The following is a 56,759-nucleotide window of genomic DNA, read 5'->3' as shown; positions in this document are numbered from 1 at the left end:
CGTTCCCGCTATTGATCGGCCTGCTGAGCCAGAAAGTGCCGTTGAGCGTGGGTATCGGTGCCTTTGCGGCGGTGTCTTATGGCGTGGTGATCCTCGCGGCGTTGAGCCTGCCGGAAACCCAAGGCAAGCAGTTGGAAGCTGAGTAACTGATAACCTGCGGGCACATGTCCCACAGTTAAACGAAGAAAGAACCTACAGGAGCGTTCACCGTGAGCCGCCTGCTATTGAACTGCGACATTGGCGAAAGCTTCGGCAGCTGGACCATGGGTCTGGACGCCGAGGTGATGCCCTTCATCGATTGCGCCAACATCGCCTGCGGCTTTCATGCCGGCGACCCGAGCATCATGCGCAAGACCGTCAGCCTGGCCCTGAGCCATGGCGTGCGGATCGGCGCGCACCCGGCCTATCAGGACCTGGCGGGCTTCGGCCGGCGTTCCATGGCCTACGGTGCCCAGGAATTGCAGGACTTGCTGCATTACCAGATCGGCGCCCTCGACGGCATCTGCCGGGCGCAAGGCGCACGGGTCAGTTACGTCAAACCCCACGGCGCGATGTACAACGACATGATGGCCAATCCGGCGCAACTGCGTGCGGTGATCCAGGCCGTCGCGGCCTATGATCGGCAATTGCCGTTGATGCTCATGGCGACCCGGGACAACAGCGCCGCCCAGGCCCTGGGCGACGAATACGGCCTGACCTTGTGGTTCGAAGCCTTTGCCGACCGCGCCTACGACAGTGCCGGTCGCCTGGTTTCGCGGCAAGCGCCGGGTGCGGTGCACCACGATCCCGAGGTGATTATCGGGCAGGCCCTGACCATCGCCCGCGGCGATGTGTTGACTGCCAGTGACGGCAGCGCCTTGCACCTTATGGCCAACACCTTGTGCGTACACGGCGACAACGCCAGCTCCGTGGCGGCCGTGCAACGCATCCGCGAAGCCCTGGACCGGCAGAGTGCGCCATGAGACCACGCTTGGAAGTGGTGGCGGTGGACTGCTTGATGGTGCGCCTGTTCGATGAGATCGCCGAGGCCAACATGCCCTGGATACTCGCCGCCAGCGAGCGCCTGCGAGCGGTGTTTGCCGAGCATCTGATTGACCTGGTGCCGTCCTATACCACGTTGATGGTGCACTACGATTTGCTCGCCCTGAACCCGGTGCAGGCTCGTGACTTGATCGACGAGGCGTTGAATAACCTTTCACCGGATGCCCGGTCCGCCGGCCAATGCCACGTGCTGCCGGTGTGGTACGACCTCCGTGTCGGGCCGGAGCTGGAGCTGCTGGCGAGCCGCAGCGGGCTGACGGTCGCCCAGGTGATCCGCCGCCACAGCGAACGCGAGTACCAGGTGTTTGCCCTGGGCTTCGCCCCCGGCTTCGCCTTCATGGGGCTGGTGGACGAGGAACTGGCCGCACCGCGCCTCGACACGCCGCGCAAGCGAGTGGCGGCGGGCAGTGTCGGCATTGCCGAGCGCCAGACTGCGGCGTATCCGGTGGTATCGCCCGGTGGCTGGAACCTGATCGGTCGCACCCCGACCAAACTGTTTGATCGCGAGCGCGACGGCTACAGCCTGATGCAGCCGGGGGACACGGTGCGTTTTGCCGCCGTGGACCATGCCGAATTCATCGCGCTGGGTGGCGACGACACACCGTTGGAGGCCCAGGCATGAGCCGGTTGTTGATCGAGGCCAGCACCCCGCTGTGCCTGTTGCAGGACGCCGGCCGTTTCGGCGTGAGGCATCTGGGCGTGACCCAGGGTGGAGCGGCGGACTGGTTGTCGATGGCCTGGGCCAACTGGATGCTCGGCAATGCCCTGGGGGCCGCAGTGGTGGAGATTACCCTCGGCGGTTTCACCGTGGTGGCCGAAGAGGATTGCGTGCTGGCGCTGGCCGGGGCGGACCTGGGCGCACGGATAGACGGCCAGGGGGTGGCGTCATGGCGCTTCTTCAGCTTGCGCAAGGGCCAGGTGCTGGCGCTCACCCAGCCCGTGCTCGGTGCCCGGGCCTACCTGGCAGCCCCCGGCGGCTTCAATGCGCCTGCGGTGCTGGGCAGCCGGGCGACGGTGGTACGTGAGGAGCTCGGTGGCCTGGATGGGCGAGGGCGGGCGCTGAGTCGTGGCGAGCACCTGAGCTATTCAGGCGCGGCGACGCCTCGGCCCATGCCGCACACGCGGATTCCGGACTTCCAGCCAGCGCAGCCGCTGGACTTGATCCTGGGGGCGCAGAACGGTGCGTTCAGTGGACGGAGCCTGTTCGATGCGTTCAACACCCCGTGGACGCTGGACAGTCGCGCCGATCGCATGGGCATCCGTTTGCTGGGCACGGCGTTGGAGTATCAGGGGCCGGCGATGATTTCCGAGGGCATTCCGCTCGGTGCCGTGCAGGTGCCGCCGGATGGCCAACCGATTGTGCTACTCAACGACCGGCAAACCATCGGTGGCTATCCACGCCTGGGCGCCTTGACCCCGTTGGCCCTGGCCCGGTTGGCGCAATGCCTGCCGGGGGCGCAGGTGCGGTTGCGGCCAGTGGTGCAGGAGGTTGCGCATCGGCAGCAGGTTGAGTGCCTGCAGGTGTTTTTGAAAGGCTAGAAGCATCGCGAGCAAGCTCGCTCCCACACTGGATCTTCGTCACACATGAGATCCCCTGTGGGAGCGAGCTTGCTCGCGATGAGGCCCCAAAGGGCACCAAAGATCACTTGGAAAGAAACCGCATCCCTTCCTCCAACCCTCGCAAGGTCAGCGGGTACATCCGGTCTTCCACCAATTCGCGCACGATATTGGTCGAGGCGGTATAGCCCCAGGTGTCCTTGGGGTACGGATTGATCCAGATGAGCTTCTTGTACTTCTCCATGAAGCGCTGCATCCACACATAACCGGCTTCTTCGTTCCAATGTTCGACGCTGCCGCCGGCCTGGGTGATTTCATAGGGCGCCATGGCGGCATCGCCGATGAAGATCACTTTGTAGTCGGCGCCGTACTTGTGCAGCAAGTCCTGGGTCGAGGTGCGTTCCGAAGTGCGGCGCAGGTTGTTTTTCCACACCGATTCGTAGACGAAGTTGTGGAAGTAGAAATACTCCAGGTGCTTGAACTCGGTCTTGCAGGCCGAGAACAGCTCTTCGCAGATTTTCACGTGAGCATCCATCGAACCACCGATGTCGAACAGCAGCAACAACTTGACGGTGTTGCGTCGTTCCGGGCGCATCTGGATGTTCAAAAGGCCGGCGTCGCGGGCGGTGTGGTCGATGGTGCCGTCGATGTCCAGCTCTTCGGCCGCACCCTGGCGAGCGAACTTGCGCAGGCGGCGCAGGGCGATCTTGATGTTGCGGGTGCCCAATTCCACTTGGTCGTCGAGGTTCTTGTACTCGCGCTGGTCCCAGACCTTCACAGCCTTGCCCTGGCGCTTGCCGGCGTCGCCGACCCGGATGCCTTCGGGGTTGAAGCCGCCGGAGCCGAACGGGCTGGTCCCGCCGGTGCCGATCCACTTGTTGCCGCCGGCATGGCGTTCCTTCTGTTCTTCCAGGCGTTTCTTGAATTCTTCGATCAGCTTGTCCAGGCCACCGAGGGATTGGATCTGCGCTCGCTCTTCGTCGGTCAGCGAACGCTCGAATTCCTTGCGCAGCCAGTCTTCGGGAATCAGCGCCTGGAGGTGATCGTCGAGTTTCTCCAGGCCGTTGAAGTAGGCGGCGAACGCCCGGTCGAACTTGTCGAAATGCCGTTCGTCCTTCACCAGGATCGCCCGGGACAAGTAATAGAACTCGTCCATGTCGGCGAAGATCACCCGCTGTTTCAGCGCGTTGATCAGGTCCAGCAGTTCGCGCACCGACACGGGCACCTTGGCGGCGCGCATCTCATTGAACAGGTTAAGCAGCATGGCAATCGCCCTCGCTCTTGTTAGACGAAGAGGATCAGCGAGTGCCGCGACGGCTCATGAACGCCAGGCGCTCGAGCAATTGCACGTCCTGTTCGTTCTTGACCAGGGCGCCGGCCAGCGGCGGGATGGCCTTGGTCGGATCACGTTCGCGCAGTACCGCTTCGCCGATGTTGTCGGCCATCAGCAGCTTGAGCCAGTCCACCAGTTCGGAGGTGGAAGGCTTTTTCTTCAGGCCTGGCACCTTGCGCACGTCGAAGAACACGTCCAGCGCTTCGCTGACCAGGTCCTTCTTGATGTCCGGGTAATGCACATCGACGATTTTCTGCAGGGTGACGCGGTCGGGGAAGGCGATGTAGTGGAAGAAGCAGCGGCGCAGGAACGCGTCCGGCAGTTCCTTTTCGTTGTTGGAGGTAATGATGATGATCGGCCGTTTCTTGGCCTTGATGGTTTCGTCGGTCTCGTAGACGTAGAACTCCATCTTGTCGAGTTCCTGCAGCAGGTCGTTGGGGAACTCGATGTCGGCCTTGTCGATTTCGTCGATCAGCAGGATCACCCGCTCCTCGGACTCGAACGCTTCCCAGAGCTTGCCCTTCTTCAGGTAGTTGCGCACGTCGTGGACCTTGTCCACGCCCAACTGCGAGTCCCGCAGGCGGCTGACCGCATCGTACTCATACAGGCCCTGGTGGGCCTTGGTGGTGGACTTGATGTGCCAAGTGATCAGACGCGCGCCAAAGGACTCGGCCAGTTGTTCGGCCAGCATGGTCTTGCCGGTGCCCGGTTCGCCCTTGACCAGCAATGGCCGCTCCAGGGTGATGGCGGCGTTCACGGCCAGTTTCAGGTCATCGGTGGCCACGTAGGTGCTGGTGCCTTCGAACTTCATCTGCAATTTCCTCGAACGTGTCGCCGGCCTGGCGAGGCGGGGCGCGCGAAAATAAATATCGTGCCCGACTATAACGCGGCGCCCCGCCGACTGTGAACGCAGACGCTGTATTCAGTCTCTGAATGGAGCGTCACATGTTGACTTAGTCTCGGCGCCTTGCCAGTATTGCATATCGCCAATTTGGCGATACGCTTCCGAGTTCATGTTTTTACTTACGGTCAGCCGCTCTTGTGGCGAGGGAGCTTGCTCCCGCTCGAGTGCGCAGCGCTCGCAGGCTTTTGGGGCCGCTTCGCAGCCCAGCGGGAGCAAGCTTCCTCGCCACAGGGGTACCACATTCGAAGTGATGATGGGCCGGGCGCCGCCATTGATCATCAAGGAAGCGCTGGACTGGGTCAGCGCCCATCAAGCGCAACTGCTGGAGGATTGGCAACGATGCTACCCATGAAACGACCGCGGCTATTGGCCGTGCAGCCTTTATTGCCGTTCAGCCTGGACCTGACGTTCATTGACGGTCAGCAACTGAGGCTGGACTTGAGCGCCGATGTACAACGTTATCCAGGCTTGCAGCCTTTGCTTGAAGATGGAGCGTTTGAGGGCGCAGCCCTGGGCGACGATGGCTGGAGCGTGGAATGGCCTGCGCTGGATATCCAGATCGGTGCCGATACCTTGTATCTGGACGCACTGGCGCAGAACGCCGTGGACGAAAATACCCGCATCTTCATCGGTTGGCGCGCCCGCACGGGCCTGCCGCTGAACCAGGCGGCTGAAGCACTGGGGGTCAGCGCTCGCAGCATCAGCCGCTACAGCAGCGGTCGCGAGGCTGTGCCGCGTTCGCTGGCCTTGGCATGCCTGGGCTGGGACTCATTGCAGCAAGGAGCGGGAATAGCGGCAGCAGAAGCGCCCGGCCGCTACACCGTCACGCGCAAGCCCTAATCGGTCGACGGCGGCGGTTGTTCATAACGGGCATTGAAGGCCTCGACGAAACCGTTGCGCAGGATCTGCAGGAAGGCTTCGAAGGCGCTGATGTCCTGCTGGTGAACATTGCCGCTGAGTTCCACGCGGGTGGCGAACTGGTTCTTGCGCTGGTTCTTGAGGGCCGTTTCGCCTGTGCCGACCAGCGCTTCCCAGACCGAGCGGAAGATGTTCTTGTTCTGGTTTTCCACGTCCTGCTGCCAGTCGAACACATCGACATCGCGCAGCAATGGCTTGATGTAGCCGCTGAGCTTGGCGTTGTCGGCTTCGGCCTCGATCACCAGGTCGCCGTGACCGGCATTGAAATCGAATTTTCCATAAGCGGCGGCGAAATCGTTCAGGCGCTTGAGCTCGATGTTCCTGGCCCGCAGGCGGAAGTCGAAATCCTCGAAGTCGCTCAACGGGTCGAAGGTGGCCTGCATTTCCAATGGAGCGTGTTCGGCCACCAGAGCCTTGCCCTCGAAACGGGCGTCGCGCTTGCCTTTGGTGTCGACCACGTTGGTCAGGTTGTAGAAGTTGGCGTTGACGTTGGTGGCTCGCAGGTTGACCGGTGGCTTGGAGTTGAAATTGCGGAAGGTGACCTTGCCATCGCGGATGCGCACTTCGTTGAAGGTGATGGGCAGCAGTTTGCTCAACTGCTCGCGCCAGTTGGTGCCCCGGCCGGTCTGGGAGTTCTGGCGGTTGGCGCCGCCGTCGACGAAGTTCACTTCCGGGCGGGCGAATTCAACCTCGGCGACCACCGCATGGTCATACCACAGCGAGTGCCAGCTCACAGACAGGTCCACCAGCGGTGCGCTGACGAACGGCACCGGGACCTTGCCGTCGACCTTGACGATTTCCAGGCCATTGATCCGGTAGGCACCGCGCCACAGGGCCAGGTCCACGTCGGTGATCCGGCCGCGATAATCGCCCATGTCGGCCAGTTTTTCGTTCAGGTAGTCGCGTACCAGATAAGGCAAGGTGAAATGCAGGGTCACCAGCACCGCGACGATGGCGGCGAAAACCCACAATGGCCAACGGTATCGACGCTTCATGTCAGTCAGTCTCCAGCGTGTGTTGGGGGAGCGCCTTCTAATGCCATTGACTGTCGCAGCAACGGGAACGTTCGGTGCAACTGGACGCCCATGGGCAAGAGGCATACCTTTAAAGGCTTACATTCCCGCTGCATCAAGGACCCAGCCATGAGCCGTATATTCGCTGACAACGCCCATTCCATCGGTAATACGCCGCTGGTGCAGATCAACCGCATTGCCCCGCGCGGTGTGACCATCCTGGCCAAGATCGAGGGGCGTAACCCAGGGTATTCGGTCAAGTGTCGGATCGGCGCGAACATGATCTGGGACGCTGAAAGCTCGGGCAAACTCAAGCCGGGCATGACCATCGTCGAACCGACTTCGGGCAACACCGGGATTGGCCTGGCGTTCGTCGCCGCCGCTCGTGGCTACAAGCTGATGCTGACCATGCCCGCCTCCATGAGCATCGAGCGCCGCAAGGTGCTCAAGGCCCTGGGCGCGGAACTGGTGCTCACCGAACCGGCGAAGGGCATGAAAGGGGCCATCGACAAAGCCGCCGAGATCATGGCCGGCGATCCAGCCAAATACTTCATGCCGCAGCAGTTCGATAACCCGGCGAACCCGGCGATTCACGAAAAAACCACCGGTCCGGAAATCTGGAACGACACCGACGGCGCGGTGGACGTGCTGGTGGCCGGTGTGGGCACCGGCGGCACCATCACCGGCGTTTCACGGTACATCAAGAACACCTGTGGCAAACCGATCCTGTCGGTGGCGGTCGAGCCCGAGGTTTCGCCGGTGATTACCCAGGCGATGGCGGGCCAGGAGATCAAGCCCAGCCCCCACAAGATTCAGGGGATCGGCGCCGGGTTCGTGCCGAAGAACCTTGACCTGTCGATCGTTGACCTGGTCGAGCGGGTCTCTGACGACGAGTCCAAGGCCATGGCCCTGCGCTTGATGCAGGAGGAGGGCATCCTCTGCGGGATCTCTTGTGGCGCGGCGATGGCCGTGGCCGTACGCCTGGCGGAAAAACCGGAGATGCAGGGCAAGACCATCGTCGTGATCCTGCCGGATTCGGGCGAGCGGTACTTGTCGAGCATGTTGTTCAGTGATCTGTTTACCGAGCAGGAGATTCAGCAGTAACTGTATGTAGGAACTGGTGGAAGAGCTTTTGTGGCGAGGGAGCTTGCTCCCGCTCGAGTGCGCAGCGCTCGCAGGCTTTTGGGGCTGCTTCACAGCCCAGCGGGAGCAAGCTCCCTCGCCACAAAAGGTTGTCGCAGGAGCTTGCCTTGGGAGCCTGCCGCAAGAGGCCTCAGGTTGCATTGCACGGGTTGTTTGACAGGCGTCAGCCAAGGTTCAGGTGGCGCCTGTTAGAAAGTGTTTATTGCGTTTTACTCAACAGAGAATGTTGTGTCAGACGGTGTTTACCCGGGCCATTAGGGATTAACATGGCCTTCGGCTACGTCGGGCAGTAGGCGTTGCGTCAGTTGTTTTGGACAAGGAATTATAAAATGACCGTTTCGTTTGTCGCCAAGGCCTCGGTGTTGCTGCTGTTTCTGGGCAGTACGCTTTATGTGCATTTGCGTGGCAAGGCGCGTTTGCCGGTGTTGCGCCAGTTCGTCAACCACTCGGCGTTGTTCGCCCCCTATAACGCCTTGATGTACCTGTTCTCCGGCGTGCCCTCGAGACCTTACCTGGACCGCAGCAAATTCCCCGAACTGGATGTGCTCAAGGACAACTGGCAAGTCATCCGCGACGAGGCCATGCACCTGTTCGACGAGGGCTACATTCGCGCTGCCGAGAAGAACAACGACGCGGGTTTCGGCTCGTTCTTCAAGAAGGGCTGGAAGCGTTTCTACCTCAAGTGGTACGACAAACCGCTGCCGTCGGCTGAGCTGTTGTGCCCCAGGACGGTCGCGCTGGTCAGCCAGATCCCCAATGTCCGGGGCGCGATGTTTGCCCTGCTGCCGGGTGACAGCCATCTGAATCCCCACCGAGATCCCTTCGCCGGCTCGTTGCGTTATCACTTGGGCCTGTCCACCCCCAATTCCGACGACTGCCGGATCTTCGTCGACGGCCAGATCTACGCCTGGCGTGACGGCGAAGACGTCATGTTCGATGAAACCTATGTGCACTGGGTCAAGAACGAAACCCCGCAGACCCGCGTGATCCTGTTCTGCGATGTCGAGCGGCCCCTGAAAAGCCGGTTGATGACCCGCCTCAACCGCAGCATCAGCGCGTTCCTCGGTCGCGCTACCGCGCCGCAGAACCTGGACGATGAACACGTCGGTGGCATCAACCGGGCCTATGCCTGGAGCAAATCGTTCAGCGACGGCATCAGTGGCCGGGTCAAGCAATTCAAACGCAAGCATCCCAAGGCCTACCGGGTGATGCGGCCGGTGTTGGCGGTGGCGGTGCTGACGGCGCTTGGCTATTGGTTGTTCGGTTAAATATTGCGTTGTCCATCGAGCGCTGGTTATAGTCAGCGCTCTTCGGGTTTTCGAACCCGCTCCTTCAAGAGATCGGCTCATGCCTGCATCCCCTGTCATCGCGGTTGTGGTTCCAGCGTTCAACGCTGGCGTCGTGCCGTGTGGGAACCAGCAGCCTGCGCAGATCGGTCAATACCCCCCACCTGTCCGTAGCTCATCGGTGTACGCCTTCGTATCACCGCCGGGTGTTGGCATTCAGGGCTGATCGGCAACGGTTGCCATCCCCCTGTGCCCGCCTGAAAAAACTACTGGACTTCAGTTTCGGCTGAGTTGGCTTTTTGCCTGACTACAGGTGGTATTCATGTTTTCCCTTTCCAAAAACGCCTTGTTGGCGGCGGCTTCCACGAGCCTGTTCGTTTTGCTGTGGAGCAGTGGGGCGATCTTTTCCAAGCTGGGCCTGGCCCATGCATCTCCCTTCGCCTTTTTGCTGATCCGTTTTGCCATCGCGCTGTCGGCGCTGGTGCTGTTGATTCCGTTGCTCAAGTTCAAGCTGCCCAAGACTGGCAAGCCGATGCTGTACGCGGCGACCACCGGGTTGGTGCTGCTGGGCGCCTATCAGATTTTTTATCTGCTGGCGCTGCAAATGAGTGTCACGCCGGGGGTCATGGCAACCCTGATGGGCGTGCAACCGATCCTGACCGTGGTGCTCATGGAGCGGCAGCGTTCCTGGTTGCGGATGTTCGGCCTGATGCTGGGGTTGGTCGGGCTGGTCATGGTGGTGTACCAGGGCATCGGCCTGGCCGGTATGTCCCTGGCCGGGATGCTCTGCGGGTTGCTGGCACTGGTGAGCATGACGGCCGGTTCGATCATGCAGAAGCGCATCACCGACAACCCCCTGGGCACGCTGCCGGTGCAGTACCTGGCCGGGCTGTTGCTGTGCGCGGTGTTCGTGCCGTTCCAGCCGTTCCATTTCGAGTACAGCACAGGGTTCTTCGTGCCGGTGTTGTGGATGGGGCTGGTGGTGTCGGTACTGGCGACATTGCTGCTGTACCGACTGATCGCCCGCGGCAACCTGGTGAATGTCACCAGCCTGTTCTACCTGGTACCGGCGGTGACGGCGATCATGGACTACCTGGTGTTTGGCAACCGGCTGGCGTTGTTGAGCCTGCTGGGGATGGTGCTGATCATCGTGGGATTGGTGTTTGTGTTTCGTAAAAGTCGCTAGCCCTTAGCTATTGGCTGGCTGTACCACCGCTATCGCGAGCAAGCTCGCTCCCACAGGGTTATGCACAGCCCTTTGTGGGAGCGAGCTTGCTCGCGATGGCGTACTACCGGGCAGACACTTCAGCTGGTTTAACAGCTGCGGGCTTGAGCACCAACCACAACGCCGCCGCAATCAACACCCCGCCATACAGATGCGCCATCCCCAACGGCTCATCCAGCAGCAACGCCCCCCACAGCACTCCGAACGGCGGGATCAGGAAGGTCACGGTCATGGATTTGACCGGGCCTATCGAGCTGAGCAGGCGGAAATAAAGGATGTACGCCAGCGCGGTACACACCAGGCCCAGCCCCAGCAGTGACAACCAGACGCTCCAGCCACCCCAGCTGGCCGGTGGTTGGCTGATGACGCTGTAGCCAAACAGCGGCAGCAAGAACACCGTGGCGCCGAACATGCTGCCCAGGGCCGAGAGACGGCTGTCCAAGCCACCTTGCTGATCGAGCCAGCGACGGGTGAGGAAACCGGCGAAGCCGTAGCAGGTGGTGGCCAGCAGGCAGGCGAGGGCGCCCATCAACAGTTGCAGGTCGAACGCCACCGGGCCGGCACGGGTCAGGATGCCGACGCCGAGCAGCCCAAGGAAGACACCGCCGACCTTGGCTGGGGTGAGTTTTTCGCTGAAGAACAAACCGCCGATCAACACCCCCATCAACGGCGTGGTGGCGTTGAAGATCGCCGAGTAACCGGCCGGCAGCACCTGGGCCGCCAGCGAATAGAACGTGGCCGGAATGCCCGAGTTGATCAGGCCCAGCCCCATCACGACTTTGAGCTTGCCGCGAAAATTCCAGTCGACGCGCATCAGGGCCAGGATCACCAGCAGCCCGACGAAGGCGATGGACACGCGAAAAAAGGCAGTGGGGATTGTGCCAATGACGGGGGCGATAATGCGCATGAACAGGAAACTGGCGCCCCAGATAGCGGCCAGTGACAGTAAACGCAGGATATCAACGAGGTTCACAAGTCATTCCTTCCTTGATTGGGCGGCAAGTGTCGCCGCCCTGAATGGCGATGGCAATGGTTGCGTTGCCGCGTGATTGGCCTCTAAGCTCAGTCGCCAATAACAAGCATGACCCGCCGAGGTTTACCCTATGCCGCAGCCATGGCCCGCCATCGAAATCGCCCGTTCGATCCTCGACGGCTTCGACGATTATCGTGAGCATTTCCGGCAGATCACCGATGGCGCCCGCGCCCGGTTCGAGCAGGCCCTGTGGTTGGAGGCGCAAACGGCTTCGGCGGCGCGCATCAACTTGTATGAAGAAAAAGTCTTCGAAACCGTTGCCAGGCTGCACAACGCCTTCGATGACGAAACCCTGATGGACGTGAGCTGCTGGCCGCTGGTCAAGAGCGCCTACATCAGCCTGATCGACCTGCGCTTCGACGATGAGCTGTCGGAAACCTGGTACAACTCGATCTTTTGCGGGTTGTTCAGCCACGACCTGATCAGCGACGGCACCATGTTCATCCACACCACCCGGCCCAGCCTGCGCCGGGCCCGTGCCGCCCAGACTCGCACCTACAAACCCCTGGGGCAGTTGGACCGGATGCTGGCGAGCGTGTTCGCCGATTACCGTTTCAGCGAGGACTACGCCGATCTGCCGGGCGACCTGCAGCGCCTCGAAGCGCAGTTGCGTGAGAACCTGCCGGACTGGGTCTGCAAGGACCCGGAGCTGACGGTGGAGTTGTTTTCTTCAGTGCTCTATCGCAACAAGGGCGCCTATCTGGTGGGCCGGATCTACACCCGCGAGGACCAGTGGCCGCTGGTGATCCCGCTGTTGCACCGCGAGGGCCGGGGTATCCAGATCGATGCGCTGATTACCGACGAGGCGCAGGTGTCGATCATCTTCTCGTTCACCCGCTCGTACTTCATGGTGGACGTGCCGGTGCCTGCGGAATTCATCGGCTTTCTCAAGCGCATCCTGCCGGGCAAGCACATCGCCGAGTTGTACACCTCCATCGGTTTCTACAAGCACGGCAAATCCGAGTTCTACCGAGCGTTGATCAACCACCTGGCGAACACCGACGACCAGTTCATCATGGCCCCGGGTGTGCGTGGCATGGTCATGAGCGTGTTCACCCTGCCGGGCTTCAACACGGTATTCAAGATCATCAAGGACCGTTTCTCGCCGTCGAAAAACGTCGACCGGGCCACGGTGATCGAGAAGTACCGTCTGGTGAAAAGCGTCGACCGGGTCGGGCGCATGGCCGATACCCAGGAGTTCGCCGATTTCCGTTTTCCCCTGAGCAAGTTCGAGCCGGCGTGCCTGGAGGAACTGCTGGAAGTGGCGCCGTCCACGGTCTCGGTGGAAGGCGACACGGTGCTGATTCGTCACTGCTGGACCGAGCGCCGCATGACACCGCTGAACCTGTACCTGGAAAACGCCAACCCGGACCAGGTGCGCGAGGCGCTGGAAGACTATGGCCTGGCCATCAAGCAACTGGCGGCGGCCAATATCTTCCCCGGCGACATGCTGCTCAAGAACTTTGGCGTGACCCGTCACGGCCGCGTGGTGTTCTACGACTACGATGAAATCTGCTTCCTGACCGAAGCCAACTTCCGCCACATCCCCCAGCCCCGCACACCGGAAGACGAAATGGCCTCCGAGCCCTGGTACTCCATCGGCCCGCTGGACGTCTTCCCCGAAGAATTCCCGCCGTTCCTGTTCGCCGACGCCGGGCAGCGCAAGCTGTTCGACCAGTTGCACGGCGAGTTGTACAACGCCGACTACTGGAAAGGCCTGCAAGAGGCTATCAGGGCGGGGAAGGTGATCGACGTGTTCCCGTACCGGCGCAAGGACCTGGACAACGAATAACCGTGGCCGTGAACGAAGTCCCTGTGGCTTGTGGCTTGTGGCTTGTGGCTTTTGTAGCTTTTGTGGCGAGGGAGCTTGCTCCCGCTGGGTCGCGAAGCGGCCCCGGGATTTTGCGGCTGCTGCGCAACCGAGCGGGAGCAAGCTCCCTCGCCACAAGAGCATTCCTTGACGCAAATCCCCTGTGGGAGCGAGCTTGCTCGCGATAGCGGTGTATCAGCCAGCATTGAGGGTGACTGACTCACCGCTATCGCGAGCAAGCTCGCTCCCACAATTTAGGGGGTGGGGCTGCTTTGTGTGCTCGGCGCAATAGCCGCAAATCTGCGACAATCGCCCCCTGCTCAAACCGACGACCCTTGCGTACCTGATGACTGACCAAGCCCCCGCTATCGACAAGCTGCTGAAAAACCTCGACCACGCCATGCTCGCAGACCGCAACCGGTTGCGGCGCCAGTTGCTCGAGCTGCGCAAGAAGCCCGACGAGGCCAAGCTGGCCCAGTGGGTGGCGCGCATGCAGGCGTCGTGCGATCAGGTGCTGGCGCGCAAGGCGAGTCTGCCGGTGATCCGCTACGACGATAATTTGCCGATTGCCGCCAAGCGCGACGAAATCAAGGACGCGCTGCTCAAGCACCAGGTGCTGATCATCGCCGGCGAAACCGGCTCGGGCAAAACCACGCAGTTGCCGAAGATCTGCCTGGAAATCGGTCGCGGCCAGCATGGCTTGATCGGCCACACCCAACCGCGGCGGATCGCCGCGCGCAGTGTGGCGAGCCGGGTGGCCGAGGAACTGGCCACGCCGTTGGGGGCGCTGGTGGGCTATCAGGTGCGGTTCGAGGACCAGAGCGACGCCAACACCCTGATCAAGCTGATGACCGACGGCATCCTGCTGGCCGAGACCCAGAATGACCGTTACCTCGAGCGCTACGACACGATCATCGTCGACGAAGCCCACGAACGCAGCCTGAACATCGACTTCCTGCTCGGCTACCTCAAGACCCTGCTGCCACGTCGTCCGGACCTGAAAGTCATCATCACCTCGGCGACGATTGACCTGGAGCGTTTCTCCAAGCATTTCGATGACGCGCCGATCGTGGAAGTCTCGGGCCGCACCTTCCCGGTGGAAACCTGGTATCGCCCGCTGACCCTGGAGCAGGACGAGGAAGGCAACCGGGTCGAGGACGACTTGACCGTCGACCAGGCGATCCTCGCCACCCTCGATGAAATCGCCGCCTACGAGCGCAGCGAGCGGCGCAGCCCTGGGGACGTGCTGGTGTTCCTGCCGGGCGAGCGGGAAATTCGCGACGCCGCGGAGATGCTGCGCAAGGCCCAGCTCAAGCACACCGAGATTCTGCCGCTGTATGCGCGACTGTCGCCGGCCGAACAGCAACGGATCTTCCAGTCCCACCCGGGCCGTCGCGTGGTACTGGCGACCAACGTCGCCGAAACCTCGCTGACCGTGCCGGGCATCCGCTACGTGATCGACAGCGGCACCGCGCGCATCAGCCGCTACAGCTACCGGGCCAAGGTCCAGCGCCTGCCCATCGAAGCCATTTCCCAGGCCAGTGCCAACCAGCGCAAGGGCCGCTGCGGGCGGGTCGAGCCGGGGATCTGCGTACGGCTGTACAGCGAAGAAGATTTTCTTGGACGGCCGGAGTTCACTGACCCGGAAATCCTGCGCACTAACTTGGCGGCGGTGATCCTGCAGATGCTGCACCTGCGTCTCGGCGAGATCACCGATTTTCCGTTCATCGAACCGCCGGACGGCAAGGCCATCAGTGACGGTTTCAACCTGCTGCAAGAATTGTCGGCGGTGGACCGCAACAGCCAGTTGACCCCGCTCGGTCGCCAGTTGGCACGCCTGCCGGTGGACCCGCGCATGGGCCGGATGCTGTTGGAAGCGGCGAAGCTGGGCAGTTTGCAGGAAGTGTTGATCGTCGCCAGCGCCATGTCGATCCAGGATCCCCGCGAGCGTCCGCCGGAGCGCCAACAGGCGGCGGACCAGGCCCACGCTCAGTGGAAGGACGCGGATTCGGACTTCGCCGGGCTGGTCAACCTGTGGCGCGGTTTCGAAGAGCAGCGCCAGGCCCTGACCGCCAGCCCGCTGCGCAACTGGTGCCGCAAGAACTTCCTCAATTACCTGCGCCTGCGCGAGTGGCGTGACTCCCATCGCCAGTTGAGCCTGATCTGTCGCGACATGCAGCTGAGCCTCAACAAAGAACCGGCCGACTTCCCGAAATTGCACAAGGCGGTGCTCTCGGGCCTGTTGAGCCAGATCGGCCAGAAAACCGAAGATGGCGACTACCTCGGTGCTCGCCAGCGGCGGTTCTGGGTCCACCCCTCGTCGGGCCTGGGCAAGAAGCGTCCGCAATGGCTGATGACCGCCGAATTGGTGGAAACCACCAAGCTGTATGCGCGCATGGTGGCCAAGATCGAACCGGACTGGATCGAACCGCTGGCCGGGCACCTGATCAAGAAAAACCACTTCGAACCCCATTGGGAGAAGAAGCGCGGGCAGGTGGTGGCCTATGAGCAAATCACCCTGTTCGGGCTCATCGTCGTTGGTCGGCGGCCAGTGCATTACGGGCCGGTGGACCCGGTGGTCTCCCGTGAACTGTTCATCCGCGAGGCGCTGGTGCGCGGCGAGATCCAGTCCAAGGCCAAGTGCCTGAGCGCCAATACCCGGTTGCTGGAGCAACTCGACGAGCTGGAAGCCAAGGCCCGTCGCCGCGACATCCTGGCGGACGAGGAAACCCTGTTTGCGTTCTACGACGCGCGCTTGCCGGCCGAGATCCACCAGACCGCGACGTTCGACAGCTGGTACCGGATCAACAGCCAGAAAGACTCGCAACTGCTGATCATGCGCGAAGAAGACGTGCTGGCCCGCGAAGCCAGCGAAGTCACCGCCGCACATTACCCCGACACCTTGCGCGTCGGTGACCTGACCTTGCCGCTGAGCTATCACTTCGAGCCCAACCACCCGCGCGACGGCGTGACGTTGCGAGTGCCGGCGCCACTGCTGCCGATGCTGCCGCCGGAACGCCTGGAGTGGCTGGTGCCAGGGGTGATCGAAGCCAAGTGCATCGCCCTGGTGCGCAACCTGCCCAAGGCCTTGCGCAAGAACTTCGTGCCGGTGCCGGATTTCGTCAAGGCGGCGCTGCAACGCATCACCTTCGCCGAGGGCTCGTTGCCGCAGTCCCTGGGCCGTGAGCTGCTGCGCATGACCGGAGCGCGGGTCAGCGACGAGGCCTGGGCCGAAGCGGCCCAGCAAGTGGAAAGCCACCTGCGCATGAACCTGGAAATCGTCGACGGCCAAGGCAAGTTCCTCGGCGAGGGCCGCGACCTGGCCGAGCTGACGGCGCGTTTTGCCGAAGCCAGCCAGGCGGCCTTGGCCGTGCCGCAAACGGCGAAAAGCCAGGCACCGGTGGAGGCGAAGGTCTTCGCGCCGGTGGCCGAGAAAACCCAACAGAAGATCGCCGGGCTGTCGATGACGGTCTACCCGGCGCTGGTGGAAGAGGGCGGCGTGGTCAAGGAAGGGCGTTTCCCGACGCCGGCCGAAGCCGAGTTCCAGCATCGCCGGGCCTTGCAGCGCTTGCTCATGCAGCAATTGGCCGAGTCGGCCAAGTTCCTGCGCGGCAAGCTGCCGGGGCTGACGGAACTGGGCCTGCTGTACCGCGACCTGGGCCGCATCGACAGCCTGGTGGAAGACATCCTGCTCGCCAGCCTCGACAGTTGTGTGCTCGAAGGCGAAGCGAGCCTGCCCCGTGACGGCGCCGCACTGGCCTCCCTGGCCGAGCGCAAGCGCGGCGGCTGGACCGAGCACGCCGAGCGCCTGGCGAAGCTGACCCTGGACATCCTCAAGCTCTGGCATGGCCTGCAAAAACGCTTCAAGGGCAAGATCGACCTGGCCCAGGCCGTGGCGCTGAACGATATCAAGCAGCAACTCAGCCACCTGGTGTACCCGGGCTTCGTCCGCGAAACCCCGCATCAATGGCTCAAGGAATTGCCGCGCTACCTCAAGGCCATCGAGCAACGCTTCGAGAAGCTCGGTAGCCAGGTGCAGAAAGACCGGGTCTGGAGCGGCGAGCTGTCGAACCTCTGGGCCCAATACCAGGCCCGCGCCAGCAAACACGCCCAGGAAGGCAAGCGTGATCCGCAACTGGAGCTGTACCGCTGGTGGCTGGAGGAATACCGGGTGTCGCTGTTCGCCCAGCAACTGGGGACCAAGGTGCCGATCTCGGACAAGCGCCTGGGCAAGCAGTGGGGGCAGGTGGAGGGTTGATGGCAGCCCCTCTAACCCCTGTGGGAGCGAGCTTGCTCGCGATAGCGGTGGTTCAGCCTGCATGGATGTTGACTGATACACCGCTATCGCGAGCAAGCTCGCTCCCACAGGGTAGGGTGTTGTAGTGAAGGGAGAATGGGCCAAACGCCAGCGTTTATGGCAAACTTCGCAGCTATAAATGCCGGTCCCGTGGTTTTGAGCTTCAATGCCCCGGGCGGATCGGAATAAAGCGATGCCAGGGCTGCTTCCCCGGATGGGAAAAGTCCCTTTGTGTATTGGTACGTCGGTGCCAATGCTTTCTGCCTGAACAGATCAGAGACACGACCATGCATAACGTCGTCATCAGCGGCACCGGCCTGTACACCCCGGCCAACAGCATCTCCAACGAAGAGCTGGTGCAATCTTTCAATACCTATGTCGCGCAATTCAACGCCGACAACGCCGACGCCATCGCGCGCGGTGAAGTCGAGGCCTTGACCGAGTCCAACGCCGCGTTCATCGAAAAGGCTTCCGGCATCAAGAGCCGCTTTGTCATGGACAAGGACGGCATTCTCGATCCACAACGCATGACCCCACGCTTGCCCGAGCGCTCCAACGACGAGTGGTCGGTGCTGTGTGAAATGGCTATTGGCGCTGCGAAGCAGGCCCTGGAGCGCGCCGGCCGCACCGTCGCCGACATCGACGGGGTGATCGTCGCCTGTTCCAACCTGCAGCGTGCCTACCCGGCCATCGCCATCGAAGTTCAGGAAGCGCTGGGCATCGAAGGTTTCGGTTTCGACATGAACGTGGCCTGTTCCTCGGCCACTTTCGGCATCCAGGCAGCAGCCAACAGTGTGCAACTGGGACAGGCCCGGGCAATCCTGATGGTCAACCCGGAAGTGTGCACCGGTCACTTGAACTTCCGTGACCGCGACAGCCACTTCATCTTCGGCGACGCGGCTACCGCCGTGATCATCGAGCGGGCGGACCTGGCGACCTCGCCGTACCAGTTCGACGTGGTCAGCACCAAGCTGCTGACCAAGTTCTCCAACAATATCCGCAACAACTTCGGCTTCCTCAACCGCGCCGCGGAAGAAGGCGCCGGTAGCCGCGACAAGCTGTTCGTCCAGGAAGGCCGCAAGGTGTTCCGCGACGTCTGCCCGATGGTGGCCGAGCTGATCGGTACCCACCTGGAAGAAAACCAGCTGAACGTTGGCGAGGTGAAGCGCTTCTGGCTGCACCAGGCCAACCTGAGCATGAACCACTTGATCGTGCGCAAACTGCTGGGACGCGAAGCCACCGAAGAGGAAGCCCCGGTGATCCTCGACCGCTACGCCAACACCAGTTCGGCCGGTTCGGTGATTGCATTCCACAAATACCAGGATGACCTGCCCAGCGGCTCGGTTGCCGTACTCAGTTCGTTCGGCGCCGGTTATTCGATTGGCAGCGTGATTTTGCGCAAGCGTTGATCCACTGTTGCTGCGTCGAATTTTTTTGTGGGGGCAAGTCCTTGTGGGAGCAAAGCTTGCTCGCGAAACAGGCGACTCGGTTTATGGAGGACCGCGTCGCCTGCATCGCGGGCAAGCCTTGCTCCCACATAAATCCCCGCCACAACCGCGATCTATCCAGCAATAGGGCGTTGAATGACGATCACCGATGACACCCTCCTGCTCCAACGCCTCCTGGCCGGTGAGCAGCAGGCCTACAAGGAGCTGGTCAGCGCCTACCAGAGCCCGATGCGCGCCGTGGCCTATGCCATCGTCGGCAGCCGCCATGTCGATGAAGTGGTGCAGGACGCGTGGCTGTCGGTGGTGCGTAATCTCAGTGGTTTCCAGGGGCGTTCCAGCCTCAAGACCTGGCTACTGACCATCACCGCCAACGCTGCCAAAGGGCGCTACAAACAGAACCGTCGGGAGGTGTTGCTAGACGATCTGCCGTCACCCCATGGCACCCTCGGCGATGATCGTTTCGCCGCCGACGGTCATTGGCTGCTGGCGCCGTTCGCCTGGCACCAGGACACGCCTGAGGCGCTGCTCACGATGGAGGAATTACGCGATTGCCTGGAGCACACATTGCTCAGCCTGTCGGAACTGCAAGGCAGCGTGCTGAACCTGCGGGAACGCCAGGGGCTGGAGCTGGAAGAAATCTGTAATCTTCTGGATATTTCGCTCTCCAATGTGCGAGTGCTGTTGCATCGCGCCCGGCTGAAAGTCTTCGCGACTGTTGAACATTTCGAGGAAACCGGCGAATGCTGACCTGCAAGGAACAAGTGGCGCGCTCCAGCGATTATCTCGACGGCCAGTTAAGTTTTCGTGAACGCCTGATGGTGCGTCATCACCTGATGTTCTGCCCCAACTGCCGGCGTTTTATCCGCCAGATGCGCCTGATGCAGGCGACCCTCAGGAAACTGCCGCAACCGCCGATTCCCGACCTGGATCACCTCGCCGAGAAACTCGCCGCCGAGCGCCGTAGAAACATCCGCTAACCCCCAGGCACCACCCACCCCCTGTGGGAGCGAGCTTGCTCGCGATAGCGGTGTATCAGTCAACATCAATGCAGACTGAACCACCGCCATCGCGAGCAAGCTCGCTCCCACAGGGGGTTTCGGTTATTCCTATTCGAAGTAAAAAGTTCCGCTGTCATAAAATCTTTATGTGATAGCAACTCGCCTGACACAACCCGTCGCCAAGATCCCCTCCCAACACCAGCGGGCCCAGTTCCGCGTGTTTTCTAACGGCACAGACTACCAACAGGGGAATTCTTCGATGATCCGCAAGCACTTCGCAGGTGTTGCCGCCAGCGCACTGGCAATGGCAGTAACCGCCCAGGCTTTCGCCGGCACCGTCACCACCGACGGCGCCGATATCGTGGTCAAAACCAAGGGCGGCCTTGAGGTCGCTACCACTGACAAAGAGTTCAGCTTCAAGCTCGGTGGTCGTTTGCAGGCTGACTACAGCCAGTTCGACGGTATCTACACCGACAACGGCAAATCGGCCGACGCCGCTTACATCCGTCGCGCCTTCCTGGAACTGTCCGGCGTGCTGTACACGGATTGGGCCTACACCATCAACTACGACATGTCCCACAACAGTGGCGACTCCGATAACGGCTACTTCGACGAAGCGTCCCTGGCCTACAACGGCTTCAAGCCGGTTTCGATCAAGGTTGGTCGTTTTGACCCCGACTTCGGCCTGGAAAAAGCCACCAGCTCCAAGTGGGTGACTGCGCCAGAGCGTAACGCTGCCTACGACCTGATCGACTGGACCAACAGCCATCAGAACGGCCTGGGCCTGCAAGCCTCCAGCACCTTCGCCGATTCGTTCTATGCCTCGGCCGGTGTGTTCAGCAAGGACACCGACGACACCGACGGCGACAGCGTCAAGCAAGTCAACGGTCGCTTTGTGTTCGCCCCGATGCACGAAGCCGGCAACGTGCTGCACTTCGGTGTGAACGTGGCTTCGCGCGACGTTTCGGACACCGTCTTCGATGCGCGTTATCGCTCCCGCCTGGGCATGCGTGGCGTTGAAACCCTGGGTGGCAACGACGCCGGCCCTAACGGCAACCGTCCGGTACTGGGCGGCGCGAACAACTCGCCAGCCGGTTCGTACGACCGCGACACCGCGTTCGGCCTGGAAGCCGCTTTCGCCATGGGGCCTGCGTCGATCCAGGGTGAATACATCACTCGCAAGACCAAGGCTGATGCCGATGGTTTCGAAGACATCAAAGGCCATGGTTTCTACGTACAGGGCGCGTACACCCTCACCGGCGAGTCCCGTGGTTATAAAGTCGGCAAGTTTGACGCGATCAAACCTCAGAACAAATCCATCGGCGCCTGGGAAGTGTTCTATCGCTTCGACAGCTTGACCGTCGAAGACGACAACATCACCACTGCCTCGGCGACCCGCGACGTGGGCGATGCCGAAGCCAAGGTGCACAACCTGGGCGTGAACTGGTACGCCAACGAAGCGGTGAAAATTTCCGCTGCCTACATCAAGGCCAAGACCGACAAAGTCACCAACGCCAATGGCGACGACGATGGCGACGGTTTTGTGATGCGTGCCCAGTACGTGTTCTAAATCGCGCTGACTTGATACACCGCTCTGACTTCATCCGTTAAAGCGCTCCTTTGAACCCCGCCCCTGGCGGGGTTTTTTTATGTGCGCCTGGTCAGGATCGGCGATACTCGCTCCATCCGTCGTCTGGCTATCGAGGAATCGCATGCCGCTTCACGTCTTGGACAGCCTGTCCACCATCGCGCCGCACGAGTGGGACGCGCTGGTGCCCGCCAACCAGCCTTTCCTGCGCCACGCCTTCCTCAGCACCCTGGAAGACAGCGCCAGCCTGGGGCCGAATTCCGGTTGGCAAGCCGAGCATTTGCTGCACATTGAAGACGGTCGTCTGCTGGCGGCCTTGCCCAGTTACCGCAAGTGGCATTCCTACGGCGAATACGTGTTCGACCACGCCTGGGCCGACGCTTGTGCCCGCGCCGGCATCGACTACTACCCCAAGCTGCTGACAGCGGTGCCGTTCAGCCCGGTCAGTGGCCCGCGGTTGCTGGCGGCGCGCGGGGAAGATGGCCTGGAGCTGCTGGGCAGCTTGCCGGGGTATCTGGAAATCGAAGGGCTTTCCAGCGCCCACATCAACTTCACCGACGCCTTCACCGACGCGGCACTTGCCGGGCAGGAGGGCTGGCTGCAGCGGATCGGCTGTCAGTATCACTGGCAAAATCGCGGTTATCGGGACTTCCAGGATTTTCTCGATGCGCTCAGTTCCCGCAAGCGCAAGCAGATGCGCAAGGAGCGCGAACAAGTGGCGGGGCAGGGCATCGCGTTCGAATGGCTCGAAGGTCATCAGTTGGACGAGGCGCAGTGGGATTTTGTCTACGCCTGTTACGCCAACACCTACGCGATACGACGGCAGGCGCCGTACCTGACCCGAACATTCTTCAGCCTGCTGGCCGAACGCATGCCCGAGGCCATTCGTGTGGTGCTGGCCAAGCAAGGTTCGCGGCCGGTGGCGATGGCGTTCAGCCTGGTGGGCGGCGACAGTTTCTACGGACGTTACTGGGGCTGCCTGGCGGAGTTCGACCGCCTGCACTTCGAGACCTGTTTCTATCAAGGCATGGACTACGCGATTGCCCACGGCTTGCAGCGCTTTGACGCCGGCGCCCAGGGCGAGCACAAATTGATTCGCGGGTTCGAGCCGGTGATTACCCGCTCATGGCATTACCTGCGCCACCCTGGTTTGAAGGCGGCGGTCGAGGACTTTCTCATGCGCGAACATGAGGGTGTACTGGCCTATGCCGAAGAGGCGAAGACAGCATTGCCTTATCGGCAGTGCTGATCTTCGCGGGTGTGACTCAGCGGTTTTCCTGGCCCAGCCAGCGGTACGAGACACCGCCGATGACGGCGCCCAGCAGCGGCGCCACCCAGAACAGCCACAGCTGCTCGATGGTCCAGCCACCGACAATCAGCGCCGGACCGGTACTGCGGGCCGGGTTGACGGACGTGTTGGTGACCGGAATCGAGATCAGGTGAATGAGCGTCAGGGCCAGGCCGATGGCAATCGGTGCCAGCCCGGCCGGCGCACGTTTATCGGTGGCGCCGAGGATGATCAGGATGAACATCGCCGTCATGACCAGTTCGGTGACAAAACCGGCCGCCATCGAATACCCACCGGGAGAATGCTCGCCATAACCGTTCGCGGCCAGGCCGGACGCGGCCAGGTCAAAGCCTTCCTTGCCGCTGGCGATGAAGTAGATCAACGCGGCGGCCAACACGCCCCCTATGACTTGGGCAATGATGTAGGCAGGCAACTCCCTGGCCGGAAACCGCCCGCCCACGTACAAGCCCACCGACACCGCGGGGTTCAGGTGGCAGCCCGAGATGTGCCCGATGGCGAACGCCATGGTCAACACCGTCAAGCCGAAGGCCAGGGCAACCCCCAGCACGCCAATCCCGGAGGCAGCCAATACCGCGCTGCCACAGCCACCCAATACCAGCCAGAACGTACCCAACAACTCAGTCGTTGAACGTTTGAGTAAAGACATAAGGTTCCTTGATGAAACAGTCGTGATGATCGGTTATGCATCCAGCAGTATTACGACAGGTTCATCTCCAGAACCTGACTTGAGTACAGCAGAGCGCGGCGACAAATCCAGCGACAAAAAAACCGCCAGCGTCATGGACGGTGGCGGTTTTGGCCGTGGTCGGTGAGGAGTATGTGGTTGCGGTGTGGGCTAAATGGATCCTGGACAGAATTTTTCAGTATTGCTGATTCAAACCGGATCCCTGTGGCGAGGGCGCTTGCTCCCGCTGGGCTCTGTAGGAGCTGGCGAAGCCTGCGATCTTTTAATCTTGATCTTTCGCTTGAGATTCAAGTGTCTGGGGAAAGATCGCAGCCTCGTTGAACTCGACAGCTCCTACAGGCGCACCCCAGCGGGAGCAAGCTCCCTCGCCACGGGGTCAGTGGTGTCTGGTAGAGATCAGTCGATCCCCACGAACCCACCCGTCTGATGCTGCCACAATCGCGCATACAACCCGCCATGGGCCAGCAGTTCGGCATGGCTGCCGGTTTCGGCGATGCGACCATTCTCCAGCACTACCAACCGGTCCATCCGGGCGATGGTGGAGAGGCGGTGGGCGATGGCGATCACGGTCTTGCCTTGCATCAGCGTCTCGAGGCTTTCCTGGATGGCCGCCTCGACTTCCGAGTCCAGCGCTGACGTCGCTTCGTCCATGATCAGGATCGGCGCGTCCTTGAGCAGCACCCGCGCGATAGCGATGCGCTGGCGCTGGCCGCCGGACAGTTTCACGCCGCGTTCACCCACATGGGCATCGAAGCCGGTGCGGCCTTCGGCGTCCGACAGCAGTGGGATGAACTCATCGGCCCGGGCCTTGCGCACGGCTTCCCAGAGTTGTGCATCGGTGGCGTCTGGCTTGCCGTAGAGCAGGTTCTCGCGAATCGAGCGATGCAGCAGCGAGGTGTCCTGGGTGATCATGCCGATGCGCTCGCGCAGGCTTTCCTGGCCGACTTCGGCGATGTCCTGGCCATCGATGAGAATGCGCCCGCCTTGCACGTCATAGAGGCGCAGCAGCAGGTTGACCAAGGTGGATTTACCCGCGCCGGACGGACCGATCAGGCCGATTTTCTCGCCGGGCCTGATGGTCAGGTTCAGGTCGCCGATCACGCCGCTTTTCTTGCCATAGTGGAAATCCACATGCTCGAAACGCACTTCACCCCGGGCCACCGCCAGGGGCTTGGCCTGGTCGCGGTCGGTGACACTGACCGGTTGGGAGATAGTCTGCAGGCCGTCCTGGACCATGCCGATGTTTTCGAAGATGCCGGTGACGACCCACATGATCCAGCCGGACATGTTGACGATGCGGATTACCAGCCCGGTGGCCAACGCGATGGCGCCGACGCTGATCAGCGACTGGGTCCACAACCACAGCGCCAGCGCCGTGGTGCCGACGATCAGCAGCCCGTTCATGCTGGTGATGACCAGGTCCATGCTGGTCACCACCCGGCCAGCCAACTGGGCTTTTTCGGTCTGCTCCTGGATGGCTTCGCGGGCGTATTGCTGTTCGAAGTTGGTATGGGCGAACAGCTTGAGGGTGGTGATGTTGGTGTAGCCGTCGACGATCCGGCCCATGAGTTTGGAGCGGGCGTCGGACGACACCACCGAGCGCTCCTTGACCCGTGGCACGAAATAACAGAGTGCACCGATGTAGGCGGCGATCCACATCAGCAGCGGGATCATCAGGCGCCAGTCGGCTTCGGCGAACAGCACCAGGGAACTGACGGCGTAGATCAGCACGTGCCACAGGGCATCCACGGCCTGCACCGCCGAGTCACGCAGGGAGTTGCCGGTCTGCATGATGCGCTGGGCGATGCGCCCGGCGAAGTCGTTCTGGAAGAAATTCAGGCTCTGCTTGAGCACGTAGCTGTGGTTCTGCCAGCGAATCAGGCTGGTCATGCTGGGGCTCAGGGTCTGGTGCACGAGCAGGTCATGCAGGGCCACGAAGATCGGCCGGAAGATCAGCGCCACCACGGCCATCCAGGCCAGCTCCAGGCCATGGACCTTGAAGAAGTCCACATTGGGCGTGCCCTGGGTCAGGTCGATGATGCGGCTCAGGTAGCTGAACAGCGCCACCTCGATCAGCGCGCCGATCAGGCCGACCACCAGCAGTACGGCGAAGCTGGGCCAGACCTGTTTCAGGTAATAGGTGTAGAAGGGCAGGACGCGATTCGGCGGGGCCGAGGTGGGGGCGTCGCGGAAGATATCGATCAGTGTTTCGAAACGGCGATAAACCATCAGTCAATGCCCTGGCAGGGGCTCTCCTTTATTGCTATGGCCGGCGCGGGATGACCGCGCCGGCCAGGCTTGCCGTGTGCCTCTTCAGTCGATGCGCTTGGCCGACTTGATGAGCACAGGGTCGATCGGCACGTTTTGCATGCCTTGTTTGGTCGTGGTCTGGGAGTTGACGATGACGTCCACCACGTCCATGCCCTTGACCACTTTAGCGAACACTGCGTAGCCGGCGTCACGGCCCGGATCGAGGAAGGCGTTGTCGGCCACGTTGATGAAGAACTGGCTGGTGGCCGAGTCCGGGTTGGACGTGCGGGCCATCGACAAGGTGCCACGAACGTTGTGCAGGCCATTGCTGGCTTCGTTCTTGATCGGCGCCTTGGTGTCTTTTTGTTGCATGGCTTGAGTGAACCCGCCGCCCTGGGCCATGAAGCCCGGGATCACACGGTGAAAAATCGTGTTGTTGTAGAAGCCGCTGTCCACGTACTCAAGGAAGTTCTTGGTACTGATGGGGGCCTTGACCGGGTCCAGCTCGATTTCGATCTGGCCGTTGGTGGTGTCCAGCAATACATGCGGTGCCTTGGCGGGTGTCGCGGCCATCAGGTTGGCGGCAAACAGTACGGTGCCGGCGGCAAGGGCGATTTTTTTCAGCATGGGGTCAGTGATCCTGAGTGGTGGAATCGGTTGCGGTCAAAAAGTCGAGCAGGGTTTGGTTGAAGCGTTCGGGTTGGTCCAGCGGGGTAGCGTGCCGTGAATCGGCGATGACCACCAGCCGTGCGTCGGGCAGCAGTTTTACATAGGCTTCTTTCAGCGCCACCGGGGTGTAGTCGTGGTCGGCGCAGATGACGAGGGTTGGACAGGCAACCTGCGAAAGTCGTTCCTGAACGCCCCAGCCTACAATCGCATCGAAGCTGGCGAGATAAGCACGTTTGTCGTTCTTTGCCCAGCGTCGGGCCATTTCCAGGCGTAACTCGGTTTGTTCGGGCTTGGGGAATAACTTGGCGCCGAGGGCCTTGCCGATGGTCTCCAGGCTGAGCAGGCGCATCAGGCTCCAGCGCTTGAACCATTGCCAGCAATCGTCGAGCGTGCGGACCTTGACCTCTGGCGCGCTGTTGACGATGCACAGGCTTTTGACCCGTTCGGGCTCATCCACCGCCAATTGGAAACAGATCATGCCGCCCATGGACCAGCCCACCAAGTGCACCGGGCCCAGGCCCAGGTGTTCGATCAAGGCGATCAGGTCGGCGCTGAAACCTTCGATGCTGTAGCGCTCCCGCGGCTTGTCGGAGCGACCGTGGCCGCGCACATCCATCACGATCAGGTGGTAATGGGCGGACAGCACCGGGATCTGCTTTTCCCAGTCGCGGGTGCTGGAACCCAGCCCGTGGACCAGCACCAAGGGCGTGCCGTGGCCGTATTCCTCGTAGTGCAGGTTGCAACCTTCGTGCTCGAAATAGGCCATCGGGGAAATCCTTGTCAGGCTTGTTCAGGGGCGGCGAATGGCGCATCCAGCGGCGCGGTGTCGAAGGTGCGCAGCAATTCGATCAGGATTTGCGTGGCCGGGCCCAGGGGTTTTTCCTTGTTCGAATACAAATAGAAGCTCGGGTTGCGGCTGCCGCCCTGATCCAAGGGTAGCTGTTTAAGCGTGCCTTCCTTGAGTTCCCGCTCGATCATGTGCCGGGGCAGCCAGGCGAAGCCCAGGCCGCTGCCTACGAAGGTCGCGGCGGTGGCCAGGCTGCCGACGGTCCAGCGCTGCTCGGCGCCGAGCCAACCCACGTCGCGAGGTTGCTGGCGTCCGGAGTCGCGGATCACTACTTGCAACTGACTTTCCAGATCCTGGAACGTCAGCTCGCGGTTGAGGCGATGCAGGGCGTGTTCGGGATGGGCCACCGCGACGAATTCAACGTCGCTCAATTCTGCCCCCAGATAGCCAGGAATGCTGAAGCTGCTGATGGCCAGGTCGGCCACGCCTTCGAGCAGCACTTCTTCGACACCCGACAACACTTCTTCGCGCAGCCGCACCCGGCAGCCACGGCTTTGTGGCATGAACGCCGTCAAGGCGCGAACGAGGCGGGCGTTGGGGTAGGCCGCGTCGACCACCAGGCGCACTTCCGCTTCCCAGCCTTGCTCCATGTGGTGGGCCAGGTCTTCCAGTTGGCTGGCCTGTTTCACCAGTTGTCGCGAGCGGCGCAGCAGTACGCCACCGGCTTCGGTCAACACGGCCTTGCGTCCATCGATGCGCAGCAACGGTACGCCGAGCTGATCCTGCATGCGGGCCACGGTGTAGCTCACTGACGACTGGGAGCGATGCAGCACTTCAGCGGCCTGGGCGAAGCCGCCGTGGTCGACCACGGCCTGCAAGGTGCGCCATTGATCAAGGGTTACGCGGGGCGCTTTCATATCGAGCTCCTCTTGTCCTAAGCTGGCAGTCCCTTGGTGGAGACTGCCGAATGAAGAAAATCTGTTGTGTGGTGCTGGCCTTGCTGCCACTGACTGCGTTTGCCTACCCGATCGATGTGGAAAAACACCTCAACGGCTTGAGCATCGACTACAACGCCTATGACACCGATGCCGATATCGGTTCCATCCAGGTCAACAACTACGGCAGCACCGATGCGGCTTGTACCGTGGTCTTCAGCAATGGCCCGGAAGCACCTCGCACCCGCAAGCTCGAAGTCGCCGCCGGCAAGTTCAAGAACGCCACGGCCAAGTTCAACCGCAACATCATCAAGCTGCGCATCAAGCTGACCTGTCAGCCGAAATAGCCCGGCAGTGGGGCAGGCAATATTGCTTGCTTCGCTTATAAACGAATTTATCGATGCTTTACAGCAGTTATTTGCGCTTTTTCATCGATATGTTCGCGTTTAACCTTCGCTCCATCGACTGACAACATTCTCAGATGGAGCCTACAAGCCATGTCCCGCGTTCTGATCATCGAAAGCAGTGCCCGCCAGCAAGACTCGGTGTCCCGTCAACTGACCCAGACCTTTATCAGCCAGTGGAAAGCGGCGCACCCGGCCGATGAAATCAGCGTTCGCGACCTGGCCATCAACCCGGTACCACACCTGGATGCCAATCTGCTGGGTGGCTGGATGAAGCCGGCCGAGCAGCGCAGCGACGTTGAAAACGCCTCGCTGGAGCGCTCCAACCAACTGACTGATGAACTGCTGGCCGCCGACGTGCTGGTAATGGCTGCACCGATGTACAACTTCGCCATCCCCAGCACCCTGAAAGCCTGGCTCGACCATGTGCTGCGTGCCGGCGTGACGTTCAAATACACCCCCACCGGCCCTCAAGGCCTGCTGGCCGACAAGCGCGCCTTCGTGCTGACCGCCCGTGGCGGCATTCATGCCGGTGGCAGCACGGACCATCAAGAACCCTACTTGCGCCAGGTCATGGGCTTCATCGGGATCCACGACGTGACCTTCATCCATGCCGAAGGCATGAACCTGGGCGGCGACTTCCAGGAGAAGGGCCTGAATCAGGCCAACGCCAAACTGTCCCAGGTCGCCTGATCCGTTAATCCTCGGATAATCGCCAGGTGGTCTAGTGGCCTGGCGCTTCCCTTCAAATCGTTTTGCGCATCGAACCTCCCTTTGCACTTATTGCTCCTGAGTGCATCAGCCCGATTGAACGCTTTAGCGAGATCGGGCTTTTTTTTTGGGGAAATGGAAATAACCACCACCTAAACATGAACGGCCCCTCAAGCCTTGAGGGCCGGGAGATAGGCAGGCCGTAAACTCACTCGGATTGGGCAAGTCTGTCGACGTCTGGCTGTGGTAATTTATGCGCCGAATTACAGTAGGGAGGCTGTGATATGTTAAAAATCAAACGGCAAACATGGGCTCTATTCCTGGTCTATCTCATAGGGGCAGGTGGCTATATCTACTACCTCTATGTCGAGACGCAAAGCGTCCTTACTGACAACATTAATAATAAATTGCTGCATGCCGCGCTGGGTGCTTCGGCCATCCTCGGCGACCGTTACCATGACAATCTGGTCGATAAACAATCCAAATCGCAAGCGCAGGACTGGGATACCATTCAGCGCCTCTCCGGCTTCAACGAGTCCATGGGCACTGCTTTTGTCTATAGCGTGATCAAGCGAGGTGCAAAGGCCTACCTGGTCAGTTCCAGCGCATCGAAAAAAGAAATTCAAGAGAAGAATTTCGTGCGCTTTTTCGACCCTTATCCCGATGCCAGCCAGGCGTTGCTCGATAGTTTTGAGCGTACCGAGCCAACCTGGATCGACTACTCGGATCATTGGGGTGATTTTCGCGCGGTCTTTGTCCCCTTAAAATCACAGGACGGTACGGTGTATGTTGTCGGGGCGGAAGTTACCTTGGCGAGCTACTACCAACAACTTAATCATGACTCCCTGTACCACATCATCCTGGCCATCCTGGTATTTCTCGCTTTCCTCCTTTTACGCATGCGCGCTCATCTCCAGCAACTGCGAGTCAATGAGCAGGTATTGAATCAGGCTAAAAATGCCGCCGAAGACGCTGATCGTTCAAAAACCAGCTTTCTGGCAACCATGAGTCATGAAATTCGCACCCCGATGTACGGTGTCATTGGCGCGACCGAGTTATTGGCCCGGTCCGCCCTGGATCCCGAGCAACGCCGTCTTCTCACAACGATTCATTCCAGTGGACGGACCCTGCTGTCTCTTATCGATAACATTCTCGACCTTGCCAAAATCGAAGCGGGCAAACTTGAATTGAAACCTCGTGTTTTCGAAGTGAGAGCACTGGTTTCATCCTGTATGGAACTAATCCGGCAAAATATCCAGGACAAACCCATAGTGCTGGAGGCGCAGTTTTCCCCGGACGTACCGCCTTTGGTCAAGACCGATATGGATTGCCTTCGCCAGATATTGATCAACTTGCTGGGCAATGCGGTCAAATTTACCGAAGCCGGAAAAATATCGCTGCTGGTCACCACCAGCGGTTACGGCTCTCAAGCGTGGCTCGACTTCTCCATACGCGATACCGGCATCGGTATCCCCACGGAACGGCAAGACAATCTGTTCAAGCCTTTTGCCCAGTTCAAAGGGCCGGCTAGCCAACGCTTCACTGGGAGTGGGTTGGGTCTTTCTATCTGTAAGAACCTGCTCGAGGCGCAGCAGGGGACTTTAACGTTCACCAGTCAGCCAGGTGTCGGCTCGACATTCTCTTTCTCTCTCCCGCTTGCGCTTTTTTCAGTCTCGGAAATACCCATCAAGGATGATCATGCGGCGGTTGGCTTCGACTCGTCTTTTGCCGAGGATTATCCGCTCGATGTCCTTCTGGCGGAGAACCATCCGGTGAGCCAGAAAGTGGCCATGGCGATGCTACAAGAGTTGGGTTATGCACCCGACCTTGCGTCAGATGGCCTGGAAGCGGTCAATCGTTGCGTGGCTTCGATGCCAGAGATCATTCTGATGGATATCAACATGCCCGTGATGGATGGGATGGAGGCTGTGCGTAGAATCCGCGAGTTACCCCAGGGCGACACTTGCTACATCGTTGCTTTCACCGCGAGTGTTTTTTCCAGCGAGATAGAACGTTTCAGGGCCGCTGGTGCCGATGACATCTTGACCAAACCGGCAAACTTCCAGGCGCTGACCCGAGTGCTCCAGCGTGCCGCCAGCCATCGGCACCAGCGTCAGGCCACTCCTTGGGTCGTGGATGAAGTTCCAAGTTAGCGGGGTACCTGTGGGAGCGAGCTTGCTCGCGATTACGGTGGCTCAGAAATACAAATGCTGACTGACACCCCCAATCGCCAGCAAGCTCGCTCCCACCGTTCAAAACCGCTATCTTCGCCGCCATTCGAAACGAGGGGCGGTATGGGCTATCTACTTTTTGTGACATTGATCCAGGCGTTTTCCTTCAGCCTGATCGGCGAGTACCTGGCCGGGCATGTGGACAGTTATTTCGCGGTGCTGGTGCGGGTGTTGCTGGCCGGGCTGGTGTTCATCCCGCTGACGCGCTGGCGCCAGGTGGAGCCGGCGTTCATGCGCGGCATGTTAATGATCGGCGCCTTGCAGTTTGGCGTGACCTACGTCTGCCTGTACCTGAGCTTCCGAGTGCTGACGGTGCCCGAGGTGCTGCTTTTCACCATCCTGACGCCCCTGCACGTGACCTTGATCGAAGACGCGTTGAACCGTCGCTTCAATCCCTGGGCGCTGATCGCGGCGCTGGTGGCCGTGGCCGGTGCGGCGGTGATTCGCTACGACCGGATCAACCCGGATTTCTTCATGGGCTTCTTGCTGCTGCAGCTGGCCAACTTCACCTATGCGGCCGGGCAGGTGCTGTACAAGCACCTGGTGGCCCGCCACCCGAGCGACCTGCCGCATTACCGGCGTTTCGGTTATTTCTATCTTGGTGCGCTGATGGTGGCATTGCCGGCTTTCCTGCTGTTCGGCAAGGCCAACTTCTGGCCTGAAGCGCCGCTGCAATGGGGCGTGCTGGTGTTCCTCGGGCTGGTTTCCACCGCGTTGGGGCTGTACTGGTGGAACAAAGGCGCCTGCCTGGTCAATGGCGGGACGCTGGCGGTGATGAACAACCTGCATGTGCCGGTGGGGCTGCTGGTGAACCTGCTGATCTGGAACCAGCATGAGGCACTGGGGCGGTTGCTGCTGGGTGGGTCGGTGATATTGGCGGCGGTTTGGATCAGTCGGTTGGGGGTACGCCAACCGCTGCCTGCACACTGAGTCCTTCACCTTGAATTCTGGATTCTGAGCACTGTGGGAGCGAGCTTGCTCGCGATGGCGGTGTGTCAGAAACATGGATGCTGACTGATACACCGCCATCGCGAGCAAGCTCGCACACAGGGGAATGGGGGGCGGCTTTAGACCACCTGCTTCTGCGGTTCCGGCAGGTGGCTCGCCCCCAGCACCGCCGGCAGCAGCCCCGAGCGCAGGTCCGTGCCGCTTGGCTGCTGGTAGAGGTTCAACCCAAATTCCGGCATCACCGCCAGCAGGTAATCGAAAATATCCCCCTGGATGCGCTCGTAGTCCGCCCACGCAGTGGTACGGGTGAAGCAGTAGATTTCCAGCGGGATGCCCTGGGCGGTGGTCTGCAACTGCCGGACCATGCAGGTCATGTTCGGCTGGATCTCCGCGTGGCTTTTCAAATACGCCAGCGCATAGGCGCGAAAGGTGCCCAGGTTGGTCATCCGCCGACGGTTGGCCGACATCGCCGCGACGTTGCCCTGGGCCTCGTTCCAGGCCTTGAGTTCGGCCTGCTTGCGGCCGATGTAGTCGGTCAGCAGGCGCACCTGGGTCAGGCGCTGTTCTTCCTCGTCATGCAGGAAACGCACGCCGCTGGCGTCGATGAACAGGCTGCGCTTGATCCGTCGCCCGCCCGATTGCTGCATGCCGCGCCAGTTCTTGAACGACTCGGACATCAGGCGCCACGTGGGGATCGAGACGATGGTCTTGTCGAAATTCTGCACCTTGACCGTGTGCAGCGTGATGTCCACCACGTCACCGTCGGCGCCGACCTGGGGCATCTCGATCCAGTCGCCGACCCGCAGCATGTCGTTGCTGGTCAGTTGCACGCTGGCGACGAACGACAGCAGGGTGTCCTTGTAGACCAACAGGATCACCGCCGACATCGCACCCAGGCCTGACAGCAGCAACAGCGGCGAGCGGTCGATCAGGGTGGCAACGATGATGATCGCGCCAAACACATACAGCACCATCTTCGTCAGTTGCACGTAGCCTTTGATCGAGCGGGTACGTGCATGCTCAGTGCGGGCGTAGACATCCAGCATGGCGCTGAGCAGGGCACTGAGGCTCAGCACCATGAACAGGATGGTGAAAGCCAGGGCGACATTGCCCAGGAAAATCATGCTGGTCTTGCTCAGTTCCGGCACCAGGTGCAGACCGAACTGGATGATCAGCGACGGCGTCATCTGCGCCAGGCGATGAAAGACCTTGTTCTGGCGCAGGTCGTTGACCCAGTTCAAGGCCGGTTGGCGCCCCAGCAACTTGGCGGCGTGCAAAATCAGGTAACGTGCCACGCGCCCGAGTACCAATGCGATGACCAGCAGCAACATCAGGGCGATGCCGGAATGCAGGATCGGGTGCTGGTCAAGGGCACCCCAGAGGTCTTGGAAATTGACCCAGAGTTGTTTGATGTCCATGGACGAAACGGTTCTTCTATAAAGACGCGACGGTGCGATTAGAGCATTTAAGCCCGCTCAAGTGACCGTTGATGCAATAGCAGCTGATAAAAATGCACTGATTTACCGCCGTTTGTATAAAGAAACTCGGCCTTCGCGCTCGAAACCGTTACCCTATGCAGCTGTTTTTTTGCATTTCTTCGAGGTAGCACCCGTGTTTTCCCAATTCGCCCTGCACGAACGCCTGCTCAAAGCCGTGGCCGAGCTTAAATTTGTCGAGCCAACGCCGGTGCAGGCAGCGGCTATTCCGCTCGCGCTCCAGGGGCGTGACCTGCGGGTGACGGCGCAAACCGGCAGCGGCAAGACCGCGGCGTTCGTGCTGCCGATCCTCAACCGCCTGATCGGCCCAGCCAAGGTCCGCGTCAGCATCAAGACCCTGATCCTGTTGCCGACCCGTGAACTGGCCCAGCAGACCTTGAAGGAAGTGGAGCGCTTCTCGCAGTTCACCTTCATCAAGTCCGGCCTGATCACCGGCGGCGAAGACTTCAAGGTCCAGGCCGCCATGCTGCGCAAGGTGCCGGACATCCTGATCGGCACCCCAGGGCGGATGATCGAGCAGTTGAACGCCGGCAACCTCGACCTGAAGGAAGTCGAAGTACTGGTGCTGGACGAAGCCGACCGCATGCTGGACATGGGTTTTGCCGAAGACGTGCAGCGCCTGGTGGACGAATGCACCAACCGCCAGCAGACCATGCTGTTCTCCGCCACCACTGGCGGCTCGGGCCTGCGCGAGATGATCGCCAAGGTGCTGAACAACCCTGAGCACTTGCAGCTCAACGCGGTCAGCCAACTGAACTCCACCACCCGCCAGCAGATCATCACCGCTGACCACAACCAGCACAAAGAGCAGATCGTCAACTGGTTGCTGGCCAACGAGACCTACGAAAAAGCCATCGTATTCACCAACACCCGGGCCATGGCCGACCGTATCTACGGCCGCCTGGTGGCCCAGGAATACAAGGCGTTCGTACTGCACGGCGAGAAAGACCAGAAGGACCGCAAGCTGGCCATCGACCGCCTCAAGCAGGGCGGCGTGAAAATCCTCGTCGCCACCGACGTCGCCGCTCGCGGCCTGGACGTGGAAGGCCTGGACATGGTCATCAACTTCGACATGCCCCGCAGCGGCGACGAATACGTGCACCGCATCGGTCGTACCGGTCGTGCCGGCAACGACGGCCTGGCGATCTCGCTGATCTGCCACGGCGACTGGAACCTGATGTCGAGCGTCGAGCGCTACCTCAAGCAGAGCTTCGAGCGCCGCACCATCAAGGAAGTCAAAGGCACCTACGGCGGGCCGAAGAAGGTCAAGGCCTCGGGCAAGGCCGTTGGCGTGAAGAAGAAAAAGGTCGACGCCAAGGGCGACAAGAAGAAAACCGGCGCCAAGGCCCCGACCAAGCGCAAGACCGCCAACCGCCCGAAGAGCGACACTCCGTCGCTGGTCAGCAAGGACGGCATGGCCCCACTCAAGCGCCGCAAGCCAGAGGCGCCAGCGGCTGAGTGAGTCAGCGTTAGCGTTTTATGAAAAAACCGGACCTTGGGTCCGGTTTTTTTATGGGCAACTGAATCTGACACCATACCCTGTGGCGAGGGGGATTTGTGGGAGCAAAGCTTGCTCGCGACACAGACGCCTCGGTTTCTGAAAGACCGCATCGCCTTCATCGCGGGCAAGCCTTGCTCCCACAGATCCCCTCCCACAAAAGCGGGTTGTGCTCGGCCTTGTGCAGTCAACCGGCTTTCTTTTCTGCCTTCTTCAGCTCTTCCAAACGCTTATCGATCAACTGGCACTTATCCGGCACATCCTTGCTGGCAGTCTCCAGGTCCATCGCCTGCAACTCGTCGTTCATTTCCTTGGCCTTGGCCGGGTTCTGTTCGGTGAGCTTGGCCACTTCATTTGCCAATTGTTCGCGCTTGGCGGTCGCTTCCTCTGGCGTGCAAGTGGCCCAGGCGGGCAGGGCACAGGTGAGGGTGGCTGCAAGGGTGAGTTTCAAGAGGGTTTTCATGGCAGAGCCTCATATTCCTTGTTGGGCAGGTAATGGGTTGAGGCCCGGGTTGGTTGGAAAGTTCACCTTGAGTCGCCACCGCTTGAGGTCTTTTTCGGCGTTCTCCTAGCCGATATTAAACAGTCGACTACCATGGAGAATGCGCTTGGACACTTCGCTGTCGGTGCAGATCATGCTTTAGCAAATGGAATAACTATCCAGGCATACGTGTTACCTGAGGTAGTCACTCTCTCAAGGAATGAAACCTATGAGCCTTAGAACGATACTCGGTCGGTTGGTGTTGTGTCTGTGTGGTCTATTTGCGCTCTCATCGGCCTATGCGGAGCGGCTGATTACCGCCACGCCACTATTACAAGGTGGGGGGATTGTCGTCGATGTCTTTGACAATCCAGCCGCCTCAGGCGGCAAGCCTTCTTCGACGAGCACTGTGCCATTCAAGTCCACATACACTGTTCCGGTGGTGCAATCGTTCAAGGGCCAGGTCTATATGTTCTGGACCAGTAGAGATGATCAGAAAAAAATCTATTATTCCTCCTCAGTAGAGGGGAAAAGCTGGTCCGCGCCAAAATTCATCCCGGTGGGCAGCATCTTGACTGATGTCTCGGCAACCGTATTCAAGCAAGAACTGGTACTGACCTTTGCTGATGTGCAAGGTCGCTTAAATACTATCAGCTCTCGGGACGGAAACGGCTGGCCGCCTAATGTCAGCCCTGTTCCGACCGTCCATACGGCCGCAAGTAACAAGCCTGTCGTCTATAACGGTCAGTTGTTCATCTTGTATAACGAGAACAGGGGTAAGGCTGTTTATTACGTGACCTATGATGGCGTTAAATGGAGCTCGGAGAAAACCGCATTCCAAGAAGGCCCCGAGACGATCGTGAATCTGGTACCTGTCGTCTATAACGGTGATTTGAGGGTCTATTACACTTTCTTTAACGGCGGCCTGTTCGAGCGTACTTATGACCGGGGTGGTAACTGGGGCGCGAAGCAGGGGCTGACGGGGATACCTGACAAGAGCTCCCTGAACAGTGCAACGTTGGTCAATGAGCGCTTGTTCATCAGCAGTGGCCCCAATATTTATTATTCGGCCGATTCAATCGGCCCGACCGGTTCAACCGCTGGACTTAAATGGGCGCCCTATTACGCTTATTCCGGGCGCTCTGCCTACCCCTCGGGGTTGGGGGTTTCCTATGGCATTACTACAAGCGATCTAACCGCGCGTGACCCGAAACTGCCCGTGGACCTGCCGACGGGCCTTAGCCATACCGACTATGCAACCTTCGCCTGGCGCAGCTTTTTCGCACTGAACAATACGGCTGCGGCACCATTGCCCGCTAACCGCGGCGTCGGCAACCCCGCCAGCAGCTTTGCCGATTCGGGCAAGGTGTCGAAGTCTCCCAGCCCCTTGTTATGGCAGACCTTCGCTCACCGTACCGAGTTGTTCCCGGGAATGAACAGAAACGGAGCAGGCGGCCCTACGCGTCCATTTGGTTCTGACCCGCAATACAGTTATATCGAGTTTCCCCAGGGGGCACCTTTGGCGTCGGGCGCTACCTATGCTCATTACAATAATCTGGATGAGGCGACCCAAATCGGTCAGAACGCCATATTTTTCCCGGTTAATCCTCCACATGCAGCGAAGACAACAGAAGACCCAACCGGGGACTACGTGCCTTCAAAGGACAGTCAGATATTGTTTGAGGCCAAGGCGAATCCGGTCATCTATGAGTATGCCAAGAAGCTGACCAGCTACCCCGACACCAATATAGTCCTGCCCGACGGAGCAGTGGAGGTCAAGGCTGCATGGCGCAAGCTGGCAGACATCCCAGTAGAGAATCGCGGGCGCTACCATACGGCAACGGTGGTGACCTACCAAGGCACCGATGCTAGTCCGATGGCTCACAACGAAGACTACGCATTGGTTGCGTTGCACATCATCCATAAGACGGCGAATTACCCGACCTTCATCTTTGCCACGTTCGAGCACGAAGATGCCCTGACATTACCTGACGGCAAGTCGCCGACCGGTCTCTACTACATCGCCAACTACAACAGGATTGATTACCCCACCACTTCCGCATCGAAGCCTGATGGCCCACCGGTCGCTAAGTTTTCCGACGGCGACAAAACCCATGAGGTTGTCCTGCCCAGGACCGATTTCGTGAAGTCGAGCGTTCCGCAAATCTACTCCGGTACCAAGGGGATACCCAAGGGGCAGGCCGGTCCGATCACTGTAGTGCAACCGCTAACCGTCTTTAACGAAGTCGCTGCGGTCAACAAACAGGTCCAGGCGCTGATGGAGGAGAGCGGCGAATTCACCAATTCAGTCTGGAAGCACTACCGTCTTAAAGGGGTGCAGGCCATCCCTTCGAGCGAACAAACAGACCCGGATTACTACCTGRCCAATATCATGGTCGAAAGCAGTCAGCCGGGGATCCAGCTGTTTCGCGGAGGCAACTCATTCCCCATTCCGGAGGACAGCATCCTGACCAATACCCGTGACTTTAAGAACATCAGGGTGCCGGATTATGACCACGGCACGCAAAGCCTGACCATGGGCGGTTGCATGGGGTGTCACGGCATTGCCCAGAGCCAATTGAAACAAGGCTTCAGTTTCCTGTTTGATGCGATCAAACCACCCAAGGTCAAACCCCATACGCCGAACTTCGTTGAGCCTACCGGCTTCAGGAACCCAGAAACCGTAGGCTTGCCGGATCCTCATACCATGGTTGAGCGGGCCCGCAAATATGCTTTGGGCTTTCAGGGGCAGGACGTGGTTGAGAGTACGGGCAAGTAGCAGCCAAACACCTCGAGCAGGAGGGTCGCAAACGCGGACTGCCCTGCTGTCTGAAACAGGAGCAACGCTCTTTCAATAAAAAACCGGACCTTGGGTCCGGTTTTTTTATGGGTGGCGGACCCATCTGGTTTCAGACGAATGGTTCCCGCAATAGCCTCAAAGCCCAATCCATTTGGTCGATGTCAAAATGACGACTCATTAATATTGCGCGACTATTTTGATGTCGCTTTCCGCTCGAGGGACCGAACATGTCCTCACCCGCCTTTTGGGCGAGGTTGTGACTTCACCAGATACGAAGTGGTACGCTCAGACTGGAACTGGTGGTTTGTATATACAAAAAATGGCGATTCGGCGAAGTTGGTTGCTTATGAGGTGCGTGATGGGGTTCGTATGCGTGTCGTTTATCAATCCGCGATAAACAATGTTGTAACTGCATTTCCTGATGATGCACCGATACCACCTTATAAATCGATTAAGTAGGTTTCTATGTGCTCGCAACGGATATTAAAGCTAGGTGCTAAATTTGAAGGGCGTTTGGAGTCGGTGTTTCTGGATGGGGCGTTGGACTATGTTAAGTATAATGAGGGGCGCTTGGCGTTAGAAATTCTTTGTGAATATATTTGTGAGTATGATGTGGTGCTGAGTGTTGGTGAGTTTAAAGAGATTCACGAATTGGCATTGGATATGGGGTTTGAGCTTGGAAATGCTCCATTTAAATATCTTCAGGCCCTAATAAAAACTGACTAACTGAAAAAGTGGGTAGATTTGAATGGCACTTACTTAGCCGCTAACCAATTGACCTGAAAGAGAAAAACTGAAAATGGCTGGTCCTGGTCTACGGTGATAACTACGAACATACTCCAACGAATCAAGGACTCAGCCCCAATGAGTCGTAGGCGTAAAGTCTCCCGACTACCCTTTTGTTCATTTGCTCTTGGTAAAAGGCATTACAATCGCGCTCCCGTCCCTTTCGGAGCGCTGCCGTGCCGCGTTTTCTTCCCCTGATATTGTTGCTTTTCCCTTGCCTGGCTTCGGCACTTCCCGCCCTGGAAAACACCGAGCTTTACAATGGCACGGCCAGCGATTGTCGCGATGTCGACCTCGTTACCTGGCGGCATCCAACTCGCACAGTGTTGGAGAAAAATGACATCAAGCTGGAGCGGGTGCAGTTGTGCAATGGCGGGCACTATCCGATTTTTCAGGTGCAATTGCCTTATGACCCACGGGGCCAGACCAAAAATTACTTTTTGGAATTGTACGAGCAGATGAGGAAGGCTAACGGCAAATGGCCCTATGCCTTGGTCGCCAGCAGCGATGCGGTGGTGGTGTATGTCAGCTACTCGAAAGACGACAGGATCGCCTTGGATTACGAGAGCTATGCGGCGCCATAAACATTCCCTCCTGAAGGATCAGTATCGCTATTCGCGGTGCACGCCGGTCTCCCGCCTCGGTTCGGTCATCCCTTTGGCACGTGCGACGGATCCCATCGCTTTGGCAACATAGCTATAGCTTGCATCGCCGGTTTCCAGGGCATCACTCATGAACTCCGCAATGGTCTCTGGAGTGCTGAGGTATTCTGCGGGATCAAATTCTGTGAAGGTCTCAATCATTTTGTGCTCTCCACGCATGTAAAAACGGCGACCCAAAGGTCGCCCGTTTTCATTATTCCGATGCCTGCCTCCGCACCCGTCTCCCAATCACGTCCATCACATCACACCCATCGCGCAGCGCTATTGTCAGCATCTTGCAGAAGTCAGAAAGCACCACCGTATCGGAGCTGATATCCGAACGGAATGCGATGTTTTCCAGCAGTTGGGTTACGGTTCGAATGCGGTAATCAGCTGTTTCGAAAAGGACATCGAGCGGGGCTTCGGTGTCGATGAGCAGGGTGGCCGGGGTGCAGTCGATTCCGGTGATGGGCATGTATCTGGTCATAATCAGAGCCTCGAAAATTGATGAGTCTCTCTGTAGATCGAGTCGCCAAACCCGGTCGCCTTTTTGGGCGACGAGGGACTATAGGGCGACTCGCTCTTGAGCTACAAGACACCGCTTTCCGAGCTTCATGTAGGACCTTTGGCCTAGCGGTTGTCGGCTTTGGTTCAGGCAACGCAGGCGACTGCTGCGCAGTCGAGCGGGAGCAAGCTCCCTCGCCACGGGGATCGCGCTCGACTGGGCGGGTTGGCGTATCAGCTGTGGCAGCAGTTGTGGGGCTTGGCCTCTTGGTATTTATCGTGATGCCGCACCCAGTCCATGATTTCGTCTTCGTTGCGGCCCTTGGGCGTCAGGTCGAGGTAGTTGTAGGTGCCGACCAGGATGTCGAGGCCGCGGGCGTAGGTGGAGTAGGTGTGGAAGATGTCGCCGGCTTCGTTGCGATAGAAGACGCTCAGGCCGGGGAGTTCGCCTTCGGTGGTGTCGGTTTTTTCGTAGTTGTAGGTGGCTTTTCCGGCGGCGGTGTCTTGGGCTTTGAAGCTGACGCCGAAGTCGTAGTTGAAGTCGCAGCCTTCGGATGAGACCCAATCGAAGGCCCAGCCCATGCGGCGCTTGAAGGGTTGGAATTCGGCGAAGGGCGCGCGGGAGACGGCGACCACGGCCACGTCGTGGTGGGCCAGGTGTTGGTTGGCGCCGTCGATGTGGTCGGACAGGAAGGAGCAGCCCTGGCAGCCTTCTGTCCAGCCGGGGCCGAACATGAAGTGGTAGATGATCAGTTGGCTGCGGCCGCCGAACAGGTCGGCCAGGCTCAGTTCGCCGTGGGGGCCTTGGAAGCGGTAGGGTTTGTCGATTTTGACCCAGGGCAGGGCGCGACGTTCGGCGCTGAGTTTGTCTCGTTCGCGAGTGAAGGCCTTTTCGTGGGCCAGGTGTTGGCGGCGGGCGGCGAGCCATTCTTCCCGCGAGACGACTGGATGATTCTCTACGTTCATGGTGATTTCTCCTGTAGGCAGTTGCTCAAGTCGGCGTTTCACTCATTGGTCGTTCGGCCTTGGATAAATTCGACAAGCCGTTGGTCGGCTGGTGGGATGGCCCGTCCGCCAACCCGGCTGAACGGTGGCGTGGCGCCTCGGTCACAACCTAGGTAGGCATCTCACTCTTTGGAGGATGGACCAGGATGACGACTTATAACTGGGACTTGATCGAACGGTTGTTGCACGAAGTGCAGAACGGCGCCGGCCACAGCTTTGCTCCTCGGGCTTACGCGGAGGAATACGCGGCGGCGAAAGCGGCTGAAGGCGAGGCGATCGAGAACCTCGATCATCTGAAAGCGGTTGCCGGGGAGTACGAGAAGTTGCTGCTGGACCGTGGCTATATCGAGCCGCGGCCGGAGGAAGAGGGCGGCAACGGTGAGAATTTTGTGCTGACGCCGCGTGGCTCGCGGTTGTTGAGCCTGATCGATAGCAGCATTCCGGGTAACGATCATCCGCGCCAGGTGCTGGATGAGCAGGACGATGCGCTGGATGAGTTTACGTTTGATGAGTTGGCTTCGAAGGCGCAGATTGCCTGACAGGCCTGTACTGAATCCCGTGGGAGCTGGGCTTGTGTGGGAGCAAGGCTTGCCCGCGATAGCATCACCTCGGTTCACCTGATAGACCGAGTTGCCTGCATCGCGGGCAAGCCTTGCTCCCACACAAGCTCGCTCTCACATGGGATCTCAGTGGTTTTATGAGCGTGTTGCTTTCAGGCACTTCAAGTCAGTGAAATCCTTTTTTACCCCGTCGATCTTCTTCAGCAGCTGTTCGCGCTGGGGCGGGGTGCTTTCGGCCATTAGGTCCACCAGCAGGCTGCGGGCCTGGGCTTCGGTTTTGCTGAAGGCCTCGCGGTAGGCAGGGGTCCAGAGGCTTTCGCGGTTGACCAGCAGTTGCTCGATGCGTTTCGGGAAGTCGGGGCTGTGGCGTTGGGCGACGGCTTCGCTGAACTGGTTTTGCCAGTGGGCGCGGTTGGCGATCCATTGCTGGTTCTGGTCCCCCAGGGCGGTGGACCAGGCCGCCACCCTTTGGCGTTGGGCGTCGTTGAGCGGGCCGAGCCAGTCGTTCAGGCGCTTTTCCATGCGTTCGCTACGTTCCTGGATCTGTTCCTGCAGCGTTGGCTTGAGGTATTGCTGCTGGCGTTTGCGCTGGTCCTTGACGAAGGCGGCGTCCATGTCATCGACTTGGTCGTCGTTCAGGCCTTGCAGCAGTTCGATGGCCGAAGGGGTGATTGCCCGGGCGGTTTCGGCGATGGCGGCCTTGGCTTCCCGGGTGCGCTGCTGCAGGGCTTCGTCGGTTACCTGGTCGGTTTGCACCATGGTCTTGAGGCGATCCAGCCAGTCGAGGTAGCCGGGCAATTGGGTGGTGCAATGCCAGGTCAGGTGGTCCTTGAGGCGTTCGTTGAACCAGTCTTTTTGCTCGCCTCTGATGTCCAGGTAATCGTTGAGGGTCCAGGGGATGATCAGGTCGAGGTTGCGGTAGGCCAGGCCGATGCGGCTGCAGGCGGTGAGCGTCAGCAGCAGGGCGATGAACATGGCAGTGCGGGTCAACCAGCGCGGCATGAGCGAGTCCTTGCGAAGGCGTAGGTGCTTTGTTTGAGCATCGCAGACGCGCGGCAGTTCAGCCGATTAAATGCGTAACGCTTAGTAAAAAGGGTGGGCCATCTTGAGGGTCAGCAGGCTGTCGCATTCGCTGTTGTGGCCGGAGTATGCCGAGCAACTGCTGCCGCTGAGGCTTGAGTCGCTGTAGATCAGGTCCAGGTCGAGGCCCTTCCACGGGCGGGAAATTTTCAATGACCAGTCGCTGAAACTGCCGACATAACCGTTCTCGACCGAGACCGGTGTGTTGAGCTGGTGGGTGGTGTATTTGGCGCTGATGCCAATGCCGAACGGTATGTTGCCGCCCAGGTCGGCAAACAGCGTGCTGTTCTGTTTGTCCGGGTCGTTGCTCAGGGCTGCGCCGAAGCGGCTGCCAAGCACGGTCAGGCCGCCGTAGAACTCTTGGCTGTCGAGGGTATCGACCGTGGGGTAGCTGTAGTGGATCAGGCCGACTTCGTAGCCCAGGGTCTGGTCGAAGGGTTGTTTAAAGCCCATGTAGGAATCGACTTCAAGGTCGGCGGAAGGTGTCAGGCCGGCGCTGGGTGACCACTGGCCGACGTACCAGCCGCTGTCGTGGCTCAGGTCCAGGCCACCGTGGAACGAACCGCTGCTCGACGGCGTGACCAGGCCCTCGGCCATGCTACGGCTGGGCGTGGTACCAAGCTTGAGGTCGAAGTCGCCGAGCTCGCGCTGGAACACCTGCCCCTGAGCAAGGGAACAGGTCATCAGGCTGATCATCAGCAGAACAATAGGGATACGCATGCTTCACTCCATGAAAGCGAGAAGCAGGATCGGTCAAAAAGCTGAAACGCTTGAGCTAGAGAGGTGAAAGCATACCGGCGAATGCTCGGCTGCGAAGGCCGTTCGTCGATTGATGGGAAATGGGTGGGGCGGGGGAGGGTTCCAGTCCAAGCGCTTCGAAGCTCAAAGCGCTTTGGGACCAGGTGACGCGCAGGTTACTTCTTACCCAGGCTGATCTGCTTGGACGGGCCGAATGTCTGGCCGCTGACGCCTTTGGCAATTTGCTGGATCTCGCCGCCGGACTTGAGGAACGCAGCGATCTGGTCGTTGATCGACTCGCTGGTTTCAACGGCTGGAGCTGGCTTTGCTTTGCTGTTGGATGCTTTTACGCGCATGACGGCCATTAACCTGTAGATAATTAATTGGGCCAGGCATCGTACAGGAAATACTTGACAATTGCTTGGCAAATATCCTTCTGAATTATCGCTATCGTGATGGGAATAATGAGCGATTATCCTGCAATTATCGCCCTAAGCCTCTGTTTTAAATAACAACCGTGGGTGAGTTACGGCGTTGACAGCGAGCTGTAGGCAGCGTCGCCTGCCTGACGAATGGCCGCGCCTGGGGCGAAAGCCCAGGAAAATCAACGGTTGTGCAGGACCTTGCTGGCAAACCTTGCCGGCGGCCACGAATCGCGCCGCAAAACCGGGTAGAATGCCGCCCACGCAATGAGGGTATTGGAAATGGCTTTAGTCGGGCGCTACAACAGTTTGCAAGTGGTTAAACACACTAACTTCGGTTTATATCTGGACGGCGGTGCGGACGGCGAAATCCTGCTGCCCAACCGTTATATCCCCAAGGATATTCCCAGTGAAGATGAAGACTGGCTCAATGTTTTTATTTATCTGGACAGCGACGACAAACTGATCGCCACCACGGAAAAACCCAAAGTTCAGGTGGGTGAGTTTGCCAGCCTGAAAGTGGCTGAAGTCAACAGCATCGGCGTGTTCCTGGACTGGGGCCTGCCCAAGGATCTGTTGCTGCCGTACTCCGAAGAAAAGCGCCAGATGACCGCCGGCGAATACTGCGTGGTGCACGTCTACCTCGACAAGCACACCCGCCGCATCACTGCCACGGCGCGTCTGGATCGTTATCTGGACAAGACCCCGGCCAACTACACGCCGGGCCAGGAAGTGGATTTGCTGGTCGCCGAAGCCACCGACATGGGGTTCAAGGCGATCATCAACAACAAGCACTGGGGCCTGATCCACAAGAACGAAATCTTCAAGTTCATGCGCGCCGGCAAACAGGAAAAAGGCTTCATCAAGGAAATCCGCCCGGACGGCAAGATCAGCCTGAGCCTGCAGCCCGTGGGCCAGGAAGCCGCCACCAGCCTGAACGCCAAGATCCTCGCCAAGTTGCGTGAAAACAACGGCACGTTGCCGGTCAGCGACAAGAGCGATCCGGTGCTGATCAGTAGCCTGTTTGGCGTGAGCAAGGGCAACTTCAAGAAAGCCATTGGTGCGCTGTACAAGAATGGGCAGATTGTCATTCATGCCGATCGCATTGAATTGAGCTGATTGACCACAGAATCCTGTGGTCCTGTGGCGAGGGAGCTTGCTCCCGCTGGGGCGCGAAGCGGCCCCCGAGCCTGCCACCTCGGAGTGTCTGATTGACTGAACACTCCTGGTTTTGGGCTGCTTCGCAGCCCAGCGGGAGCAAGCTCCCTCGCCACAGGTTGATCCTCTCTGTATACAAAACCCTGCACCCTTAGCATGCACCCGCGCCCTGTTCGTGGGCGCATGCCTGCTCTTGCCCGGCTTTAACCGCCGCTGAACCCCCCGGCTTGTCTCACATTTCGCCGCTATGGCACGCATTCTGCGTAGCAACGCGTATACAAACCATGCCGGCTCCCGTGCGCAGTATGGTGAGCAGGTCGATGCGGGGGCACGGCGGTACTCAAAGGAGCCCCGCAATGTCCGAGCAATTGCCCAACGGCTACAGCCCCCGCCTCTATAACGAGGACTTGGGCCCGCTGCCGCAGAAATGGAATTGGTACAACATCTTCGCCTTCTGGATGAGCGATGTGCACAGCGTGGGCGGCTATGTGTTTGCCGCCAGTCTGTTCGCGCTGGGGTTGGCGAGTTGGCAGGTGTTGATTGCCTTGCTCGGCGGGATCTGCATCGTGCAGTTGATCGCCAATCTGGTCGCCAGGCCGAGCCAGCAGGCGGCGGTGCCGTATCCGGTGATCTGTCGGCTGGCGTTCGGCGTGTTCGGGGCGAATATCCCCGCCGTCATCCGTGGCTTGATCGCCGTGGCCTGGTACGGCATTCAGACGTACCTGGCCTCCAGCGCGCTGATCATCGTGGTGCTACGGTTTTTTCCTTCGATGGAAGCCTACGCGACGCCGCATTTTGCCGGCTTGTCCTACCTGGGTTGGTTCGGTTTCCTCAGCTTGTGGTTCGTTCAGGCGCTGGTGTTCTGGACCGGTATGGAATCGATCCGTCGTTTCATCGACTGGGCCGGACCGGTGGTCTATGCGGTGATGTTCCTGTTGGCCGGCTGGATCGTGTGGAAGGCCGGTTGGAGCAATATCAGCTTCACCCTGGCGGAAAAGTCCTTGTCCGGCTGGCAGGCGTTCGGCCAGGTGATCGTGGCGACGGCGCTGGTGGTGTCGTACTTTTCCGGTCCGACCCTGAACTTCGGCGATTTCAGCCGTTACTGCCGGAGCATGTCTGACGTGCGCCGGGGCAATTTCTGGGGACTGCCGGTGAATTTCCTGGCGTTCTCCCTGGTCACCGTGGTGATTGTTTCCGGGACCTTGCCGGTGTTCGGCGAAATGCTTCATGACCCGATCGCCACCGTGGCGCGCATCGACAACAGTGTGGCCGTCTTGCTGGGCGCCTTTGCCTTTGTGACCGCCACCATCGGCATCAACATTGTCGCCAACTTCGTCTCCCCGGCGTTCGACTTCGCCAACGTCGCGCCCAGCAAGATCAGCTGGCGCGCCGGCGGCATGATCGCGGCGGTGGCCTCGATTTTCATCACACCGTGGAACCTGTTCAATAACCCTGAAGTGATCCACTACACCCTGGACGTGTTGGCGGCGTTTATCGGGCCGCTGTTCGGGATCCTGCTGGTGGATTACTACCTGATCAAAAAGCAGCAGATCGACGTGGATGCGCTGTTCAACGACGGGCCGAGCGGGCGTTATTACTACAGTGGCGGCATCAACTGGACCGCAGTCAAGGCGTTGATTCCGGCGACGCTGATGGGGGTGGCGATCACCTTCACGCCGCTGCTGCAACCGATGGCCAACTTTGCCTGGTTCACCGGTTGCTTCCTCGGTGGGGTGTTGTATTTCGCCTTGGCGCGACGTGAGCCGGCCGCGCAGTTGAACAAGTCGTTCAGCCCGGCCGGCCAGGCCTGATCAACGCAGGGCGGTCTGGGCGCAAGGCCTTGCCACGGCCTGGCTGGCGGGCCGCAGCAACAGGCCGCCGGCCAGCAGCAGGCCGCTGCCGGCGATGATCAGCGCCGGTTGCAGGCCGCCGCTGAAATGGCTGCTCAGCGCCGCCAGCAGTGGCCCGCTCAGCTGGCCCACGGCAAAACAGGCGGTCAACAGGCCCGCATTGCGCTGGGTGGCGTGGGGCGCCAGTTCCCGGGAGCGCAGCATCACCAGCTGCATGCAGGCCAGGAACGGCGTGCCACACAGAATCACGCCCAATGCCAGGCCCGGTCCGCTGCCCAACAGGCAGGCAAACACCCCAGCGGCTTGCAGCCAGAGCGTACCGATCAGCCAGCGACCGGTGGTGTTCGGGTTGGGGCGCCGCAGGCTGACCAGCAACACACCGGTGGCGGCGGCCAGGCCGAAGCAGGGCCAGAACAGGTCGGCCAGCCATTGTCCGTGGAACTGCGCCGAGGCCATTTGCGACAGGAACGTGGCTGGAATGATGTAGCCCACGCCATACAGCGCGTACACCACGCCCAGTCGAGCGATGCCGGCGTTCGGCGCAGGGCTGGCCGACCCGGCGACAGGTGTTGCGGCGGCCGGCTGCGGCAGGATCGGCAAGATCACCAGCAACATCGCCAACGCCACGCCGGCATATACCAGCCACAGGGTCGCGGAGGTCTGGCCCAGCAGATTCGAACCCAAAGCGAGCAGGCCGGTCAGGAAAATTCCCAACCCCGGGCCGGCAAACACCAGCGCGCCGAGTCGTGGCCGTCCCGCCGCCGCTGCCAAGGGCTGGCTCAGGGCGGTGATCATCACCAGCACCCAGGCACTCGCCACGCCGGTGCCAAAGCGCAATGCCAGGTGTGGCCAGAAACCCCAGGCCCAGAACGAGGCCAAGGTCAGCAATACACACAACCACAGGCCGCCGAGCAACCGCCGCCGCACCTGTTCCGGACGGCGGGCGAACATGGCATCCAGCGCGCCGAGGAAATAACCCAGGTAGTTGGCCGCGGCAATCAGACCGGCGGCGGTCAAGTCGAGCTGACCTTCGCCGATCAAATGAGGTAACTGGGGCGTAAGGGCGAAGCGGCCAATGCCCATGGCCATCATCAGCGCGATGAAACTGCCGAGCAGGCGAATAAGAGGTGACATGGTCGTTCTCCAGTGTCGAGGCGAATGACCGTCAGGCTAGGACTGATTGACTTTCATTAAAAATGAATAATAGTGAGTAACTTGTTCTTTTTTGGAGAAGGTCGTGGAGTTCAGCCAATTACGGATTTTCCAGGCCGTGGCCGAGGAAGGTTCCATCACCCGGGCCGCCGAGCGCCTGCACCGGGTGCCGTCGAACCTTTCGACCCGGCTCAAGCAGCTTGAAGAGCAACTGGGCGTGGACCTTTTCCTGCGCGAGCGTCAGCGTTTGCAGTTGTCACCGGCAGGAAAAGTCCTGCTGGACTATGCGGCCAAGCTGTTCGCCTTGCACGACGAAGCCCATGCGGCGGTGCAGGGCGGCCAGCCGGCCGGGGACTTCCTGCTGGGCACGATGTACAGCACGGCGGCGACGCATCTGCCGGACTTGCTGGCGGCTTATCACCGGGCGTATCCGGCGGTGAACCTGCAAGTGCAGTCCGGGCCGAGTGGCGAATTGCTCGAGGGCCTGCTCACCAATCGTCTCGACGCGGCGTTGGTGGATGGCCCGCTGGAGCTGGCGGGGCTCGATGGCGTGCCGTTGTGCGACGAGCGGTTGGTGCTGATAACCGAGGCCGATCATGCGCCGGTACGCAGCGCGCTGGATGTGCAGGGCCGCGCGGTGTTCACGTTCCGGCGTGGTTGCTCCTACCGGATGCGCTTGGAGGCCTGGTTTGCCCATGACCACGCGACCATGGGCCGGGCGATGGAAATCGAGTCTTACCAAGGGATGCTGGCGTGTGTGATCGCCGGGTCCGGGGTGGCGTTGATGTCCGAGTCGATGCTGGCCAGCCTGCCGGGCCGCGAGCGGGTGACGGTGCATCCGTTGGCCGAGCCGTTTGCCAGCGCCACGACCTGGCTGATGTGGCGCAAAGGCATGGTCGGGGCCAACCTCAACGCTTGGATTGAATTGCAACAACAGGCCTGGCCGCGAGCGCCCATGACGACGGCGCAATCGGCTTGAACTCCGGGAGGTGGATTTGGATCAATTCAGTAACAGATCATTGCAAACTGAGACGAGCATTGCGTAGAACATCGGACTATTATCAGTGCGAAGGGGCCACAGTAATTTGCCGCTCGTACCACCCTGAGGGGGCACCACGATGAAAGAGAAAATCCAGAATTGGCTTCACGACCTGGGTGTCGCGCTTGGCCTGATCGAGCCACCGATGCAACCGGTACCGATCCGCACCGATGACGAGCAACGCCGCCGCCAACCGCGCCGCCGGTAAACCCACCAGGATTTGGAGAGATCGCAGTTGCGGACCATTTCAGTCGAGATGGCCCGCAACTGCGATCTTTTTATTTCTGAAGACTGAATCTGTGGGAGCGAGCTTGCTCGCGATAGCGGTGTACCGGCATGCATTCAGGTTGAATGTACCGCCGTCATCGCGAGCAAGCTCGCTCCCACAGGGATCTCATTGCCCAGGGTTATCGGTCAAACCACCTTGGCCACCACGCTCGGCCGTGGCGACAACAAGCTCACCAGCACAAAACTCACCAGCGCCACGCTCAGGCTGTAGTAGATCGGCGTGTTGGCGTCCAGGCCATCCTTGAGCATGAAGAACAGCGCGGTCAGGAAGCCCAGCGACATGCTGGTGATCGCGCCGGCGGTGGTGGCGCGTTTCCAGTAGATGGCGCCGATCAGCGGGATCAGCATGCCGCCCACCAACAGGTTGTAGGCCAGGGTCAGGGCGCTGATGACGTCGCTGACCACCAGGGCGATCACCAACACCACCGCCCCCATCAGCAGGGTCGCGATGCGGTTTTCGTGGACGTCGCCACTGCCGCTTTCACGGCCCTGGCGCAGACGGGGCAGCAAGTCCTGGACCACCGTGGTGGACGCCGCGAGCAGGCCCGCTGCGGCGGTGGACATCAAGGCTGCCAGGGCCGCGGCGATCACCAATCCACGAATGCCGTTGGGCAGGCTGGTCTGGACGATGCTGGCGAAGGCGTTGTTGACGTTTTCCAGGTCCGGCAGCAAGACCTTGGCCGCCATGCCGATCAACGCACCGGCCAGGCCGTACAGCATGCAGTACAGGCCGGCGGCGGTGCCGGCCACTTTGGCCACGCCTTCGCTGCGAGCGGTGAACACCCGCTGCCAGATGTCCTGGCCGATGAAGATGCCGAAGAAGTAGATCAGGAAGTAGGTGAGGATGGTGTCCCAGCCAATCGCGGTGAAATCGAAATAGCTGGCCGGCAAAGCCGCCACCATCGCATCCCAGCCGCCGGCATCGACGATGGACATCGGCATCAAAAGGAACACCAGGCCAACGGTCATGATCAGAAATTGCACGATGTCGGTGAGGGTCAGCGACCACATGCCGCCGATGGTGGAATACAGCACCACCACGCCGCCGCCCACCAGGATCGACACCCAGAACGGCAAGCCGAACAGCACCTGCATCACGGTGCCGATGGCGATGGTCGAGGTGGCGCCGATCATCAGTGCGTAAACCAGCATGATCAGCGCACTGGCCTGGCGCGCGGCCGGGTTGTAGCGGCGCTCCAGCACCTGGGTCACGGTGTAGATCTTGAGCTTGAGTAACGGCTTGGCGAGGAACAGGCTGAGGCCGACGATGCCCAGGCCGATGGCGCCGCACAGCCAGAATCCGGAAATACCGTAGACGTAGCCCAGGCGCACGGTGCCAATGGTGGACGCGCCGCCCAGCACGGTGGCGGCCATGGTGCCCAGGTAAAAGCCCGGGCCGAGATTGCGCCCGGCGACCAGGTAGTCGTCACGGGTTTTAGCGCGGCGCATGCCGTACCAGCCGAGGGCGATCATGCCAGTGGCGTAGAGAAGAACGACGATTAAGTCCAAAGCCATGGTGGCGTGTCTCCGATTGTCATTTTTGTATGGGACGAGGCGGTGCTGTCCCTGGCACTGCAGCCTCAGTGCGAACGCTGTTGTGGCCAGAGATTGCTCCCGCAGGGCTCTGTAGGGGCTGGCGAAGCCTGCGATCTTTTGATCTTTCGCTTGAGATTCAAGTGTCTGGGGAAAGATCGCAGCCTCGTTGCACTCGACAGCTCCTACGGGCGCAGCCCAGCGGGAGCAATCTCTGGCCACAGGTATTTCGTGTGTTCGGATCAGGCGGTTTGCCTGAGGACCGGCTTATCGACGGGCATCGAAGCGTCCTTGCTCCGCGGATCCTGCGGCCCATACACCGCCGCGGGTTCCGGAAACAGCCCCAGCAACACCAGGTACACCACCGAGGCCAGGCCCAGGGTCACCGGCAGGCTGATGTCGATCCCGCCGGCCAGTTCACCCAGCGGCCCGACGAACTGCCCCGGCAGGTTGACGAAGCACAATCCCACCAGCGCGCTGGGGATCCATGCCCCCAGGCCGCGCCAGTTCCAGCCGTGGCTGAACCAGTAGCGCCCGCCGGTTTCGCCGCGGGTGAACACTTGCAGGTCATCCGGGCAGTAGAAGCCGCGGCGCACCAACAGGCCGATGATCATGATCACCATCCACGGCGTGGTGCAGGTGATGATCAGCACGGCGAAGGTCGAGACGCTCTGTACCAGGTTCGCCGCGAAGCGCCCGATGAAGATGAACGCAATCGACAGCACGCCGATCAGCAGCGTTGCCTTGACCCGCGACAGTACCCGTGGAAACACGCTGGACATGTCCAGGCCGGTGCCATACAGCGACGTGGTGCCGGTGGACATGCCGCCGATCACCGCGATCAGGCACACCGGCAGGAAGAACCAGCTCGGCGAAACCGCCAGCAGCCCGCCCACGTAGTTGTTGGCCGCGATGTAGTCCGGCGCCTTGATCGCCACGATGGTGGCGGTGGCGAGGCCGAACAGGAACGGGATCAACGTCGCCAGCTGCGCAGCGATCACGGCCAGCATGATGCGGTGCTTGGGCGTGTTGCGGGGGATGTAGCGCGACCAGTCACCCAGGAACGCACCGAAGGAAATCGGGTTGCTCATGGCCACCAGCGCCGCGCCGATGAACGCCGCCCAGAAGCCCGGCTGGCCGAGGCTGACGGTGCCGGCGAACTGGCTGTCGAAGGTCGGTGCGAAGGCCAGGATGCCCAGCAAAAACAGCAGGCTGGCCGCCCACACGGCGATGCGGTTGACCCACAGCATGAAGCGAAAGCCGTAGATGCATACCGTCAATACCAGCAGGGCGAACAGGCCGTAGGCCAGGCCCAGGCTCAGGTCGGTCTCTGGCACGCCGATCAGCCGCTTGGCGCCGCCGATCAACGCGTCCCCCGAACTCCACACCGACAGCGAGAAGAACGCGATGGCGGTCAGCAACGAAAGGAACGAGCCGACGATTCGCCCGTGCACGCCGAAGTGCGCACCGGAAGAAACCGCGTTGTTGGTGCCATTGAGTGGGCCGAACAGGCCCATGGGCGCGAGGATGATCGAACCGACCAGGACACCCAGCACAATGGCCCAGACCCCGGCCTGGAATGACAGGCCGAACAGCACTGGGAAACTGCCGAGCACGGCGGTGGCGAAGGTGTTGGCGCCGCCGAAGATCAAGCGAAACAGGTCGCTTGGGCCGGCCGTTCGTTCGTGGTCCGGGATCTGTTCGACCCCGAAGGTTTCAATTTGCGTAAGGCTGTTGTCGTTATTGTTATGCATGATCTGCTCCGATCATCGAGGCGCATTCATCGAATGTGAATGTCGCCTGTTGCTAAGGGGATGGCAGCCCTTCCGGCATTGCGGACAAATGTTCGTGACAGGCCAGCCATAGGCCTTGTTGTTCTTGGCGAAACACAATGGTTTCGCGCTCCTGGCTAAAGTGCAGCTCCCCTAGCATGCGCAGCTCGGTGGCCACGTCATGGATGAAAATCGCCACGTCCCCTTGCAGGCTGACGAAGGCGTTGCTCGAGGTGCAATTGAGCACCTCGAAGCCATCCTCGGACCGCCAGCGATCCCACAACGCCAGGTAGGCATCGCGTGACAGCAGGGGCTGTTCGAGGGTGTAGAACACGAAACTCGCATCGGCCGTGAATGCGCCGAAGTAGGCGTCGCGCTCATTGCGGGCGAAGGCCGACACCAATTCGGCGGCGGCCTTGAGAACCTGATCTCGATCATTCATGACCGCACCTCAGCGATGAACCACGCCGGGCAATACGCAAAGCATCTCGTACAGCAGGTTGGCGCCCAGCAGCGAGGTGTTGCCGGTGGTGTCGTACGGCGGCGAGACTTCTACCAGATCGCAACCGACCAGGTCGAGGCCCTGGCAGCCACGGACGATTTCGATCGCCTGGATGGTGGTCAGGCCGCCGATTTCCGGAGTGCCGGTGCCAGGGGCCCAGGCCGGGTCGATACCGTCGATGTCAAAGCTCAGGTACACCGGGCCGCCGCCGACTTTCTCACGCACTTCGGCCATCAGCGGGGCGAGGGATTTGTGCCAGCACTCTTCGGCCTGGACCACGCGGAAACCCTGGTTGCGGCTCCAGTTGAAATCATCGGCGGTGTAGCCCTGGGCCCGCAGGCCGATCTGCACCACGCGGTCGCAATCGAGCAGACCTTCTTCCACGGCGCGGCGGAAGGTGGTGCCGTGGGCGATCTTCTCGCCGAACATGTGGTCGTTCACATCGGCGTGGGCGTCGATGTGCACCAGGCCGACCTTGCCGTGTTTCTTGTGGATGGCCCGCAGGATCGGCAGGGTGATGGTGTGATCGCCGCCCAGGGTCAGGGGGATGACGTTGTGTTCGAGGATCTTGTGGTACGACTCCTCGATGATCCGCACCGCGTCCAGCAGGTTGAAGGTGTTGATCGGCACGTCGCCGATGTCGGCCACCGACAGCGAGTCGAACGGCGCGGCGCCAGTGGCCATGTTGTAGGGGCGGATCATCACGGATTCGGCGCGGATTTCCCGCGGCCCGAAACGGGTGCCGGCGCGCAGGGAGGTGCCGATGTCAAGCGGCACGCCGACGAACGCAGCGTCCAGGCCGGCAGCGGTTTGCAAATGGGGGAGTCGCATCATGGTGGCGATGCCGCCGAAGCGCGGCATTTCGTTGCCGCCCAGTGGTTGGTGAAGAATCTTGTCCACGGGTAGGGCCTCATCGTTGTTTTATTTATCAGGGGCCGATTCTGCGAAAAGCGTGGGATGGGAAGAATCGCTGGTGGCAAATACTTAGTTCAGATTTTTCTAAACTAATGGTGGGTAGGGCGATAGACTCCGCATCAGCGCAGCCCTGAGGCAAATGATGCCCCCTGTGGCGAGGGAGCTTGCTCCCGCTGGGCTGTAGGAGCTGTGTAGGAGCTGTCGAGTGCAACGAGGCTGCGATCTTGTCCCAGACAGTTGAGTCTCAAGCGAAAGATCAAGATCAAAAGATCGCAGGCTTCGCCAGCTCCTACAGAGCCGAGCGGGAGCAAGCTCCCTCGCCACAAAAGCGCGACAAGTCCTGTCTATGTGTGATCCGGAGACACCCCCATGGCCAACGCTCTACCCGACCTGAAACTGCTGCGCATTTTTGTCAGCGTGGTCCGGCACCAGGGGTTCGCCAATGCCCAGCACGAGCTCAACCTTTCCACGTCGGCCATCAGCACCTACATGAGTCAGCTTGAGTCGGCCCTGGGCCTGGTGCTGTGTCATCGCGGCCGGGGTGGGTTCAGCCTGACCAGCAAGGGCGAGTTGTTTCATCAGGAAACCTTGCGCCTGTTGGGCGAGCTCGAAGGGTTCGAGCAGTACGCGGCAGCGCTCAAGGGTGAACTGCGCGGCACGCTGAACCTGGGAGTGATTGACTCCACCGTCAGCGACAAGGCCTTGCCGTTCGCCGAAGCCATCGGTGCCTACAGCCAGGAGCACCCGGCGGTGCATTTGCACCTGTCGGTCATGAGCCCTTACGAGCTGCAACTCGGCGTGCAGGACAACCGCCTGGACCTGGCCATCGGTGCGTTTTCCACGCGCATGAGCGGGCTGGTCTACATGCCGCTGTACCGTGAGCAGCACTGGTTGTATTGCAGCAACCGTCACCCGCTGTTCAACGAGCGGCGCATTCCCGAGCAGGTCATCACCCAGCAGCGCATGGTCGGGCGCGGTTACTGGAGCCAGGCCGAACTGGCTCGCCACGGCTTCAAGCACAGCGCGGCGACGGTGGAGAGCATGGAGGCGCAGTTGATCCTGGTGTTGTCCGGCGCCTACGTCGGTTACCTGCCTGAACACTACGCCCAGGCGTGGGTCGACAAGGGCGACTTGCGTGTGCTGCTGCCGGCGACCTTTGGCTATCAGGCGCCGTTTTCGATGATCGTGCGCCGTGGTCGCAGCCGCGAGCCGCTGATCCAGACCTTCCGCGATTTGCTCAAAGCTCAACTGAATCAGGCCTGACCATGTCCAGAACTCAATGCCCGCGTTGCCAACGACCGCAAAGCCACTGCCTGTGCCCGTTGATCCCCAGCCTCGACAGCCGCACCCGCGTCTTGCTGTTGCAGCACCCCAGCGAAGTGAACCACGCCTTGAACACCGCCCGCTTGGCGGCGTTGGGGCTTAACAACGCTGAACTGATCGTGGGCGAGGTGTTCGAGGATTTGCCCAGGTTGCTCAATCAACCGGGTTATCAGGCGCGGTTGTTGTTTCCCGCTGACGATGCACAGCCGCTGCAAGCCTATGCGCCCTCCGATGAGCCGTTGCTACTGGTCGTGCCCGACGGCACCTGGCGCAAGGCGCGCAAGCTGCTGCACCTCAACCCGCTGCTGGCGGCGCTGCCGAGGGTGACATTGGCCGAGGGCGGGGTGTCTCGTTATCGTTTGCGCAAGGCACCGGGGCCGGGGGCGTTGTCGACGGTGGAGGCGATTGTCCAGGCGTTGCAGGTACTTGAGGCGCCGGCGAGCTTTGAGCTGTTGCTGAGGCCGTTCGAGGCGTTGATCGAGGGGCAGATTGCGGCGATGGGGGAGGAGACTTACCAGAAGAACCATGGAGGGGTATAGAGACCCCTGTGGCGAGGGAGCTTGCTCCCGCTCGGCTGTAGGAGCTGTGTAGGAGCTGTCGAGTGCAACGAGGCTGCGATCTTGTCCCAGACAGTTGAGTCTCAAGCGAAAGATCAAGATCAAAAGATCGCAGGCTTCGCCAGCTCCTACATAG

General features: G+C 60.4%; 51 protein-coding genes and 3 pseudogenes (1 of these 54 running past the window's edge). 32 read left to right on the top strand and 22 right to left on the bottom strand.

Features of this window, described 5'->3' with window-relative positions:
* From AB4Z20_RS11310 to AB4Z20_RS11295, 4 genes are all read left to right on the top strand, one after another.
* Positions 1-146, top strand: the 3' end of a protein-coding gene (locus AB4Z20_RS11310) for an MFS transporter (RefSeq protein WP_253472275.1). The gene continues 1,141 nt to the left of window position 1, outside the view; 146 of the gene's 1,287 nt are visible here — the last part of the coding sequence; its start codon lies off the left edge, out of view; the stop codon is at positions 144-146.
* A gap of 63 nt (positions 147-209) precedes the next feature.
* Positions 210-962 (top strand): 5-oxoprolinase subunit PxpA, encoded by a 753-nt coding sequence (locus AB4Z20_RS11305; protein ID WP_258690549.1) that lies wholly within the window; start codon positions 210-212, stop codon positions 960-962.
* Positions 959-1,663 carry a 5-oxoprolinase subunit PxpB gene (pxpB, locus tag AB4Z20_RS11300; protein ID WP_253472279.1) on the top strand — a complete coding sequence of 235 codons (705 nt, stop codon included), beginning with the start codon at positions 959-961 and terminating at the stop codon, positions 1,661-1,663. The genes AB4Z20_RS11305 and pxpB overlap by 4 nt, the downstream gene beginning before the upstream one ends.
* Positions 1,660-2,580 (top strand): biotin-dependent carboxyltransferase family protein, encoded by a 921-nt coding sequence (locus tag AB4Z20_RS11295; RefSeq protein ID WP_253472281.1) that lies wholly within the window; start codon positions 1,660-1,662, stop codon positions 2,578-2,580. Before pxpB ends, AB4Z20_RS11295 begins: the two co-directional genes overlap by 4 nt.
* Positions 2,581-2,683: 103 nt before the next feature.
* Here AB4Z20_RS11295 and AB4Z20_RS11290 read toward each other — a convergent pair whose 3' ends face one another.
* Together AB4Z20_RS11290 and AB4Z20_RS11285 are read right to left on the bottom strand one after the other, a co-directional pair.
* Positions 2,684-3,862, bottom strand: a complete 1,179-nt coding sequence (locus tag AB4Z20_RS11290) for a vWA domain-containing protein (RefSeq protein WP_003198888.1) — start codon at positions 3,860-3,862, stop codon at positions 2,684-2,686.
* Between the two features lie 34 nt (positions 3,863-3,896).
* Positions 3,897-4,742: an AAA family ATPase gene (locus AB4Z20_RS11285; protein ID WP_258690551.1), complete on the bottom strand. Its 846-nt coding sequence runs from the start codon at positions 4,740-4,742 to the stop codon at positions 3,897-3,899.
* A 331-nt stretch (positions 4,743-5,073) separates the two neighbouring features.
* Here AB4Z20_RS11285 and AB4Z20_RS11280 point away from each other — a divergent pair.
* Together AB4Z20_RS11280 and AB4Z20_RS11275 are read left to right on the top strand one after the other, a co-directional pair.
* Positions 5,074-5,187, top strand: a pseudogene (locus tag AB4Z20_RS11280) (DUF4160 domain-containing protein); the annotation flags it as partial.
* Positions 5,175-5,675 (top strand): DUF2442 domain-containing protein, encoded by a 501-nt coding sequence (locus AB4Z20_RS11275; protein ID WP_253472283.1) that lies wholly within the window; start codon positions 5,175-5,177, stop codon positions 5,673-5,675. The pseudogene AB4Z20_RS11280 and the gene AB4Z20_RS11275, both read left to right, overlap by 13 nt.
* Here the strand turns inward: AB4Z20_RS11275 and AB4Z20_RS11270 are convergent.
* Complete coding sequence (locus tag AB4Z20_RS11270; RefSeq protein WP_258690552.1) at positions 5,672-6,748, bottom strand: DUF748 domain-containing protein; 1,077 nt, start codon at positions 6,746-6,748, stop codon at positions 5,672-5,674. The two genes, AB4Z20_RS11275 and AB4Z20_RS11270, sit on opposite strands and share 4 nt — an antisense overlap.
* A 147-nt stretch (positions 6,749-6,895) precedes the next feature.
* Between AB4Z20_RS11270 and cysK the strand changes: the two genes are divergently transcribed.
* The 3 genes from cysK (at position 6,896) to AB4Z20_RS11255 (ending at position 10,381) form a co-directional block, all read left to right on the top strand.
* Positions 6,896-7,870 (top strand): cysteine synthase A, encoded by a 975-nt coding sequence (cysK, locus tag AB4Z20_RS11265; RefSeq protein ID WP_092150801.1) that lies wholly within the window; start codon positions 6,896-6,898, stop codon positions 7,868-7,870.
* Between the two features lie 368 nt (positions 7,871-8,238).
* The gene (locus AB4Z20_RS11260) at positions 8,239-9,177 is read left to right on the top strand and encodes an aspartyl/asparaginyl beta-hydroxylase domain-containing protein (protein WP_214512054.1); all 939 of its coding nucleotides are present in this window, start codon (positions 8,239-8,241) and stop codon (positions 9,175-9,177) included.
* Positions 9,178-9,517: 340 nt separating this feature from the next.
* Positions 9,518-10,381 carry a DMT family transporter gene (locus tag AB4Z20_RS11255; protein WP_258690554.1) on the top strand — a complete coding sequence of 288 codons (864 nt, stop codon included), beginning with the start codon at positions 9,518-9,520 and terminating at the stop codon, positions 10,379-10,381.
* A 103-nt stretch (positions 10,382-10,484) separates the two neighbouring features.
* Here the strand turns inward: AB4Z20_RS11255 and AB4Z20_RS11250 are convergent, their stop codons facing one another.
* On the bottom strand, positions 10,485-11,393 hold the full coding sequence (locus tag AB4Z20_RS11250; RefSeq protein WP_258690555.1) for a DMT family transporter: 909 nt from the start codon (positions 11,391-11,393) through the stop codon (positions 10,485-10,487).
* A 130-nt stretch (positions 11,394-11,523) separates the two neighbouring features.
* Between AB4Z20_RS11250 and aceK the strand changes: the two genes are divergently transcribed.
* From aceK to AB4Z20_RS11215, 7 genes are all read left to right on the top strand, one after another.
* Positions 11,524-13,245, top strand: a complete 1,722-nt coding sequence (gene aceK / locus AB4Z20_RS11245; protein WP_442089889.1) for a bifunctional isocitrate dehydrogenase kinase/phosphatase — start codon at positions 11,524-11,526, stop codon at positions 13,243-13,245.
* A gap of 364 nt (positions 13,246-13,609) precedes the next feature.
* A complete protein-coding gene (hrpA, locus tag AB4Z20_RS11240; protein ID WP_442089888.1) occupies positions 13,610-17,521 on the top strand; it encodes an ATP-dependent RNA helicase HrpA in 3,912 nt (1,303 codons plus the stop codon).
* A 326-nt stretch (positions 17,522-17,847) separates the two neighbouring features.
* Positions 17,848-18,969: a beta-ketoacyl-ACP synthase III gene (locus AB4Z20_RS11235; protein ID WP_320390037.1), complete on the top strand. Its 1,122-nt coding sequence runs from the start codon at positions 17,848-17,850 to the stop codon at positions 18,967-18,969.
* A 174-nt stretch (positions 18,970-19,143) separates the two neighbouring features.
* Complete coding sequence (locus tag AB4Z20_RS11230; RefSeq protein ID WP_253472299.1) at positions 19,144-19,755, top strand: RNA polymerase sigma factor; 612 nt, start codon at positions 19,144-19,146, stop codon at positions 19,753-19,755.
* Entirely contained in the window at positions 19,749-19,985 is a 237-nt protein-coding gene (locus AB4Z20_RS11225) for an anti-sigma factor family protein (protein ID WP_003198910.1), read from the top strand. The genes AB4Z20_RS11230 and AB4Z20_RS11225 overlap by 7 nt, the downstream gene beginning before the upstream one ends.
* A 280-nt stretch (positions 19,986-20,265) precedes the next feature.
* The gene (locus AB4Z20_RS11220) at positions 20,266-21,576 is read left to right on the top strand and encodes an OprO/OprP family phosphate-selective porin (protein ID WP_214512047.1); all 1,311 of its coding nucleotides are present in this window, start codon (positions 20,266-20,268) and stop codon (positions 21,574-21,576) included.
* Positions 21,577-21,718: 142 nt separating this feature from the next.
* Positions 21,719-22,843: a GNAT family N-acetyltransferase gene (locus AB4Z20_RS11215; RefSeq protein WP_442089887.1), complete on the top strand. Its 1,125-nt coding sequence runs from the start codon at positions 21,719-21,721 to the stop codon at positions 22,841-22,843.
* Between the two features lie 16 nt (positions 22,844-22,859).
* Here the strand turns inward: AB4Z20_RS11215 and aqpZ are convergent, their stop codons facing one another.
* From aqpZ to AB4Z20_RS11190, 5 genes are all read right to left on the bottom strand, one after another.
* The gene (gene aqpZ / locus AB4Z20_RS11210) at positions 22,860-23,549 is read right to left on the bottom strand and encodes an aquaporin Z (RefSeq protein WP_442089886.1); all 690 of its coding nucleotides are present in this window, start codon (positions 23,547-23,549) and stop codon (positions 22,860-22,862) included.
* Between the two features lie 435 nt (positions 23,550-23,984).
* The gene (locus tag AB4Z20_RS11205; RefSeq protein WP_253472306.1) at positions 23,985-25,817 is read right to left on the bottom strand and encodes an ABC transporter ATP-binding protein; all 1,833 of its coding nucleotides are present in this window, start codon (positions 25,815-25,817) and stop codon (positions 23,985-23,987) included.
* 84 nt (positions 25,818-25,901) lie between these two features.
* Positions 25,902-26,465, bottom strand: coding sequence for a peptidylprolyl isomerase (locus tag AB4Z20_RS11200; protein ID WP_214512043.1), 564 nt, complete (start codon positions 26,463-26,465; stop codon positions 25,902-25,904).
* 4 nt (positions 26,466-26,469) lie between these two features.
* Positions 26,470-27,273, bottom strand: a complete 804-nt coding sequence (locus tag AB4Z20_RS11195; RefSeq protein WP_442089885.1) for an alpha/beta fold hydrolase — start codon at positions 27,271-27,273, stop codon at positions 26,470-26,472.
* Between the two features lie 14 nt (positions 27,274-27,287).
* Positions 27,288-28,211, bottom strand: a complete 924-nt coding sequence (locus tag AB4Z20_RS11190; RefSeq protein ID WP_003198924.1) for a LysR family transcriptional regulator — start codon at positions 28,209-28,211, stop codon at positions 27,288-27,290.
* Positions 28,212-28,261: 50 nt separating this feature from the next.
* Here AB4Z20_RS11190 and AB4Z20_RS11185 point away from each other — a divergent pair, with 50 nt between their 5' ends.
* The 4 genes from AB4Z20_RS11185 to AB4Z20_RS11170 all read left to right on the top strand — a co-directional run bounded on the left by AB4Z20_RS11185 (position 28,262) and on the right by AB4Z20_RS11170 (position 32,505).
* Positions 28,262-28,576 (top strand): hypothetical protein, encoded by a 315-nt coding sequence (locus AB4Z20_RS11185; RefSeq protein WP_018607591.1) that lies wholly within the window; start codon positions 28,262-28,264, stop codon positions 28,574-28,576.
* Between the two features lie 150 nt (positions 28,577-28,726).
* Positions 28,727-29,326 (top strand): FMN-dependent NADH-azoreductase, encoded by a 600-nt coding sequence (locus AB4Z20_RS11180; protein ID WP_018607593.1) that lies wholly within the window; start codon positions 28,727-28,729, stop codon positions 29,324-29,326.
* A 302-nt stretch (positions 29,327-29,628) separates the two neighbouring features.
* Positions 29,629-31,497, top strand: coding sequence for an ATP-binding protein (locus AB4Z20_RS11175; protein ID WP_253472310.1), 1,869 nt, complete (start codon positions 29,629-29,631; stop codon positions 31,495-31,497).
* Between the two features lie 141 nt (positions 31,498-31,638).
* Positions 31,639-32,505 carry a carboxylate/amino acid/amine transporter gene (locus AB4Z20_RS11170; protein WP_442089883.1) on the top strand — a complete coding sequence of 289 codons (867 nt, stop codon included), beginning with the start codon at positions 31,639-31,641 and terminating at the stop codon, positions 32,503-32,505.
* Positions 32,506-32,642: 137 nt separating this feature from the next.
* Here the strand turns inward: AB4Z20_RS11170 and AB4Z20_RS11165 are convergent, their stop codons facing one another.
* The gene (locus tag AB4Z20_RS11165) at positions 32,643-33,941 is read right to left on the bottom strand and encodes a mechanosensitive ion channel family protein (RefSeq protein WP_253472314.1); all 1,299 of its coding nucleotides are present in this window, start codon (positions 33,939-33,941) and stop codon (positions 32,643-32,645) included.
* 193 nt (positions 33,942-34,134) lie between these two features.
* On the opposite strand from AB4Z20_RS11165, the gene AB4Z20_RS11160 reads away from it, so the two are divergent.
* Complete coding sequence (locus AB4Z20_RS11160) at positions 34,135-35,481, top strand: DEAD/DEAH box helicase (protein ID WP_153387798.1); 1,347 nt, start codon at positions 34,135-34,137, stop codon at positions 35,479-35,481.
* A gap of 223 nt (positions 35,482-35,704) precedes the next feature.
* Here the strand turns inward: AB4Z20_RS11160 and AB4Z20_RS11155 are convergent, their stop codons facing one another.
* Positions 35,705-35,980, bottom strand: coding sequence for a hypothetical protein (locus tag AB4Z20_RS11155; protein WP_442089882.1), 276 nt, complete (start codon positions 35,978-35,980; stop codon positions 35,705-35,707).
* 247 nt (positions 35,981-36,227) lie between these two features.
* On the opposite strand from AB4Z20_RS11155, the gene AB4Z20_RS11150 reads away from it, so the two are divergent.
* From AB4Z20_RS11150 to AB4Z20_RS11135, 4 genes and pseudogenes are all read left to right on the top strand, one after another.
* Positions 36,228-38,777: an exo-alpha-sialidase gene (locus AB4Z20_RS11150; protein ID WP_442089881.1), complete on the top strand. Its 2,550-nt coding sequence runs from the start codon at positions 36,228-36,230 to the stop codon at positions 38,775-38,777.
* Between the two features lie 265 nt (positions 38,778-39,042).
* Positions 39,043-39,257 (top strand): annotated as a pseudogene (locus AB4Z20_RS11145) (hypothetical protein); the annotation flags it as partial.
* A 6-nt stretch (positions 39,258-39,263) separates the two neighbouring features.
* Entirely contained in the window at positions 39,264-39,524 is a 261-nt protein-coding gene (locus AB4Z20_RS11140; protein WP_320390043.1) for a MafI family immunity protein, read from the top strand.
* A gap of 236 nt (positions 39,525-39,760) precedes the next feature.
* Positions 39,761-40,168 carry a hypothetical protein gene (locus AB4Z20_RS11135; RefSeq protein WP_320390044.1) on the top strand — a complete coding sequence of 136 codons (408 nt, stop codon included), beginning with the start codon at positions 39,761-39,763 and terminating at the stop codon, positions 40,166-40,168.
* 30 nt (positions 40,169-40,198) lie between these two features.
* On the opposite strand, the pseudogene AB4Z20_RS11130 reads toward AB4Z20_RS11135, so the two are convergent.
* From AB4Z20_RS11130 to AB4Z20_RS11120, 3 genes and pseudogenes are all read right to left on the bottom strand, one after another.
* A pseudogene (locus AB4Z20_RS11130) lies at positions 40,199-40,387 on the bottom strand (addiction module antidote protein); the annotation flags it as partial.
* A gap of 52 nt (positions 40,388-40,439) precedes the next feature.
* Positions 40,440-40,712, bottom strand: coding sequence for a hypothetical protein (locus tag AB4Z20_RS11125; RefSeq protein WP_258690563.1), 273 nt, complete (start codon positions 40,710-40,712; stop codon positions 40,440-40,442).
* A 251-nt stretch (positions 40,713-40,963) separates the two neighbouring features.
* Complete coding sequence (locus AB4Z20_RS11120) at positions 40,964-41,695, bottom strand: DUF899 domain-containing protein (RefSeq protein WP_253472324.1); 732 nt, start codon at positions 41,693-41,695, stop codon at positions 40,964-40,966.
* Positions 41,696-41,880: 185 nt separating this feature from the next.
* On the opposite strand from AB4Z20_RS11120, the gene AB4Z20_RS11115 reads away from it, so the two are divergent.
* Positions 41,881-42,273: a transcriptional regulator gene (locus tag AB4Z20_RS11115; protein ID WP_214512029.1), complete on the top strand. Its 393-nt coding sequence runs from the start codon at positions 41,881-41,883 to the stop codon at positions 42,271-42,273.
* A 156-nt stretch (positions 42,274-42,429) separates the two neighbouring features.
* Here the strand turns inward: AB4Z20_RS11115 and AB4Z20_RS11110 are convergent, their stop codons facing one another.
* From AB4Z20_RS11110 to AB4Z20_RS11100, 3 genes are all read right to left on the bottom strand, one after another.
* Positions 42,430-43,296: a DUF6279 family lipoprotein gene (locus AB4Z20_RS11110; RefSeq protein ID WP_320390045.1), complete on the bottom strand. Its 867-nt coding sequence runs from the start codon at positions 43,294-43,296 to the stop codon at positions 42,430-42,432.
* Positions 43,297-43,377: 81 nt separating this feature from the next.
* Positions 43,378-44,094, bottom strand: a complete 717-nt coding sequence (locus tag AB4Z20_RS11105; protein WP_223472324.1) for a TorF family putative porin — start codon at positions 44,092-44,094, stop codon at positions 43,378-43,380.
* Positions 44,095-44,288: 194 nt separating this feature from the next.
* Entirely contained in the window at positions 44,289-44,477 is a 189-nt protein-coding gene (locus AB4Z20_RS11100; protein WP_018607615.1) for a hypothetical protein, read from the bottom strand.
* Positions 44,478-44,816: 339 nt separating this feature from the next.
* Here AB4Z20_RS11100 and AB4Z20_RS11095 point away from each other — a divergent pair, with 339 nt between their 5' ends.
* Positions 44,817-45,653 (top strand): CvfB family protein, encoded by an 837-nt coding sequence (locus AB4Z20_RS11095; protein WP_013692512.1) that lies wholly within the window; start codon positions 44,817-44,819, stop codon positions 45,651-45,653.
* Positions 45,654-46,048: 395 nt separating this feature from the next.
* Positions 46,049-47,503: an NCS1 family nucleobase:cation symporter-1 gene (locus tag AB4Z20_RS11090; RefSeq protein WP_253472330.1), complete on the top strand. Its 1,455-nt coding sequence runs from the start codon at positions 46,049-46,051 to the stop codon at positions 47,501-47,503.
* On the opposite strand, the gene AB4Z20_RS11085 is transcribed toward AB4Z20_RS11090, so the two are convergent.
* Positions 47,504-48,676, bottom strand: coding sequence for an MFS transporter (locus tag AB4Z20_RS11085; protein ID WP_442089880.1), 1,173 nt, complete (start codon positions 48,674-48,676; stop codon positions 47,504-47,506).
* 103 nt (positions 48,677-48,779) lie between these two features.
* On the opposite strand from AB4Z20_RS11085, the gene ptrR reads away from it, so the two are divergent.
* On the top strand, positions 48,780-49,673 hold the full coding sequence (gene ptrR, locus AB4Z20_RS11080; RefSeq protein ID WP_253472334.1) for a putrescine utilization regulator PtrR: 894 nt from the start codon (positions 48,780-48,782) through the stop codon (positions 49,671-49,673).
* 139 nt (positions 49,674-49,812) lie between these two features.
* A complete protein-coding gene (locus AB4Z20_RS11075; RefSeq protein ID WP_003198971.1) occupies positions 49,813-49,941 on the top strand; it encodes a PA1414 family protein in 129 nt (42 codons plus the stop codon).
* Positions 49,942-50,147: 206 nt separating this feature from the next.
* On the opposite strand, the gene AB4Z20_RS11070 is transcribed toward AB4Z20_RS11075, so the two are convergent.
* From AB4Z20_RS11070 to speB, 4 genes are all read right to left on the bottom strand, one after another.
* The gene (locus AB4Z20_RS11070; protein WP_258690566.1) at positions 50,148-51,536 is read right to left on the bottom strand and encodes a sodium:solute symporter; all 1,389 of its coding nucleotides are present in this window, start codon (positions 51,534-51,536) and stop codon (positions 50,148-50,150) included.
* A gap of 260 nt (positions 51,537-51,796) precedes the next feature.
* Positions 51,797-53,311, bottom strand: a complete 1,515-nt coding sequence (locus AB4Z20_RS11065; protein ID WP_253478447.1) for a purine-cytosine permease family protein — start codon at positions 53,309-53,311, stop codon at positions 51,797-51,799.
* 49 nt (positions 53,312-53,360) lie between these two features.
* On the bottom strand, positions 53,361-53,768 hold the full coding sequence (locus tag AB4Z20_RS11060; protein ID WP_253472338.1) for a YybH family protein: 408 nt from the start codon (positions 53,766-53,768) through the stop codon (positions 53,361-53,363).
* A 9-nt stretch (positions 53,769-53,777) separates the two neighbouring features.
* Positions 53,778-54,728, bottom strand: a complete 951-nt coding sequence (speB, locus tag AB4Z20_RS11055; RefSeq protein ID WP_003198979.1) for an agmatinase — start codon at positions 54,726-54,728, stop codon at positions 53,778-53,780.
* 384 nt (positions 54,729-55,112) lie between these two features.
* On the opposite strand from speB, the gene AB4Z20_RS11050 reads away from it, so the two are divergent.
* Positions 55,113-56,006, top strand: a complete 894-nt coding sequence (locus tag AB4Z20_RS11050) for a LysR family transcriptional regulator (protein WP_003184133.1) — start codon at positions 55,113-55,115, stop codon at positions 56,004-56,006.
* Positions 56,007-56,008: 2 nt separating this feature from the next.
* Positions 56,009-56,605 (top strand): tRNA-uridine aminocarboxypropyltransferase, encoded by a 597-nt coding sequence (locus tag AB4Z20_RS11045; protein ID WP_095962474.1) that lies wholly within the window; start codon positions 56,009-56,011, stop codon positions 56,603-56,605.
* Positions 56,606-56,759: the final 154 nt, after the last annotated feature.

Origin of the sequence: Pseudomonas sp. KB_12 (assembly GCF_052114545.1) — a bacterium.
Lineage (GTDB): Bacteria > Pseudomonadota > Gammaproteobacteria > Pseudomonadales > Pseudomonadaceae > Aquipseudomonas > Aquipseudomonas brassicacearum.
The sequence above is the reverse complement of the archived record's forward strand: the minus strand, read 5'-3'. Positions and strand labels throughout refer to the sequence as shown.

Bases quoted from the DNA above. Each gene is read 5' to 3' on its own strand.
- AB4Z20_RS11290 (WP_003198888.1), bottom strand. From the start codon at position 3,862: ATGCTGCTTAACCTGTTCAATGAGATGCGCGCCGCCAAGGTGCCCGTG.
- AB4Z20_RS11255 (WP_258690554.1), top strand. From the start codon at position 9,518: ATGTTTTCCCTTTCCAAAAACGCCTTGTTGGCGGCGGCTTCCACGAGC.
- AB4Z20_RS11220 (WP_214512047.1), top strand. From the start codon at position 20,266: ATGATCCGCAAGCACTTCGCAGGTGTTGCCGCCAGCGCACTGGCAATG.
- AB4Z20_RS11120 (WP_253472324.1), bottom strand. From the start codon at position 41,695: ATGAACGTAGAGAATCATCCAGTCGTCTCGCGGGAAGAATGGCTCGCC.
- cysK (WP_092150801.1), top strand. From the start codon at position 6,896: ATGAGCCGTATATTCGCTGACAACGCCCATTCCATCGGTAATACGCCG.
- AB4Z20_RS11260 (WP_214512054.1), top strand. From the start codon at position 8,239: ATGACCGTTTCGTTTGTCGCCAAGGCCTCGGTGTTGCTGCTGTTTCTG.
- AB4Z20_RS11085 (WP_442089880.1), bottom strand. From the start codon at position 48,676: ATGTCACCTCTTATTCGCCTGCTCGGCAGTTTCATCGCGCTGATGATG.
- AB4Z20_RS11225 (WP_003198910.1), top strand. From the start codon at position 19,749: ATGCTGACCTGCAAGGAACAAGTGGCGCGCTCCAGCGATTATCTCGAC.
- AB4Z20_RS11140 (WP_320390043.1), top strand. From the start codon at position 39,264: ATGTGCTCGCAACGGATATTAAAGCTAGGTGCTAAATTTGAAGGGCGT.
- AB4Z20_RS11275 (WP_253472283.1), top strand. From the start codon at position 5,175: ATGCTACCCATGAAACGACCGCGGCTATTGGCCGTGCAGCCTTTATTG.
- AB4Z20_RS11170 (WP_442089883.1), top strand. From the start codon at position 31,639: ATGGGCTATCTACTTTTTGTGACATTGATCCAGGCGTTTTCCTTCAGC.
- AB4Z20_RS11105 (WP_223472324.1), bottom strand. From the start codon at position 44,094: ATGCGTATCCCTATTGTTCTGCTGATGATCAGCCTGATGACCTGTTCC.
- aqpZ (WP_442089886.1), bottom strand. From the start codon at position 23,549: ATGTCTTTACTCAAACGTTCAACGACTGAGTTGTTGGGTACGTTCTGG.
- AB4Z20_RS11165 (WP_253472314.1), bottom strand. From the start codon at position 33,941: ATGGACATCAAACAACTCTGGGTCAATTTCCAAGACCTCTGGGGTGCC.
- AB4Z20_RS11270 (WP_258690552.1), bottom strand. From the start codon at position 6,748: ATGAAGCGTCGATACCGTTGGCCATTGTGGGTTTTCGCCGCCATCGTC.
- AB4Z20_RS11090 (WP_253472330.1), top strand. From the start codon at position 46,049: ATGTCCGAGCAATTGCCCAACGGCTACAGCCCCCGCCTCTATAACGAG.
- AB4Z20_RS11175 (WP_253472310.1), top strand. From the start codon at position 29,629: ATGTTAAAAATCAAACGGCAAACATGGGCTCTATTCCTGGTCTATCTC.
- AB4Z20_RS11075 (WP_003198971.1), top strand. From the start codon at position 49,813: ATGAAAGAGAAAATCCAGAATTGGCTTCACGACCTGGGTGTCGCGCTT.
- AB4Z20_RS11195 (WP_442089885.1), bottom strand. From the start codon at position 27,273: ATGGCCTATTTCGAGCACGAAGGTTGCAACCTGCACTACGAGGAATAC.
- AB4Z20_RS11235 (WP_320390037.1), top strand. From the start codon at position 17,848: ATGCATAACGTCGTCATCAGCGGCACCGGCCTGTACACCCCGGCCAAC.
- AB4Z20_RS11115 (WP_214512029.1), top strand. From the start codon at position 41,881: ATGACGACTTATAACTGGGACTTGATCGAACGGTTGTTGCACGAAGTG.
- AB4Z20_RS11060 (WP_253472338.1), bottom strand. From the start codon at position 53,768: ATGAATGATCGAGATCAGGTTCTCAAGGCCGCCGCCGAATTGGTGTCG.
- AB4Z20_RS11190 (WP_003198924.1), bottom strand. From the start codon at position 28,211: ATGAAAGCGCCCCGCGTAACCCTTGATCAATGGCGCACCTTGCAGGCC.
- AB4Z20_RS11100 (WP_018607615.1), bottom strand. From the start codon at position 44,477: ATGGCCGTCATGCGCGTAAAAGCATCCAACAGCAAAGCAAAGCCAGCT.
- AB4Z20_RS11070 (WP_258690566.1), bottom strand. From the start codon at position 51,536: ATGGCTTTGGACTTAATCGTCGTTCTTCTCTACGCCACTGGCATGATC.
- hrpA (WP_442089888.1), top strand. From the start codon at position 13,610: ATGACTGACCAAGCCCCCGCTATCGACAAGCTGCTGAAAAACCTCGAC.
- AB4Z20_RS11045 (WP_095962474.1), top strand. From the start codon at position 56,009: ATGTCCAGAACTCAATGCCCGCGTTGCCAACGACCGCAAAGCCACTGC.
- AB4Z20_RS11215 (WP_442089887.1), top strand. From the start codon at position 21,719: ATGCCGCTTCACGTCTTGGACAGCCTGTCCACCATCGCGCCGCACGAG.
- AB4Z20_RS11285 (WP_258690551.1), bottom strand. From the start codon at position 4,742: ATGAAGTTCGAAGGCACCAGCACCTACGTGGCCACCGATGACCTGAAA.
- AB4Z20_RS11125 (WP_258690563.1), bottom strand. From the start codon at position 40,712: ATGACCAGATACATGCCCATCACCGGAATCGACTGCACCCCGGCCACC.
- AB4Z20_RS11230 (WP_253472299.1), top strand. From the start codon at position 19,144: ATGACGATCACCGATGACACCCTCCTGCTCCAACGCCTCCTGGCCGGT.
- pxpB (WP_253472279.1), top strand. From the start codon at position 959: ATGAGACCACGCTTGGAAGTGGTGGCGGTGGACTGCTTGATGGTGCGC.
- aceK (WP_442089889.1), top strand. From the start codon at position 11,524: ATGCCGCAGCCATGGCCCGCCATCGAAATCGCCCGTTCGATCCTCGAC.
- AB4Z20_RS11200 (WP_214512043.1), bottom strand. From the start codon at position 26,465: ATGCTGAAAAAAATCGCCCTTGCCGCCGGCACCGTACTGTTTGCCGCC.
- AB4Z20_RS11155 (WP_442089882.1), bottom strand. From the start codon at position 35,980: ATGAAAACCCTCTTGAAACTCACCCTTGCAGCCACCCTCACCTGTGCC.
- AB4Z20_RS11095 (WP_013692512.1), top strand. From the start codon at position 44,817: ATGGCTTTAGTCGGGCGCTACAACAGTTTGCAAGTGGTTAAACACACT.
- AB4Z20_RS11295 (WP_253472281.1), top strand. From the start codon at position 1,660: ATGAGCCGGTTGTTGATCGAGGCCAGCACCCCGCTGTGCCTGTTGCAG.
- AB4Z20_RS11050 (WP_003184133.1), top strand. From the start codon at position 55,113: ATGGCCAACGCTCTACCCGACCTGAAACTGCTGCGCATTTTTGTCAGC.
- AB4Z20_RS11185 (WP_018607591.1), top strand. From the start codon at position 28,262: ATGAAGAAAATCTGTTGTGTGGTGCTGGCCTTGCTGCCACTGACTGCG.
- AB4Z20_RS11205 (WP_253472306.1), bottom strand. From the start codon at position 25,817: ATGGTTTATCGCCGTTTCGAAACACTGATCGATATCTTCCGCGACGCC.
- AB4Z20_RS11110 (WP_320390045.1), bottom strand. From the start codon at position 43,296: ATGCCGCGCTGGTTGACCCGCACTGCCATGTTCATCGCCCTGCTGCTG.
- AB4Z20_RS11180 (WP_018607593.1), top strand. From the start codon at position 28,727: ATGTCCCGCGTTCTGATCATCGAAAGCAGTGCCCGCCAGCAAGACTCG.